The organism is Devosia sp. P1_H9, assembly GCF_056405135.1.
The window spans coordinates 56,856-103,932 of sequence record NZ_JBFUCQ010000014.1 but is presented as its reverse complement, the minus strand read 5'-3'; the positions used below and the strand labels follow the sequence as shown (position 1 = coordinate 103,932).

42 protein-coding genes and 2 tRNA genes (1 of these 44 running past the window's edge) are annotated in these 47,077 nt (G+C 64.7%); 7 read left to right on the top strand and 37 right to left on the bottom strand.

All coding sequences use genetic code 11. The features are described 5' to 3' along the window. Window positions 1–455: 455 nt before the first annotated feature. Window positions 456–3,929, bottom strand: coding sequence for a DNA polymerase III subunit alpha (gene dnaE / locus AC1DYL_RS20950; protein WP_477174632.1), 3,474 nt, complete (start codon window positions 3,927–3,929; stop codon window positions 456–458). Between the two features lie 293 nt (window positions 3,930–4,222). Between dnaE and AC1DYL_RS20945 the strand changes: the two genes are divergently transcribed. Together AC1DYL_RS20945 and AC1DYL_RS20940 are read left to right on the top strand one after the other, a co-directional pair. Then, entirely contained in the window at window positions 4,223–5,050 is an 828-nt protein-coding gene (locus AC1DYL_RS20945; protein ID WP_477174631.1) for an isocitrate lyase/PEP mutase family protein, read from the top strand. A gap of 41 nt (window positions 5,051–5,091) precedes the next feature. Further along, complete coding sequence (locus AC1DYL_RS20940; protein WP_477174630.1) at window positions 5,092–5,457, top strand: hypothetical protein; 366 nt, start codon at window positions 5,092–5,094, stop codon at window positions 5,455–5,457. Here the strand turns inward: AC1DYL_RS20940 and AC1DYL_RS20935 are convergent. Genes AC1DYL_RS20935 through proS form a run of 4 tightly spaced genes read right to left on the bottom strand, consistent with a single transcriptional unit; the run spans window position 5,454 to window position 10,192 of the window. After that, complete coding sequence (locus AC1DYL_RS20935) at window positions 5,454–6,140, bottom strand: ABC transporter ATP-binding protein (RefSeq protein WP_477149421.1); 687 nt, start codon at window positions 6,138–6,140, stop codon at window positions 5,454–5,456. The genes AC1DYL_RS20940 and AC1DYL_RS20935 overlap by 4 nt on opposite strands. Then, entirely contained in the window at window positions 6,133–7,488 is a 1,356-nt protein-coding gene (locus AC1DYL_RS20930) for an ABC transporter permease (RefSeq protein WP_477174629.1), read from the bottom strand. The genes AC1DYL_RS20935 and AC1DYL_RS20930 overlap by 8 nt, the downstream gene beginning before the upstream one ends. Further along, window positions 7,485–8,846, bottom strand: coding sequence for an ABC transporter permease (locus AC1DYL_RS20925; protein ID WP_477174628.1), 1,362 nt, complete (start codon window positions 8,844–8,846; stop codon window positions 7,485–7,487). Before AC1DYL_RS20925 ends, AC1DYL_RS20930 begins: the two co-directional genes overlap by 4 nt. Beyond that, window positions 8,843–10,192 carry a proline--tRNA ligase gene (gene proS, locus AC1DYL_RS20920; protein ID WP_477149424.1) on the bottom strand — a complete coding sequence of 450 codons (1,350 nt, stop codon included), beginning with the start codon at window positions 10,190–10,192 and terminating at the stop codon, window positions 8,843–8,845. The genes AC1DYL_RS20925 and proS overlap by 4 nt, the downstream gene beginning before the upstream one ends. A gap of 387 nt (window positions 10,193–10,579) precedes the next feature. Here proS and AC1DYL_RS20915 point away from each other — a divergent pair, with 387 nt between their 5' ends. Next, complete coding sequence (locus AC1DYL_RS20915; RefSeq protein ID WP_477149425.1) at window positions 10,580–10,915, top strand: MmcQ/YjbR family DNA-binding protein; 336 nt, start codon at window positions 10,580–10,582, stop codon at window positions 10,913–10,915. Between the two features lie 36 nt (window positions 10,916–10,951). Here the strand turns inward: AC1DYL_RS20915 and AC1DYL_RS20910 are convergent, their stop codons facing one another. The 21 genes from AC1DYL_RS20910 to AC1DYL_RS20810 all read right to left on the bottom strand — a co-directional run bounded on the left by AC1DYL_RS20910 (window position 10,952) and on the right by AC1DYL_RS20810 (window position 31,412). Continuing rightward, the gene (locus AC1DYL_RS20910) at window positions 10,952–11,200 is read right to left on the bottom strand and encodes a DUF1467 family protein (RefSeq protein WP_477149426.1); all 249 of its coding nucleotides are present in this window, start codon (window positions 11,198–11,200) and stop codon (window positions 10,952–10,954) included. A 7-nt stretch (window positions 11,201–11,207) separates the two neighbouring features. Further along, entirely contained in the window at window positions 11,208–12,887 is a 1,680-nt protein-coding gene (locus AC1DYL_RS20905) for a ribonuclease J (RefSeq protein ID WP_477149427.1), read from the bottom strand. 2 nt (window positions 12,888–12,889) lie between these two features. Then, window positions 12,890–13,714 carry a biotin--[acetyl-CoA-carboxylase] ligase gene (locus AC1DYL_RS20900; RefSeq protein ID WP_477174627.1) on the bottom strand — a complete coding sequence of 275 codons (825 nt, stop codon included), beginning with the start codon at window positions 13,712–13,714 and terminating at the stop codon, window positions 12,890–12,892. After that, a complete protein-coding gene (gene nuoN / locus AC1DYL_RS20895; RefSeq protein ID WP_477174626.1) occupies window positions 13,714–15,159 on the bottom strand; it encodes an NADH-quinone oxidoreductase subunit NuoN in 1,446 nt (481 codons plus the stop codon). Before nuoN ends, AC1DYL_RS20900 begins: the two co-directional genes overlap by 1 nt. A gap of 9 nt (window positions 15,160–15,168) precedes the next feature. After that, window positions 15,169–16,686 carry an NADH-quinone oxidoreductase subunit M gene (locus AC1DYL_RS20890; RefSeq protein ID WP_477174625.1) on the bottom strand — a complete coding sequence of 506 codons (1,518 nt, stop codon included), beginning with the start codon at window positions 16,684–16,686 and terminating at the stop codon, window positions 15,169–15,171. Beyond that, window positions 16,683–18,722, bottom strand: coding sequence for an NADH-quinone oxidoreductase subunit L (gene nuoL / locus AC1DYL_RS20885; RefSeq protein ID WP_477149431.1), 2,040 nt, complete (start codon window positions 18,720–18,722; stop codon window positions 16,683–16,685). Before nuoL ends, AC1DYL_RS20890 begins: the two co-directional genes overlap by 4 nt. Window positions 18,723–18,726: 4 nt before the next feature. Beyond that, window positions 18,727–19,047, bottom strand: a complete 321-nt coding sequence (gene nuoK, locus AC1DYL_RS20880; protein WP_477149432.1) for an NADH-quinone oxidoreductase subunit NuoK — start codon at window positions 19,045–19,047, stop codon at window positions 18,727–18,729. Further along, window positions 19,048–19,656: an NADH-quinone oxidoreductase subunit J gene (locus AC1DYL_RS20875; RefSeq protein ID WP_477149433.1), complete on the bottom strand. Its 609-nt coding sequence runs from the start codon at window positions 19,654–19,656 to the stop codon at window positions 19,048–19,050. A gap of 9 nt (window positions 19,657–19,665) precedes the next feature. After that, window positions 19,666–20,154 (bottom strand): NADH-quinone oxidoreductase subunit NuoI, encoded by a 489-nt coding sequence (gene nuoI, locus AC1DYL_RS20870; RefSeq protein WP_055881640.1) that lies wholly within the window; start codon window positions 20,152–20,154, stop codon window positions 19,666–19,668. Beyond that, window positions 20,154–21,251, bottom strand: a complete 1,098-nt coding sequence (gene nuoH / locus AC1DYL_RS20865; RefSeq protein WP_477149434.1) for an NADH-quinone oxidoreductase subunit NuoH — start codon at window positions 21,249–21,251, stop codon at window positions 20,154–20,156. The genes nuoI and nuoH overlap by 1 nt, the downstream gene beginning before the upstream one ends. A gap of 9 nt (window positions 21,252–21,260) precedes the next feature. Beyond that, window positions 21,261–23,372, bottom strand: a complete 2,112-nt coding sequence (nuoG, locus tag AC1DYL_RS20860) for an NADH-quinone oxidoreductase subunit NuoG (RefSeq protein ID WP_477174624.1) — start codon at window positions 23,370–23,372, stop codon at window positions 21,261–21,263. A gap of 5 nt (window positions 23,373–23,377) precedes the next feature. After that, window positions 23,378–24,691: an NADH-quinone oxidoreductase subunit NuoF gene (nuoF, locus tag AC1DYL_RS20855; protein ID WP_477149436.1), complete on the bottom strand. Its 1,314-nt coding sequence runs from the start codon at window positions 24,689–24,691 to the stop codon at window positions 23,378–23,380. Continuing rightward, on the bottom strand, window positions 24,691–25,683 hold the full coding sequence (gene nuoE, locus AC1DYL_RS20850; protein ID WP_477174623.1) for an NADH-quinone oxidoreductase subunit NuoE: 993 nt from the start codon (window positions 25,681–25,683) through the stop codon (window positions 24,691–24,693). The genes nuoF and nuoE overlap by 1 nt, the downstream gene beginning before the upstream one ends. A gap of 3 nt (window positions 25,684–25,686) precedes the next feature. Then, on the bottom strand, window positions 25,687–26,019 hold the full coding sequence (locus AC1DYL_RS20845; protein ID WP_477174622.1) for a nuclear transport factor 2 family protein: 333 nt from the start codon (window positions 26,017–26,019) through the stop codon (window positions 25,687–25,689). Then, complete coding sequence (locus AC1DYL_RS20840) at window positions 26,019–27,209, bottom strand: NADH-quinone oxidoreductase subunit D (RefSeq protein ID WP_477149439.1); 1,191 nt, start codon at window positions 27,207–27,209, stop codon at window positions 26,019–26,021. The genes AC1DYL_RS20845 and AC1DYL_RS20840 overlap by 1 nt, the downstream gene beginning before the upstream one ends. Further along, window positions 27,209–27,820 (bottom strand): NADH-quinone oxidoreductase subunit C, encoded by a 612-nt coding sequence (locus AC1DYL_RS20835; RefSeq protein ID WP_477149440.1) that lies wholly within the window; start codon window positions 27,818–27,820, stop codon window positions 27,209–27,211. Before AC1DYL_RS20835 ends, AC1DYL_RS20840 begins: the two co-directional genes overlap by 1 nt. Before the next feature lie 8 nt (window positions 27,821–27,828). Continuing rightward, window positions 27,829–28,404, bottom strand: coding sequence for a NuoB/complex I 20 kDa subunit family protein (locus AC1DYL_RS20830; protein ID WP_055881654.1), 576 nt, complete (start codon window positions 28,402–28,404; stop codon window positions 27,829–27,831). Continuing rightward, entirely contained in the window at window positions 28,395–28,760 is a 366-nt protein-coding gene (locus tag AC1DYL_RS20825) for an NADH-quinone oxidoreductase subunit A (RefSeq protein ID WP_477149441.1), read from the bottom strand. The genes AC1DYL_RS20830 and AC1DYL_RS20825 overlap by 10 nt, the downstream gene beginning before the upstream one ends. A 288-nt stretch (window positions 28,761–29,048) precedes the next feature. Next, window positions 29,049–29,591 carry an outer membrane protein gene (locus tag AC1DYL_RS20820; protein ID WP_477174621.1) on the bottom strand — a complete coding sequence of 181 codons (543 nt, stop codon included), beginning with the start codon at window positions 29,589–29,591 and terminating at the stop codon, window positions 29,049–29,051. Between the two features lie 185 nt (window positions 29,592–29,776). Beyond that, window positions 29,777–29,853 (bottom strand) — tRNA-Asp (locus AC1DYL_RS20815). Window positions 29,854–30,023: 170 nt separating this feature from the next. Then, complete coding sequence (locus tag AC1DYL_RS20810) at window positions 30,024–31,412, bottom strand: FAD-binding oxidoreductase (protein ID WP_477174620.1); 1,389 nt, start codon at window positions 31,410–31,412, stop codon at window positions 30,024–30,026. 161 nt (window positions 31,413–31,573) lie between these two features. Here AC1DYL_RS20810 and AC1DYL_RS20805 point away from each other — a divergent pair. Further along, window positions 31,574–31,649: transfer RNA gene (locus tag AC1DYL_RS20805), tRNA-Val, on the top strand. Window positions 31,650–31,777: 128 nt separating this feature from the next. Here the strand turns inward: AC1DYL_RS20805 and AC1DYL_RS20800 are convergent. The 4 genes from AC1DYL_RS20800 to AC1DYL_RS20785 all read right to left on the bottom strand — a co-directional run bounded on the left by AC1DYL_RS20800 (window position 31,778) and on the right by AC1DYL_RS20785 (window position 37,530). Further along, window positions 31,778–32,053, bottom strand: a complete 276-nt coding sequence (locus tag AC1DYL_RS20800; protein WP_477149444.1) for an HU family DNA-binding protein — start codon at window positions 32,051–32,053, stop codon at window positions 31,778–31,780. Between the two features lie 154 nt (window positions 32,054–32,207). Beyond that, entirely contained in the window at window positions 32,208–33,407 is a 1,200-nt protein-coding gene (gene tet, locus AC1DYL_RS20795; RefSeq protein ID WP_477174619.1) for a Tet(A)/Tet(B)/Tet(C) family tetracycline efflux MFS transporter, read from the bottom strand. A 316-nt stretch (window positions 33,408–33,723) separates the two neighbouring features. Continuing rightward, entirely contained in the window at window positions 33,724–36,168 is a 2,445-nt protein-coding gene (gene lon, locus AC1DYL_RS20790; protein WP_477149446.1) for an endopeptidase La, read from the bottom strand. 225 nt (window positions 36,169–36,393) lie between these two features. Then, window positions 36,394–37,530, bottom strand: coding sequence for a citrate synthase (locus AC1DYL_RS20785; protein ID WP_477174618.1), 1,137 nt, complete (start codon window positions 37,528–37,530; stop codon window positions 36,394–36,396). Window positions 37,531–37,618: 88 nt separating this feature from the next. On the opposite strand from AC1DYL_RS20785, the gene AC1DYL_RS20780 reads away from it, so the two are divergent. Then, complete coding sequence (locus AC1DYL_RS20780; RefSeq protein ID WP_477174617.1) at window positions 37,619–38,704, top strand: citrate synthase; 1,086 nt, start codon at window positions 37,619–37,621, stop codon at window positions 38,702–38,704. A gap of 148 nt (window positions 38,705–38,852) precedes the next feature. Here the strand turns inward: AC1DYL_RS20780 and cysK are convergent, their stop codons facing one another. The 6 genes from cysK to AC1DYL_RS20750 all read right to left on the bottom strand — a co-directional run bounded on the left by cysK (window position 38,853) and on the right by AC1DYL_RS20750 (window position 44,391). Further along, window positions 38,853–39,908 (bottom strand): cysteine synthase A, encoded by a 1,056-nt coding sequence (cysK, locus tag AC1DYL_RS20775; protein WP_477149449.1) that lies wholly within the window; start codon window positions 39,906–39,908, stop codon window positions 38,853–38,855. Between the two features lie 96 nt (window positions 39,909–40,004). Further along, window positions 40,005–40,958, bottom strand: a complete 954-nt coding sequence (locus AC1DYL_RS20770; RefSeq protein ID WP_477174616.1) for a small ribosomal subunit Rsm22 family protein — start codon at window positions 40,956–40,958, stop codon at window positions 40,005–40,007. After that, window positions 40,955–41,800: a patatin-like phospholipase family protein gene (locus AC1DYL_RS20765; RefSeq protein WP_477174615.1), complete on the bottom strand. Its 846-nt coding sequence runs from the start codon at window positions 41,798–41,800 to the stop codon at window positions 40,955–40,957. Before AC1DYL_RS20765 ends, AC1DYL_RS20770 begins: the two co-directional genes overlap by 4 nt. Before the next feature lie 99 nt (window positions 41,801–41,899). Further along, window positions 41,900–43,180, bottom strand: coding sequence for an ATP-dependent Clp protease ATP-binding subunit ClpX (gene clpX, locus AC1DYL_RS20760; RefSeq protein WP_477174614.1), 1,281 nt, complete (start codon window positions 43,178–43,180; stop codon window positions 41,900–41,902). A 175-nt stretch (window positions 43,181–43,355) separates the two neighbouring features. Continuing rightward, a complete protein-coding gene (locus AC1DYL_RS20755) occupies window positions 43,356–43,979 on the bottom strand; it encodes an ATP-dependent Clp protease proteolytic subunit (protein ID WP_477149453.1) in 624 nt (207 codons plus the stop codon). 181 nt (window positions 43,980–44,160) lie between these two features. Then, window positions 44,161–44,391, bottom strand: coding sequence for a hypothetical protein (locus AC1DYL_RS20750; RefSeq protein ID WP_477149454.1), 231 nt, complete (start codon window positions 44,389–44,391; stop codon window positions 44,161–44,163). A 146-nt stretch (window positions 44,392–44,537) separates the two neighbouring features. On the opposite strand from AC1DYL_RS20750, the gene AC1DYL_RS20745 reads away from it, so the two are divergent. Next, window positions 44,538–45,779: a cytochrome P450 gene (locus AC1DYL_RS20745; RefSeq protein ID WP_477174613.1), complete on the top strand. Its 1,242-nt coding sequence runs from the start codon at window positions 44,538–44,540 to the stop codon at window positions 45,777–45,779. Continuing rightward, window positions 45,776–46,144, top strand: coding sequence for a hypothetical protein (locus tag AC1DYL_RS20740; RefSeq protein ID WP_477174612.1), 369 nt, complete (start codon window positions 45,776–45,778; stop codon window positions 46,142–46,144). Before AC1DYL_RS20745 ends, AC1DYL_RS20740 begins: the two co-directional genes overlap by 4 nt. Here the strand turns inward: AC1DYL_RS20740 and AC1DYL_RS20735 are convergent. Further along, on the bottom strand, window positions 46,141–47,077 hold the 3' portion of the coding sequence (locus AC1DYL_RS20735) for an NAD(P)H-hydrate dehydratase (RefSeq protein ID WP_477174611.1). It continues 539 nt past the right edge of the window; 937 of the gene's 1,476 nt are visible here — the last part of the coding sequence; its start codon lies beyond the right edge, outside the window — the gene reads right to left on this strand; its stop codon occupies window positions 46,141–46,143. The two genes, AC1DYL_RS20740 and AC1DYL_RS20735, sit on opposite strands and share 4 nt — an antisense overlap.

The window sequence follows — 47,077 nt, the reverse complement described above, 5'->3', positions numbered from 1 at the left end:
CCGCATCGAGCAACCCTCGCGTGATAGCGGCTTGACCGGCGAACCGGTCCTTGCCGTGATGGTTTCCGCCTGAACTGCAGCGACCCGCAGCCCACCCGGTCTCCACCGCACCAACCACTCGTCATGATCTCGCTTCGGTGCAGCGGATGAGTGGGAGAATCGCACGGGTGGGGAGTGGGGGGATAGAATTGTGCAGGATTCTCTGAGGGCATTGAGATCACTGGCATTGTGGCTCCTAGGCTGCGCGTGGTGATGGGCTGGTGCGGGAAGAGCCCCCCACCCCTGTCCCCTCCCCTCAAGGGGGAGGGAGACCCTCGCGGCCTGTCTTCGTAGCCTCACGCTGGGTGCAAGCGGTTGGAGTCTCCCTCCCCCTTGAGGGGAGGGGACAGGGGTGGGGGTATCTTGGGAACTCGATCAGCAACTCACCACCGGCCTGTGGTGGAGTGGGACGTGTGCTAGTTCAGCCGCACGTCCACCACGCCATCCATTGCCTTGATGCTCCCGGCGATCTCGGGGCTCAGGCGGTAGCCGCCCTTGAGTTCGATCTCGTATTCCTTCGCCCCCGCATCGCGGATGACGATGAAGCTGACCTGCCCCTCACCGCCGGGCTTCAGCTGCGAACGGATCGGAGCGAGGCATTTCTCCGAGCCGGCGAACACCGTGAGGCGGCGGCCGATCTTTTCGGCCAGGCCCTCGATCGGCTCGGCGTTGATCAACCTGAGACTGATGCCGTCGGGGCGTTCGTCGGCCTCGACCGTCAACACCACGGATTTGCCGGGCTGCAGGATGTTGGAGAACTGGGCGATCTGCTCGGAGAATGAGATCACCTCGTAGCCGCCGCTGGCGTCGGAGAGGCTGAGAATGGCCATCGGCGTGCCCTTTTTGGTACGCCGGTCGTTACGGGTGGCGATCGTGCCGGCGAGGCGCCCTGCCCGCGCGTCGGCTTCCTTCACCGCCCGTTCGAAATCGGCATAGGGCTGGACGCGCAGCCGATCGAACAGCTCCGCGTATTGGTCGAGTGGATGGCCTGAAAGGTGGAAGCCGATGGCGCCGTGTTCGCGCGCCAGCCGCTCGGCCGGTAGCCAGTTCGTTACCGATTGACTGAGCGCGATGGGCTCCGGTCGATCAGCGGCGAACATGTCCATGATGCCGTCGGCGGCGTTGGCATTGGTGCGCTGCGCCGTGGCGACGATCGAGTCGATGGCGGCGAAGGCCTGCTCGCGGCGGGGCACCAGCTGGTCGAAGGCGCCGGCGTTGACCAGCGCTTCCAGCGTGCGCCGGTTGATGATGCGTGCATCGACCCGGGCGGCGAAGTCGCCGAGGTCGCTGAACGGCTGGTCGCCGCGTGCCGCCATGATGTGCTCGGCGACCGCCTGCCCCACGCCCTTCACCGCGCCGATGGCATAGAACACCTTGCCGTCGTGGGTGTTGAACACGTCGTCCGAGCGGTTGACGCAGGGCGGCACGATTTCGATGCCGTGCTTTTTGGCGTCCTGCCGGAATTCGTTGAGCTTGTCGGTGTTGCCCATGTCGAGCGTCATGGTCGCCGCGAAGAACTCGTGCGGGTAATGCGCCTTGAGGTAGGCGGTCTGGTAGCTGACCAGCGCGTAGGTCGCGGCGTGCGACTTGTTGAAGCCGTAGTTGGCGAACTTGGCGAGCAGGTCGAAGATGGTGTCGGCGAGGCCCTTCTTCAGGCCGTAGCGGATACAGCCTTCCTGGAAGCGGGCGCGCTGCGCGTCCATCTCGGCCTTGATCTTTTTGCCCATGGCGCGGCGCAGCATGTCGGCTTCGCCAAGCGAGTAGCCGCTGAGGATCTGCGCGATCTGCATCACCTGTTCCTGGTAGACGATGATGCCATAGGTTTCGTCGAGCACCGTGCTCAGCGCCTGGTGCGGATACTCCACATCCTCGCGACCGTGCTTGCGGTCGTTGAATAGCGGGATGTTCTCCATCGGACCCGGCCGGTAGAGCGCCACGAGCGCGATGATGTCCTCGAAATGGTCGGGCTTCATGTCGACCAGCGCCCGGCGCATGCCGGCGCCTTCCACCTGGAACACGCCTGCGGTGTCGCCTATGGCATAGAGCTTGTAGGTCTTCTCGTCGTCGATCGGGATGTCTTCGATGCGGAACTTGCCGTCGCCGTGCCGATTGATCATGTCGACGGCGCGCTTGATGGTGGTCAGCGTCTTCAGGCCGAGGAAGTCGAACTTCACCAGCCCGGCCGATTCCGACCACTTCATGTTGTACTGGCTGACCGGCATGTCCGAGCGCGGATCGCGGTAGAGCGGCGCCAGTTCCTGCAGCGGCCGGTCGCCGATGACGATGCCGGCAGCGTGGGTCGAGGCGTGGCGGTAGAGGCCCTCGAGCTTCTGGCCGATGGCCAGCAACTCGCCAACCTGCTCGTCCTCGTCGGCCATCATCTTGAGCTGCGGCACTTCCTTCAGCGAGCGCTCGAGCGTCCACGGGTCTGCCGGATTGGCCGGCACGAGCTTGGCGATCCGGTCCACCTGGCCGTACGGCATCTGCAGCACGCGGCCGACGTCGCGCAGCACGGCGCGGGCCTGGAGCGTACCGAAGGTGATGATCTGCGCGACCTGCGCCTCGCCGTATTTCTTCTGCACGTAGCGGATCACCTCTTCGCGGCGGTCCTGGCAGAAGTCGATGTCGAAGTCCGGCATCGACACGCGTTCGGGGTTGAGGAAGCGCTCGAACAGCAGGTTGTAGCGCAGCGGATCGAGGTCGGTGATGGTGGTCGCGTACGCAACCAGCGAGCCGGCGCCTGAACCACGGCCCGGGCCGACGGGGATGTCCTGCGCCTTGGCCCAGCGGATGAAGTCGGCGACGATGAGGAAGTAGCCCGGGTACTTCATCTTCTGGATGATATCGAGCTCGAACTCGAGCCGTTCGCGGTATTCGGTTTCGGTCTTGCCCGGGGCGACGCCGACTGTCTTCAGCCGCTCGTCGAGCCCAGTGCGCGCCATCTCGGCGAGGGCATTCGCCTCGGCGGCGATGGCCTCGGCGTCGGTAAGGTCGGAGGCGGCGGCGAACTTCGGCAGCACCGGATCGCGCTTCTTCGGCCGGTAACCGATGCGTTGCGCGATCTCGATGGTGTTGTCGAGCGCTTCGGGCAGGTCGGCGAAGAGTTTCTGCATCTCCTCGCGGGTCTTGAAATAGTGCTGGTCGGAGAGCTTCCGCCGCTCGGTCTGCGCCACCACCGTACCACCGGCGATGGCCAACAGCGCGTCATGCGCCTCGTGATCCACCGGGCCGGGGTAGAATGGTTCGTTGGTCGCCACCAGCGGCACGCCGCGGGCATAGGCGTAGTCGATCAGCTTGGCTTCGTTCAGCGTCTCCTGCGGCCGTCCGTGGCGCTGCAACTCGATATAGAAGCGATCGCCGAACAGCTCGCGGAGCCGGTCGAGCCGGGCCTGCGCAATCGTATCCAGATTGTTACCGAACCAGGGGTCGATCGCCCCTTCTGGACCGCCGCTAAGGCAGATGATGCCTTCGAGCGCGTGACGCTCCATCCAGGCGAGCTTGGCTGCGGCGCGGCCATTCTCGCCTTCGAGGTGCGCCCGGCTGACGAGCGAAGAGAGGTTGGCGAACCCGGTGTCGGTGGCGGCGAGCAGCACCAGCCCGCCCTTGCCGTAGCGACCACGGTCGTGGCCGCGCTCCTGCATACGGTCCTGGCTGTCCTCCATCTCGGAGAAGTCGATTGCCAGTTCCACGCCGATCAGCGGCTGGATGCCCTTGCCCGCCGCCTTTTCGGAGAACTCGAGCGCTCCGAACAGGTTGTTGGTGTCGGCGATGCCGAGCGCCGGCTGCTTGTCGGCCTTGGCGAGGTCGAGCAGTTTCGACAGCGGCAGCGCCCCCTCGAGGAGCGAGTAAGCCGAATGTACGTGCAGGTGAATGAAGCCGGGGCCAGCCATTCGTCGTTCCTAACCCCGTGGCGGCACCACGGCCACACACGAGGACGTCAATCCACAAGTCACTCACACGAGTCGGGCAGCGATATCCATCCAGGTGAGCGAGGCGACCGAGAAGCCGCAGATGGTGACGAAAGCCAGCAGATCCTTGACGAAAGAGAGCATCGGAACCTCCAAAGTTTCTGTTCCGTTCTTGTATGTTCTCAATTTGTTCTTGTCTAGCGACATCGGCTTAGCCATGAATACATGGTTAACGCGTGAGTCGGGGATCGACCGGGCACCGAGGAGAACGAGCGTTGAACCAGCAGCAGAAAGCCGAGCGTTTCCAGGCACTTCACCAGGGCCCGCTGTTCATCATGCCGAACCCCTGGGACGCCGGCAGCGCCCGGCTGTTGGCCGGTTTCGGGTTCCAGGCGCTGGCGACGACCAGTGCGGGTTTGGCATTTGCGCTCGGTCGCCGTGACGGCGAAGGTAGCGTCAGTCGCGATGAGGCGCTGCGGAACGCCGCCGATATCGTCGCCGCCGTGGATTTGCCGGTCAGCGCCGACCTCGAGAATGGCTACGGCGATGCACCCGAGCACGTCGCCGAGACCATCCGGCTGGCCGCTGAAGTCGGCCTGGTCGGGGGCTCGATCGAGGATGCCACCGGAAACGCCGATGCGCCGATCTACGATTTCAACCTGTCGCTCGAACGTGTGGCGGCGGCAGCAGAGGCTGCCCACTCCCTGCCCTTCCCATTCACCTTCGTCGGCCGGGCCGAGAACTTCCTCCATGGTCGCAATGACCTCGACGACACCATCCGCCGCCTGCAGGCCTATGAGAAGGCGGGCGCCGACGTGTTGTTCGCGCCCGGCCTGCCTGACCTCGAGGCCATTCGCACCGTCTGCGCTTCGGTGACCAAGCCCGTGAATGTCGTGCTGGGAGCCAGGAACACGCCCTACTCCATCGCGGACCTGGCCGCCGCCGGTGTCCGACGGGTCAGCACCGGCAGTTCATTCGCCCGCGCCGCGCTGACCGGGTTGCGGGATGCATCTCGCGAACTGCTGGGTCCTGGGACTGCGACTTACCTCGATGACGCCATCACCTTCGCCGAGGTGACCGCGCTGATGGCCGAGAAGCAGTAGACGGCTGGATTTCGCGTAGCGATGCGGTTACCCCTTCAGCCATGGCGATAGATGGTCGCACCCGCAAGAAACTCATCCGGATCCTGAAGCTGATGGGCTCCGATCAGCCGGGCGAACGCGCTTCGGCTGCGCTGGCGGCGGACAAGCTCGTCGCCTCTCTCGGCACCGACTGGGAGACGCTGCTCGATCCGCCGCCGGAGACCAAGGTGGTGATCCGGCGGGTGCGCGAATGGGACGTGAACCATCAGGAAGCGGCGGAGACCCGCATCCGCCAGCTCAGGGACACCACGGAGCGGCAGGCCCGGCAGATCCGCGGCCTGAGAACCCGGGTGAACACCCTGCTGGACCGCGAGCGGATGCGCCGCGCCAGCGAGTCCGACGCGGACGAGGTTCAGCCAGAAGCCTAGAGGGTGATCGGCTCGATCAGCCCGCCACGCAGCGTCACGATCCGGTTGGCGCGCCGCGCCAGTTCGTGGTTGTGGGTGGCGATCAGCGCGGCAGCGCCCTCCTCGCGGATCAGCGCCGCCAGGGCATCGAACACCACATCGCTGGTCGAGGGGTCGAGGTTGCCAGTCGGCTCGTCGGCGAGGATGATGCGGGGGTGGTTTGCCGCCGCGCGGGCGATGGCGACGCGCTGCTGTTCGCCGCCCGAGAGCTCGGCCGGGCGGTGCTGGGCGCGGGGGGCGATGCCGAGGATTTCGAGTAGTTCCATCGCGCGCTTCTCGGCCGCGGCGCGGTCGCGCCCGGCGATAAGTTGCGGCATTGCGACGTTCTCGATTGCGGAGAATTCGGGCAGCAGATGATGGAATTGGTACACGTAGCCGATGGTGTCGCGACGGAGCAGCGTGCGGCCGCGCTCGTTGAGCTTGCTGGTCGAGATGCCGGTGATCTCCACGTCGCCACCCTGCGGGCGTTCGAGCAGTCCTGAGATGTGCAACAGCGTCGACTTGCCGGCGCCCGACGGCGCGACGATGGCGACGAGCTCGCCGCCCTTCACCTCGAGATCGGCCGCTTCCAGCACGCGGACCAGCGTTTCGCCCTCACCATAGTGACGGTGCACCTTCGCGAGTTTGAGATGGACGTCACTCATAGCGCAGGGCCTCGACGGGATCGTATTGGGCGGCACGCCAGGCCGGATAGAGCGTGGCGAGGAAAGACAAGCCCATCGCCACCGCGACGATGGCCGCGACTTCCGAGGGGTTGGTGCGGCTGGGCAGCGAGGAGAGGAAGAACACCTCGGGCGGGAAGATGGTGAAGCCGAGCACGCTGGAGAGGAATGCCCGGATCGACTCTGCGTTCGCCGCGATGAGCAGCCCGAGCGCCATGCCGAGCAAGGTGCCGCCGACGCCGATCGCCACCCCGGCGATGCCGAAGATCCGCATGATCGAGCCGCGCGTCGCGCCCATGGTGCGCAGCACCGCGATATCGGTGCCCTTGTCCTTCACCAGCATGATGAGGCTGGAGATGATGTTGAAGGCGGCCACCACGATGATCATCGACAGGATGATGAACATGACGCTGCCCTGCGTCTGCAGCGCGTCGAAGAAATTCTGGTGCTGCTGCTCCCAATCCGACAGGATCAGCGGCCGCTCGATCTGCTGGCCGATCTTCAGGCGCATAGCATCGAGCGCGCTTGGGTTGTCGATGAACACTTCGATGGCGGTGGCACGGTAGATCCGATCGTAGGCCGCCTCCCGGTCCTCCTCGGTGGCGTCGAGCGCCGGAACCGAAGCGTTGGGCCTCAGCACCCGGTCGAACATGTCGAGGTAGTCCTGCGCGGGACGCAGCGGCATGTAGAGGTAGAAGCTGTCGAACTCGGTCATCCCGAGGTCGAAGATCACCTGCACCGGGAACGAGCGCGTCTTCGGCCGGTTACCGCCCTGCGCACCCTGCGCATCGGGACTGAGCAGCGTCACCGTATCCCCGATATTGACCTTCAGCTTCTCGGCGAGCCGGCGGCCGATGGCGACGCCGTTCCCCTCGTCCCAGCCATCCCAGTGACCGAGCAGGGCGCCGTCGTGCAGCAGCTTCAGCTTCTCGATCGAGGCCAGTGACACGCCGCGGACGATGACGCCCGTGGAATCGGCCTTGGCGCCGGAGGCAAGTGCCTGCCCCTCGACATAAGGGATCGCCGCGACCACGCCGTCGACGTTCTGAATCTGGATAGCGGACTCGTCGTAGTCGGTGAAGCGCGCTTCGATCGGATAGGCGGAGAAATGCCCGTTGAGCCCGAGCAGCTTGGAGACGATCTCGGCGTTGAAGCCATTCATCACCGAGGTGACAACGATCAGTGCCGCGACGCCGAGCGCGATGCCGGTGAGGGTTAGCCCGGCGATCACCGAGACGAAGCGGTCGCGCCGGCGGGCCCGCAGGTAGCGGCCGGCCACCAGGAACTCGAACCGCGAGAACGGGCCCGGATCGGCGACTTTGTCGGTCATTGGTTGAGACCCTCGATCGGGTCGAGACGCGCGGCGCGCCATGCCGGGTAGAGGGTGGCGAGGAAGGTAAGGCCGAGCGACAGCAGCACCACGAGTGCCACCTCATGCACATCCACCCGCGATGGCAGGCTCGACATCAGGAACAGTTCGGGCGGGAAGATCGAAATGTTGAAGAAGTTGGAGACCGCCGAGCGGATGGCCTCGACGTTGAAGGCGAATACCAGCCCGAGGATCAGCCCAAGCAGCGTTCCGGACAGGCCGATGGCGAAGCCGGTCATCGAGAAGATACGAAGGATCGAGCCGCGGGTTGCGCCCATGGTGCGGAGGACGGCGATGTCCGGTCCCTTGTCCTTCACCAGCATGACGAGGCTAGCGATGATGTTGAAGGCGGCGACGAGGATGATCAGCGACAGGATGACGAGCATCACCACCCGTTCGACCTGCAGCGCCGAAAAGAACGTGGCGTTGCGCTGTTGCCAGTCGGCGATGTCGAAGCCGGGCTCGAGCGCTGCCTGCAGCTTTGAACGCATGCCGGCGATGTTGTCGGGGTCGGTGACGAACACCTCGACGCCGCTGGCCTGGTAGACGCGCTCGTAAGCGGCATCAATCTCCTCGTCGGTTGCCATCACGCCGGGCATGGCGACGCCGGGCTTCAACTGGTCCTCGTACAGCCGGAAATAGGCCTGCGCCTCCTGCATCGGCAGGTAGACGTAGAAGCCGTCATATTCGGGCATGCCGATGTTGAAGATGACGTTGACCGGCAGCGTGCGTTCGGCCGGTGTCATGCCGAACGGGGTCGGAGTGCCGTTGGGATTGATGATGGTGATCTGGTCGCCGAGCGCCAGTCCCAGCCGCTCCGCCAACCGCTGGCCGATAGCGGCGCCTTGGCTGGCGTCCCACTGGTCCCAGCCACCGAGCGCTGCTCCATCACGCAGCAGATCGAGCTTGTTCAGCGATGCCTCGCTGATGCCGCGCACCACGACGCCCGTGGCGCTGGAGACGCCCGACGCGAGCGCCTGCCCCTCGACATAAGGAATGGCGTAGCGCACCCCGTCGACGCCTTCGAGACGCACCACGGCGTCGTCATAGTCGGCCATCGGCCCGGCGACCGACTGCACCACGAAGTGGCCGTTGAGGCCCAGGATCTTGCCCAGGAGCTCGGTGCGAAAGCCGTTCATCACCGACATCACGACGATCAGCGTGGCGACGCCAAGCACGACGCCAAGCAGTGTCAGCACCGCGATCACTGAAACGAAGCGTTCCTTGCGGCGGGCCCGCAGATAGCGGCCCGCCACCAGGAACTCGAAACGCGAGAACGGTCCCGGTCCCTTCGCCGCGATGGGCGGGGCGTCGGTCAAACGTTGTCCCGCCGCTGCGGCACGATCAGCTTCTTGAGCCGGCCGACCGCCTCTTCGATGGACAGCGTCTCGCGCTCACCGGACTTGCGGTGCTTGATCTCGACCTGGCCGTCCTTGAGGCCGCGCGGGCCGACGATCAGCTGGTACGGGATGCCGATCAGGTCGGCCGCGGCGAACTTGCCCCCGGCGCCCTGGTCGCGGTCATCGTAGAGCGCGTCGATACCCTCGAGCTTGAGGTCTTCGTAGAGGCGCTCGGCCGCGCGATCGCTGTCGGCGTCGCCGACCTTGAGGTTGATCACCACTGCCTCGAACGGCGCCACGCTCACCGGCCAGACGATGCCGGCATCGTCGTGCGACGCCTCGATGATGGCGGGCACCAGCCGGGTCGGGCCGATGCCGTAGCTGCCCATCTGGACCTCGACCGCCTGCCCTTCCTGGCTGGTGACGGTCGCCTTCATCGGCTTCGAGTATCTGGTGCCGAAGTAGAAGATGTGGCCGACTTCGATGCCGCGGGCGGCGAGCTGGTGCTCCGCGTCGACGGCAGCCTTGAACTGGGTCTCGTCGGTCATCTCGTCGGTGGCGGCAAATAGCGACGTCCAATCCTTGAAGATCGGCGTCAGGTCGCTGCGGAAATCGATGTCGATGGGCGGAATCGGCTTGTCCACCAGGCGCTTGTCGAGGAATACCGCGCTCTCGCCGGTCTCGGCGAGGACGTGGAACTCGTAGCTCAGGTCACCGCCGATCGGGCCGGTATCGGCGCGCATCGGCACACCCACCAGCCCCATGCGGTGGAAGGTGCGGAGATAGGCCACAAACATGCGGTAGAATGCCTGCGTCGCGCTGGCCTCATCGAGGTCGAACGAATAGGCGTCCTTCATCAGGAACTCGCGCGAGCGCATGGTGCCGAAGCGCGGCCGTACCTCGTCGCGGAACTTCCACTGGATGTGGTAGAGGTTCAGCGGCAGGTCCTTGTAGGACTTCACGTACGTCCGGAAGATGTCGGTGATCACCTCCTCGTTGGTCGGCCCGAACAGCATGTCGCGCTCGTGCCGATCCTCGATGCGCAGCATCTCCTTGCCATACGCGTCGTAGCGGCCGCTTTCCTTCCAGAGGTCCGCGGACTGGATAGTCGGCATTAGCAACTGGATGGCACCAGAGCGGTTCTGCTCTTCTTCGATGATCCTGACGATCTTGTTGAGCACCTTGAAGCCCAGCGGCAGCCACGAATAGCTGCCTGCCGCCTGCTGCTTGATCATGCCGGCGCGCAGCATCAGCTGATGCGAGACGATCTCGGCCTCTTTCGGCGTCTCCTTCAGGAGGGGCAGGAAGTAGCGGCTCAAACGCATGAACGGTCCTCGGGTACGCCGGATTCGGTTGGAGGAACCCTATAGCGCAAAGCGGGACAAAGTGGAGCCCGCAAAAGCGCGCGAAACTTAGGCAAACGCTTGGTCGTGCGGCACTTTTGCGCAGTCGCTGAGCGCCCCCAAATCATGACTTGAATACTATGTAAAATTGCCATGGCTGCCATGCAGAATCCACTTGGCAGCCCCAGATTCAGTTGTTAGGGTCCCGCGTCATAAGAACACAGGCAACCACAAGTTGCCGGACGTCGACAACGTCAAGGGAGGAGCGTTGGCTGCCATCTAACCGTGTGCCTAAGACCAACGTATTGTCGAAAAACTTCTCAAAGCAGGGCTTAGGCCCTGCTTTTTTCATTCCGGGATGAAGAATCGATGACAAGTTCTTCTGACTTCAGGGCAATTGCATTATCGCTGGCCGGCACCACCGAGGCACCGCACTTCGATCGCGCGGCGTTCAAGGTCGCCCGCATCTACGCCACCCTCGCCGCCGATGGCCTGACCGCCAACCTCAAGCTCACGCCCGACGAGCAGGAGTTCAAGGCCATGCTGGCGCCTGAAGCCCTGATCCCGATCGACAATGGCTGGGGCCGGCAGGGCTGGACGACGGCAGTGCTGGCGAAGCTCAGCGAGGGGGAGTTGCAGGCGGCGCTGGAGATGGCTCACGCGCACGCGTTGCCCAAGGCGAAGAAGCGGGCTGGCGGGAGCTAGGTTGCGCCTACCGAGGCTATGGCGACGTTCGGCTCGCTACCGCCAGTACTCGATCAGCCAAGGGGTGGTCAGCGCCCAGAGCAGCAGGCCCGTGACCACGATGGCGAGGATCGTCGTGATCAGCAGCTTTGGCCAGAGGCGCAGGATGCCCGCCGGGGCGCCGCGTTCGGTGCCCTGCACCCATTCGCCCGCATCGACCTGGTTGCGCACCTTGAACGGCAGCACCAGGAACAGGCAGATCCACCAGGTGACAAAGAAGATCGCGAGGAATGTGCCGACTTGCATGGCGAGCTCAGACGCGGTGTACGAAGATCGTTACGTTGGGTTTGCGGCCCCAGTAGGACGAAACTTCACTGCGCACCGCCCGCTGCAGCGCCGTGTTGACCAGCTCGGGGTCATTGCGGCGCTTGGGCGGTATCGACTTGAGCGTACCGGTGACGGCACGACGCACCAGTTGCGGCAATGACTCGTCGTCATCTTCCACATCCGGCAAACCTTCGATGACCAGTTCGGGGCCGGCAAGCACCTGGCCGCTGGCATTGACGCAGAGGCTGACCACGATATGGCCGCCGAAGCTGAGGCGGCGGCGGCCCTTCACGCCGCTCTCCTCGGGCGTGCAGAGCACGTTGCCATCGAGATAGAGCTGGCCGACGCGGACCTCGCCGGGGAACTGGGTGGTGTTGGGGAACAGCCGGACCATATCGCCATTGCGGGCGTGGACGACGGTATCGATGCCATGCTGGCGGCCGAGCAGTGCATGCGCCTCGAGGTGAGCGGCTTCGCCGTGCACTGGCACCAGCACGTCGGGCTTGATCAGGTCGTAGAGCCGCTTCAGCTCTTCGCGGCGCGGGTGGCCGGTGGTGTGCACCAGGCCGTGCGTCTGGGTGATCACGTCGATGCCGCGGTCGATCAGCATGTTCTGGATGTCGATGACTTCGCGCTCGTTGCCCGGGATAGCCCAGGACGAGAAGATCACTCGGTCGCCAGCGTTGAGCGAGATCTCGGGATGCTCCTCGCGGGCGATGCGGGCGATGGCGGCGCGGGCTTCGCCCTGGCTGCCGGTGCAGAGCAGCACGACCTTGGCGCGCGGCAGGGTCTTGTATTCGTTCTGGTCGAGGAACGGGTCGATCCCCTCCAGCATGCCGAGTTCGCGGGCAATGCCGCTGATGCGGTGCAGCGCCCTGCCCGACATCACCACCTTGCGGCCGGCCTTCTGCGCGGCGCGGGCGACCGAGATCACGCGGCCGACGTTGGAGGCGAAGGTGGTGACGGCGACGCGGTGCGTTGACTCGGCGATGAGCGCAGCGAGCGTTGCAGCGACTTCGTCCTCGGACGGGCTGGTGCCGTCCTTCATGGCGTTCGTCGAATCGCAGATCAGCGCGATCGGCGTCGAGCGGTCGGCGCCGATCTGCGCGAAACGGCCCACATCGGTCGGCGGCGCGCCGACCGGATGCGGATCGAGCTTCCAGTCGCCGGTATGGACGACGCGGCCGATCGGCGTGGTGATCAACAGCGCGCAGCTTTCCGGGATCGAGTGGGCGACGTTGATCGCCTCGATGGTGAAGGGGCCAACCGTGAACGGCTTACCGACCTGCATCGGCTTGACCTCGACGTCCTCGACGATGCCCTCCGATTCCTTCTTGGCGCTCAGCATCGCGGCCGTGAAGGCGGTGGCGTAGACCGGCCGGTCGAAGGCCGGCCACAGGTCGAGCACTGCACCGTAGTGGTCTTCGTGACTGTGGGTGAGGATCAGCGCCAGGATGTCGTCGGCGTTCTCCTCGAGGAAGGCGGGATCGGGCAGGATCAGCTCGACACCGGGCTCTTCCGGGCCGGCGAAGGTCACGCCGCAATCAACGACGATCCACTTGCGGCTGCGCTCCGGCCCGAAGCCGTAGGCGCCCATGTTCATGCCGATTTCGCCCACGCCGCCAAGCGGAACGAAGACGAGCTCATCGGGACTCGGCTTTGCCATTGTCAGTTCCTAACGCTTGCGGTCGTGCCGAAATGCACGTCACCGGCGGTGATGGCAATGCGACTGTTGTCATTGGCGCGGACGATCAGTCGCCCCGCCTCATCAATGGTTTCGAAAATACCCCGGACGATATCGCCATCGCGGTTCACCGCCACCTCGGCGCCCATCCCGGCGGCCGACTGGCGCCAGAGTTCGAGCACCTGGGTTATGCCCCTGCCCTGGTTCCAGATCTCGAACGCCTCGACCCAGGCGTCCGACAGCGCACCGAACACTGTCTCGGCGCTCGTATCGAGCCCGAGGGCGCGGAGCGACGTCGCGGGATACGGCAGCCCCTCGGGCGCCTCCACCACGTTGACGCCGATGCCGATGACGATGGCCATCGAGCCATCCGGGCGTTTGTGGGCTTCGAGCAGGATGCCGGCGAGCTTGGCGCCATCGGCCAGCACGTCGTTCGGCCACTTGAGCGCGATGCGGCCGTGAGCCAGGTCGGCTCCGTCGATGCCGGTCTTGAAGCGGGCTGCGGGGACGATGTCGGCGAGGGCCCGGTTCAGCGCCACCCCTGCGACGAAGCCGAGGGTGGCGGAGATGGCCGGATCGGCGTCAGGAACCACGAGCAGGCTGGCGGCGAGATTGCCGTGCGGCGACTGCCACGGGCGACCGCGCCGGCCACGACCGGCGGTCTGCTGCAATGCGCAGAACCAGACGTCGCCGACATCGCCGGCTTTCGCTGCATTGGCGGCCTCGTTCGAGGTCGAGCCGACGCTGTCGAAGCCGTTCAGCCTGTAGCCGCGGGAGACCGCCCTGGACCCAAGCCAGAATCCTGCCACTAGAACAGGCTTCCGGCCGCGCTGTGGGCAGCGGCTGTGAGCGGCGAACCCACGGTCACGAAATAGGTGACGATGAGAAAGCCGATCGCTGCCATGACGACGTTGAGTTCACCCGGCACGGCGGCGAACTTCGCCACCGGCTCGTCGAAGTACATCACCTTGACGATGCGCAGATAATAGAACGCGCTCACCGCCGAGGCGAGCACGCCGATCACGGCGAGGACGAACAGGTTCTGTTCGACCGCGGCGAGGAACACCTGCCATTTGGCGAAGAACCCGGCGAGCGGCGGCAGGCCGATCAGCGAGAACATCAGGATGGCGATCACCGCCGCAACGAACGGCCGGCGCTGCGCCAGGCCGGCGAGCTCGGAGATCGTCTCGACCGGACCGTTCTCGGTGCGGAGCGCCAGGACGCAGGCGAAGATGCCCACGGTCATCGCGATGTAGATCGCCATGTAGACGGCAACGCCCTCGACGCCGACGGCAGTGCCAGCCGACAGGCCGACGAGCGCGAAGCCGACATGGCCGATCGACGAATAGGCGAGCAGGCGCTTGAGGTTGTTCTGCCCGATGGCGGCAAACGCGGCGAGGACCATCGAGGCGATCGAGAGGAAGATGACGACCTGCTGCCAATCATGGGTGATCGGGGCGAAGCTGACGGTGGTGACGCGGATGAAGAGCGCCATCGCGGCGACCTTCGGAGCGGCCGCGAAGAACGCCGTCACCGGCGTGGGAGCACCCTCGTAGACGTCCGGCGTCCACATGTGGAACGGCACTGCCGAGATCTTGAAGGCGATACCGGCGAGCAGGAACACCACGCCGAAGATCAGCCCGATCGAGCGGCTGTCGAGCGAGATCGCAGAGACAATCAGGTCGAGCTGGGTAGTGCCGGTGAAGCCGTAGACCAGCGACGCGCCGTAGAGCAGCATGCCCGAGCTGAGGGCACCGAGCACGAAGTACTTGATGCCGGCTTCGGTGGCCTTCTGGTCTTCGCGCTTCATCGCGGCGACCACGTAGAGCGCGAGGCTCTGCAGCTCGAGGCCGATATAGAGGCTCATCAGATCATTGGCCGAAACCATGATCATCATGCCCAGCGTCGCCAGCAGCACGAGCACCGAGTACTCGAACTTGTCGATGCCGTGCTCCTTGGAGTTCGACAGCGAGATCAGCAGGGTCGCCGCAGCGCCACCCAGCACAAGCGCCTTCATGTAGCGAGCGAACCCATCGACGATGAACACGCCGTTGAACAGCACGCCGGTCGCCGGCTGCAGCAGCAGCACCGCGAGCACCGCTACCAGCAAGGCGATGGAGACGATGGCCACCACGGTCGGGCTGATGCCCTTCCAGAACAGCGCGATCAGCAGCACCACCACGGCGCCGATGGCGAGCAGCAGTTCAGGATAGGCAGGTGCGAGCGAAGCGAAGCTCGTGACGTCGGACAGCATGCCCGTCTCCTAGTGGCCGGTCACCGCGGCGACCGCTGCAGGAGCGGCGCCGATGGCGTTGGCGAAGTTTTCAGCGACGAGATTCACCGATGCGGCAGTCGCATCGAGGATCGGCGCGGGATAGAAGCCGAAGAGGATGGTGAGGATCACCAGCGGTACCAGCACGGCGACTTCACGCGCGTCGAGATCAAGGATGCCCTTCAGCGACTCCTTGGTGAAGGCGCCGAAGATCACCCGGCGATAGAGCCAGAGCGCATAGGCCGCCGACAGGATAACGCCGAACGCCGCGAAGAACGCCACCCAGGTGTTGGCCTGGAACGCCGCCAGCATGGTGAGGAACTCACCAACGAAGCCTGACGTACCGGGCAAGCCGACATTGGCCATGGTGAACACCATGAAGGCCACCGCATAACGCGGCATCGGCGACACCAGCCCGCCGTAAGCGGAGATCTCGCGGGTGTGCATCCTGTCATAGACCACACCGACGCAAAGGAAGAGCGCAGCCGAGACGACGCCGTGCGAGATCATCTGGAAGATCGCGCCATGGATGCCGTAGACATTGCCGGTGAAGATACCCATCGTCACGAAGCCCATGTGGGCCACCGACGAATAGGCGATCAGCTTCTTCATGTCGGTCTGCACCAGCGCGACGAGCGAGGTGATGATGATCGCCGCGATCGACAGCACGTAGACGAACGTCGAGAACTGGTGCGACGCATCGGGGAACATCGCGATCGAGAAGCGGATGAAGCCATAGCCGCCAAGCTTCAAGAGGATCGCGGCCAGGATCACCGAGCCGCCAGTCGGCGCCTCGACGTGGGCTTCCGGCAGCCAGCGGTGGAACGGCCACATCGGCATCTTCACCGCGAACGAGGCGAAGAACCCGATCCAGAGCCAGGTCTGGACTTCCGGTGGGAACTTGAAGGTCAGCAGCTTCTGGATGTCGAGCGTACCGGCCTGCCAGAACATCGCCATGATGGCGATGAGCATGAGCACCGTGCCGGTGAAGCTGTAAAAGAAGAACTTGTAGGTCGCCTGGATGCGCCGCGCCCCGCCCCAGATGCCGATGATCAGGAACATCGGGATCAGCGTGCCCTCGAAGAACACGTAGAACATCGCCAGATCGAGCGTCGCGAAGGCGCCGATCATGAATGTCTCGAGGACAAGGAAGACGATCAGGTACTCTTTCACCCGCGTGGTGATGGAGGTCCAGCTCGAGAGGATCACCGCTGGCATCAGCACGGCAGTCAGCGGGATGAACAGCACCGAGATGCCGTCGACACCCATGCGGTAGCCGATCGAGTCGCTGAACGGGATATTCTCGACGAACTGGAAGCCGGTGTTCGACGGGTCGAACAGGTACCAGAGGTAAAGGCTCAGCGCCGCCGTCACCAGCGTCACGACGAGCGCGATCCAGCGCGACAGGTTCGTCCCCGCCTCGTCGCGACCGCCGACGAACAGCAGCAGCAACGCGCCCAGCGTCGGCAGGAAGGTGATGACCGTCAGAAGGTGGTCACTGAAGATCATCCCAGGAGTCCCCCGGCGGCGATGGCCCAGGTGAGCAGCGCCGCGATACCGATAAGCATGGCGAAAGCGTAGTGATAGAGGTAGCCGGACTGCAGCTTGACGACGCGACCGGTGATGGCCTTCACCCGATTGCCGAGGCCTTCGGTGATGGTCTGGTCGATCAGCATGTCGTCAAAGCCCTTCCACAGGGCATTGCCAAGCCAGAGCGCCGGCTTGACGAAGATGCGGTCGTAGAGCTCGTCGAAGTACCACTTGTTGAGCAGGAACAGGTAAAGCCCGGGGTTGGCGTGAGCCAACCGCTTCGGCGCCGCCGGATCGCGGATGTACATCTGGTACGCAGCGGCGAAGCCGAGCAGCATGGCGACAGTCGCCGACCACTTCACCCACAGCGGCACGCCGTGCGCGGTTTCGAGCAGTTCCGTCGGAACGACCAGCGAGCCTTGGAAGAAGTGCGCGATGTGCTCGGCATGGCCGAAGAACAGGTCGTTGAATACCACGCCCGCCAGCACCGCACCGGCAGCCAGGATATAGAGCGGCACCAGCATGACGTTGGGGCTCTCGTGCGCATTATCGTAGGCGCTGCCGTGGTGCCCGTGGTCATCATGGGCAGCATGCGCATCATGGCCGTGGTGGGCTTCGCGCGGCTTGCCGTGGAAGGTCAGGTGGATCAGGCGCCACGAGTAGAAGCTCGTGAACATCGCCGCGATCACCAGGGCCCAGAAGGCGATGTAACCGGTCGATCCGCCAGCCGCATAAGCGACTTCGATGATGCCGTCCTTCGAGAAGAACCCGGCGAAACCGAGCGGCGTGCCCGGAATGCCGACGCCGGTGAGCGCCAGCGTGCCGATGATCATCAGCCAGTAGGTGACCGGGATCTTCTTGCGGAGCCCGCCCATGTTCCGCATGTCCTGCTCGTGGTGCATCGCATGGATGACCGAGCCGGCGCCGAGGAACAACAGAGCCTTGAAAAAGGCGTGGGTGAACAGGTGGAAGATGCCCGCCGAGAACATGCCGGCGCCGAGCGCCACGAACATGTAGCCGAGCTGCGAACAGGTCGAATATGCGATGACGCGCTTGATGTCGTTCTGGACTAGGCCGACGGTCGCCGCGAAGAACGCGGTCATCGCGCCGACCAGCATCACCACGGTCATGGCGAAGGGCGACAGCTCGAACAGCGGCGACAGCCGCGCCACCATGAACACGCCGGCGGTCACCATGGTGGCGGCGTGGATGAGCGCAGAAACCGGGGTCGGGCCTTCCATGGCGTCCGGCAACCAGGTGTGGAGCAGGAACTGCGCGGACTTGCCCATGGCGCCCATGAACAGCAGCAGGCAGACCACAGTCATGGCATCCAAGTCCCACGACAGGAAGTGGATGACCGGCAGGTTGCCCTTTAGGCCGTCCGCAGCGTGGAACGCGCCATCGAAATCGAGGTGACCGAGCACCACGAAGGCGGCGAAGATGCCCAGCGCGAAGCCGAAGTCGCCGACGCGGTTGACCACAAACGCCTTGATGGCGGCGGCATTGGCCGACGGCCGCGTGTACCAGAAGCCGATCAGCAGGTAGGACGCCAGACCCACGCCTTCCCAGCCAAAGAACATCTGGAGGAAGTTATCGGCGGTCACCAGCATCAGCATGGCGAAGGTGAAGAGCGACAGATAGGCGAAGAACCGCGCGCGGTGCGGATCATCGGCCATATAGCCGATCGAATAGAGGTGGACGAGGCTGGAGACGGTGGTGACGACGACCAGCATCACCGCGGTCAGCGTATCGACGCGCAGCACCCAGCGGAGGTCGAGCGCACCGGAGGCGATCCAGCGGAACACCTCGACCTTGGTGGCCTCGGCATGACCGGCTGCCTCAGCGGCTTCCGGAGCGAACCAGTAGCCGGCAAAGACGATCCAGCTCAGCACCGCGGCGGCGATCAGCAGCCCGGTGGTGATGTACTCGCTGGTGCGGTGACCGATGATACGGCCCAGCAAACCTGCGATCAGGGCCCCGACGAGCGGGAAGAATACGATGGCCTGGATAAGCACCGGGTCAGCCCTTCAGCGAGTTGACGTCTTCCACGGCGATGGAGCCGCGGTTGCGATAGAAGATGACGAGGATGGCGAGACCGATCGCCGCTTCAGCAGCAGCCACCGTGAGGATCAAGAGCGCGAACACCTGTCCGGCGAGATCGCTCAGCTGTGCCGAGAACGCCACGAAGTTGATGTTCACCGCGAGGAGGATCAGCTCGACCGACATCAGGATGACGATGATGTTCTTCCTATTGAGGAAGATACCGAACACGCCAAGCGTGAAGAGGATCGCCCCGACGGTCAGGTAGTGCCCGAGCCCGATGCCTGTTTCTGCCAGCATTTAGAGCCCCTGCCCCGATTTGACCTTGACCAGTTCCGTGCCTTCCGAGCGCTTGCGCCCAGTCTGGCGGAACACGTCCTGACGTTTGACATTCGACTTGTGCCTGAGCGTGAGGACGATCGCGCCGATCATCGCTACCAGCAGCACGCCGGCGGCGCCCTGGAACAGGAAGACGTAGCGCGTATAGAGCAGTTGCCCGATGGCCCGGGTGTTGCTGATCCCGGCCTCGATCGGCACCATTGCCGAGGCCCCGGAGTCGACAGGCAGCACGAAGCTACCCCCGACCAATAGCAGCTCGAGCAACAGGATAATGCCCACCACCATGCCGACAGGCGCGTATTGCAGCATGCCCTGGCGCAGCGACGCGAAATCGACGTCGAGCATCATGGTGACGAACAGGAACAGCACCGCGACGGCCCCGACATAGACGACGATCAGGATCAGCGCCAGGAACTCGGCGCCGGCAAGCATGAACAGCCCGGCCGAATTGACGAACGCCAGGATCAGGAACAGCACCGAGTGCACGGGATTGCGCGCCGCGATCACCATCAGCGCCGAGGCGACGGTGATGACCGAAAACACGTAGAAGAAGAACAGCGGCAGCGTCATCTCGATCCCTTACCGGTACGGCGCGTCGGCGGCGAGGTTGGCAGCGATTTCGCGCTCCCAGCGATCACCATTGGCAAGCAGCTTCTCCTTGGAGAAATACAGCTCCTCGCGTGTCTCGGTCGCAAACTCGAAGTTCGGCCCCTCGACGATGGCGTCGACCGGGCAGGCTTCCTGGCAGAAGCCGCAATAGATGCACTTCACCATGTCGATGTCGTAGCGCACCGTGCGGCGGGTGCCGTCGTTCTGGCGCGGGCCGGCCTCGATGGTGATGGCCTGCGCCGGGCAGATCGCTTCGCACAGCTTGCAGGCGATGCAGCGCTCTTCGCCATTTGGATAGCGGCGGAGCGCATGCTCACCGCGGAAACGCGGCGAATACGGAATCTTCTCGAACGGGTAGTTCACGGTCTTCTTGGGCGCGAAGAAGTACTTCATCGCGAGGAAGAAGGCGCCGACGAACTCGCGCAGCAGCAGGCCGTTGAGGAACTGGGCGAAACGCATCAGACGGCACCTCCGTGCCAGCCCCAGCCGGTGAGCTGGAGAACCGCGGCAACGACGACGACCATGAGCAGCGAGATCGGCAGGAACACCTTCCAGCCGATACGCATCAGCTGGTCGTAGCGGTAGCGCGGTACGATCGCCTTGGCCATCGCGAACATAAAAAACACCAGGCAGAGCTTGAGACCGAACCAGACAACGCCCGGGATCCAGGTGAACGGCGGCGCGTCGATGGGCGCTGCCCAGCCTCCGAGGAACAGGATCGTCGTCATCGCGCACATCAGGATGATGGCGATGTATTCGCCGAGCATGAACAGCAGATACGGGGTCGAGGAATACTCGACCATGTAGCCGGCCACGAGCTCGGACTCACCTTCCGGCAGGTCGAACGGCGGGCGGTTGGTTTCCGCCAGTGCCGAGACGTAGAAGATCACGAACATCGGGAATAGCGGCAGCCAGTACCAGTTTAGGACGCTGAGCCACGGCACGCCAAGCATGGTGGCGATGCCGCCCGACTGCTGCGCCACGACGATGTCGGTGAGGTTCAGCGAACCGACGCAGAGCAGCACCGTGATGATGACGAGGCCGATCGAGACTTCGTACGACACCATCTGCGCGGCCGAGCGCAGCGCGCCGAGGAAGGCGTATTTGCTGTTCGACGACCAACCGCCGATGATGATGCCGTAAACGCCGAGCGACGAGATGGCGAAGATGTAGAGGACGCCGATGTTGATGTTGGCAAGCGCCCAGCCCTTGTCGAACGGGATCACGGCATAGGCCGAGAGCGCCAGGATCGACGTCACCAGCGGCGCCAGGATGAACAGCACCTTGTCCGAACTTGCCGGGATTACAGGCTCTTTGAGCACGAACTTCAACAAGTCCGCGAAGCTCTGCAACAACCCGAGCGGGCCGACGACGTTGGGGCCACGACGCTGCTGCACGGCCGCCCAGATCTTGCGGTCGGCGAGCAGGATGTAGGCGGTGAAGATCAGCAGCGCTACGAGGAGCAGCAGCCCCTTGTAGATGAAACCGACCTGTTCGCCCCACCCGAAGATCGGGATGCCGAGCAGGTAGTCCAGCGCTGAAACGACGAAATCCATCTGGGCCTCTTACTCTGCTGCCTGCCGGAGACCGGCCTGCAGCGCGGCGCATTCGCCCATCGTCGCGGACGACCGCGCGATCGGGTTGGTGAGGTAGAAGTCTGCGACCGGAGACGTGAAGGTCGCGGACTTGGTCTTGATCGCAGCGCCCGCGAGCTTCTTCACATCAGCCACCGAACCGGCGGCGATCTGGTCGAGGCGCGCGAGGTGCGGGAACTCGGCATAGATCGCGGCGCGCAGCCCAGTGAGCGAGTTGAACGGCAGAGGCTGGCCAAGCACCGACGACAGGGCACGGAAGATCGCCCAGTCTTCCTTCGCCTCGCCCGGCGGGAACACGGCGCGCTCGGCGAGCTGCACGCGACCCTCGGTATTGACGTAGGTACCCGACTTCTCGGTGTAGGTGGCAGCCGGCAGAATGACGTCGGCGCGGTGTGCACCTGCATCGCCGTGCGTGCCGACATAGACGACGAACGCCTTGCCCATCGCCGCGGTGTCGTACTCATCGGCACCCAGCAGGAACAGCACGTCGAGCTTGCCCTCGCCGGCGAGACCAACCTGGTCCGCCGAGCAGACGCCGCCATTGTGCGGCACGAAGCCGATATCGAGGCCGCCGACCCGACCCGCTGCGTTGTGCAGCAGCGCAAAGCCGTTCCAGCCCTCGGCGACATTGGCGCCGGTGGCGAGCTTGGCGGCGAGCGCGATGGTATCGCGGCCGATCTGCTTGGAGTGCGCGGCACCGTGCGAAACAGCTCCCTCGCCCACGATGATCAGCGGCTTCTTCGCGGCGGCCAGCTTCTCGGCAAAGCCGCCCTTGCCGGCGACGAGGTCGAGAAGGCCCGAGAAGCCATTGCCGAGGTATTCATAGTCATAGGTCAGGTCGGCCTGGTCGCCGATCACGGCGATCGGCATGCCCTTGGCGCGCCAGGCCTTGCGGATCCGGGCGTTGAGGACCGAGGCCTCCTTGCGCGGGTTCGAGCCGATGATCAGGATGGCGTCGGCTTCTTCGATACCCGCGATCGTCGGGTTGAAGATGTAAGCCGAACGCGGCATCGACGGATCGATCCCCGACATCGCCGGACGGCTGTCGGTCATGCCGGAGCCCAGCGAGGTCATCAGCGCTTTCAGCGCGTACATGTCCTCGACCGAGGCAAGGTCGCCGGCGATCGCGCCGACCTTGTTGCCGCCACCCGAGGCCTTGATCGCCTTGGCAACCGCCGCGAATGCTTCATCCCAGGTGGCAGGCTTCAGCTTGCCGCCCGAGCGGACATACGCGCGATCGAGGCGCTGGCTCTTCAGGCCATCCCAGATGAACCGGGTCTTGTCCGAAATCCACTCTTCGTTGATCGCCTCATTGACGCGCGGCAGGATGCGCATCACTTCGCGACCACGGCTGTCGACCCGGATGTTGGAGCCGACCGCGTCCATCACGTCGATGGATTCGGTCTTCACCAGTTCCCACGGACGAGCCGCGAAGGCGTAGGGCTTCGAAGTCAAAGCGCCGACCGGGCAGAGGTCGATGACGTTGCCCGAGAGTTCGCTGGTGAGCGCCTTCTCGAGATACGAGGTGATCTCGGCATCTTCGCCACGGCCCAGGAGGCCCATCTCGGCGATGCCGGCGACTTCGGTGGTGAAGCGGACGCAGCGGGTGCAGTGGATGCAGCGGTTCATCGACGTCTTCACCAGCGGCCCGAGATACTTGTCTTCGACGGCGCGCTTGTTCTCGGCGTAGCGGTTCTTGTCCACGCCATAGGCCATGGCCTGGTCCTGCAGGTCGCATTCGCCACCCTGGTCGCAGATCGGGCAATCCAGCGGGTGGTTGATGAGCAGGAACTCCATCACCCCTTCGCGGGCCTTCTTGACCATCGGGGTGTTGGTAAACATCTCGGGCGGCTCGCCGTTCGGGCCCGGACGCAGGTCCTTGACCGACATGGCGCAGCTGGCCTGCGGCTTCGGCGGCCCGCCCTTAACCTCGACGAGGCACATGCGGCAGTTGCCGGCGACCGACAGGCGCTCGTGGTAGCAGAAGCGCGGGATCTCGGCGCCGGCGGCCTCGGCCGCCTGCATCAGCGTGTAGTAGTCCGGGACCTCGACGAGCGTGCCGTCGACCTTGATGCTGGCCATCAGTCTTACTCCGCCGCGATCGAGGGCACGGCGCCCTCGCTGGTCGAGGACCAGGTGTATTGGTCGATCCGCGCCTCGATGACGTCGCGGAAGTTGCGGATCAGCCCCTGGACAGGCCAGGCCGCCGCATCGCCGAGGGCGCAGATGGTGTGCCCTTCGATCTGCTTGGTCACTTCGAACAGCATGTCGATCTCGCGCTTCTGGGCGCGGCCTTCGACCATGCGCTCCATGACGCGCATCATCCAGCCGGTGCCTTCACGGCACGGCGTGCACTGGCCACAGCTCTCGTGCTTGAAGAAAGCCGCGATACGCCAGATCGCCTTGATGATGTCCGTGGACTTGTCCATGACGATCATGCCGCCGGTACCGAACGACGACTTCTTCTCGCGCATCCCGTCGAAATCGAGGATGGCGTCCATCATGTCTTCGCCGCGCACCACCGGACAGGACGCGCCGCCCGGAATGACCGCCAGCAGGTTGTCCCAGCCGCCGCGGATGCCGCCGCAATGCTTCTCGATGACTTCACGGAACGACACCCCGAGTGCATCCTCGAAGGTCGCAGGCTTGTTCACATGGCCCGAGACCATGAACAGCTTGGTGCCGGTGTTGTTCGGACGGCCAATGCCGGCGAACCAGGCACCGCCGCGGCGCAGGATTTCCGGGACCACGGCGATCGACTCGACGTTGTTGACGGTCGTCGGGTTGCCGTAGACGCCCATCGCCGCCGGGAACGGCGGCTTCAGGCGCGGCTGGCCCTTCTTGCCTTCCAGCGACTCCATTAGCGCGGTTTCTTCGCCGCAGATGTAGGCGCCGGCGCCGTGGTGGACGACGATCTCGAAGTCCCAGCCATGGATGTTGTTCTTGCCGATCAGCTTGGCGTCGTAGGCCTGCTGCACGGCTTCCTCGAAGCGCTGGCGCTCGCGGATGAACTCGCCGCGGATGTAGACGTAGGCGATATGCGCGCCCATGGCGCGGCCGGCAAGCAGGCAGCCCTCGATCAGGTGATGCGGGTCGTGCCGCAGGATTTCACGGTCCTTGCAGGTGCCGGGCTCGGACTCGTCGGCATTGACGAGAAGCTGGCTCGGGCGGCCGTCATTGACGCCCTCCTTGGGCATGAAGGTCCACTTGAGCGCGGTCGGGAAGCCGGCGCCGCCGCGGCCGCGGAGGCCCGAGCCCTTGACCTCGTTGACGATCCAGTCGCGACCGTTGTCGATGAACTTCTTGGTATCCTGCCAGCCACCGCGCGCCCGGGCGCCCTCGAGGCCCCAGTCGCCGTTGCCGTACAGATTGGTGAAGATGCGGTCTTTATCTTCCAGCATCACACACTGCCCTTCTTGGTGCGCGGCTTACCCGGCGCCTTGCCCGCATCGATCTTGCCGGCCGGCGATTCGGCGCCGGTGGCATCTTCTCGCATCGCCTTGTTCGGCTTGCCATCGGCCTTGGCGGCGGCATCTGCCTTCTTGCGCTCCGACTCAGCCTTGGCGACGGAGGCCTTGGGCGCACCCGCGGGCTCCTTGAGCGCCGGAGCGGCCTCTTCAGGAACGTCGCCACGCTTGCGACCAGGCTTGGTCGGCGCGGGTTCTGCCACCTTTGCGGCAGGAGCCGGGGCAGCCGCGGCGGGAGCCGCAGCAGCCGGAGCACCCGGAGCGGGCGCCGGAGCCGGCGGTGGCGGGAACGGCTTGTAGGTGCGCTTGGCGGTCGGCTTTTCCAGCAGCGTCGTCTGCCCGCCCTCGGCGGCGCCGAACTGGCGCTGGATCTGCGGACCAGTGGGCACTTCGTTGCCCTTGCCGGCGGCGAACTTGTCGATCAGCGACTCGAGGCTATCGACCGTCAGGTCCTCGTACGTGTCGTTGCCGATCATCACCAGCGGAGCATTCACGCAGGCGCCGAGGCACTCGACCTCTTCCCAGCTCAGCGTGCCATCCGCATTGGTCTCGAACGGCTCGTGGTTGATCTTGTGCTGGCAGACCTCGCGCAGGTCTTCGGCGCCACGCAGCATGCAGGGCGTCGTGCCGCAGACGAGAATATGCGCCTTGGTGCCGACCGGCCGCAGCAGGAACTGCGTGTAGAAGGTCGCGACCTCGAGCACCCGGATGTAGGCCATGTCGAGCATCTTGGCGATCGACTCGATCGCCGCGCGGGTGATCCAGCCTTCCTGCTCCTGGGCACGCCACAGGATTGGGATCACGGCCGACTGCTGCCGGCCGGGCGGGTATTCAGCCATCTTCTTTTCAGCCCAAGCCTGATTGGCCTTCGAGAAAGCAAAGCTCTCGGGCTGGACGGTCTCATCTGCGAGGCGGCGGACGGACATGCTCTATCCTGCGAAATCGACGCGGGCGATCTTGCCGCCCGCTATGGTGTAAATCGCGATCGCTTCGAAGCGCTCGCCATCCGGCGCGCGCCGGACGTCTTCGTGGTCGACGACAGTGTTTCCCGCCGCGATGCGGTTGATCAGGATCGCCTGGTTCTGCGGGAACTTGGCGAACATCGTCGCATAGCGCTCGCGAATGGCAGCCGCGCCGTCCTGGGTGATCTTGCCATCCGGGCCGGCAATGACGCAGTCATCGGCGTAGAACGTCATGAACGCGTCGAGATCCTGCGCGTTGTAGGCGTCGAGCTGGCCTTGGGCGAGTGCGGTGGGCGACATCAGCGGTCGACCTCGCCGAACACGATGTCGAGCGAGCCGAGGATGGCGGCGACGTCGGCCAGCATGTGCCCGCGGCAGAGGAAATCCATCGCCTGCAGGTGCGCAAAGCCCGGCGCGCGGATCTTGCAGCGGTACGGCTTGTTGGTGCCGTCGCTGACGAGATAGACGCCGAACTCGCCCTTCGGTGCTTCGACGGCGGCGTAAACCTCGCCGGCCGGCACCTTGTAGCCTTCGGTGTAGAGCTTGAAGTGATGGATCAGCGCTTCCATCGACTGCTTCATCTCGGCGCGCTTGGGCGGCACCACCTTGCCGTCGGTCGAGGCCACCGGCCCCTGCCCTTCGGGCGAATTCAAGAGATCGAGCACCTGCTTCATGATGCGGATCGACTGGCGCATCTCGTCCATGCGGACGAGATAACGATCGTAGCAATCGCCGTTCTTGCCGACGGGAACGTCGAACTCGAGCCGATCGTAGCACTCGTAGGGCTGTGCCTTGCGCAGATCCCAGGCATCGCCCGAACCGCGCACCATCACACCCGAGAAGCCCCACTTCCACGCATCGTCGCGCGACACCACGCCGATATCGGCGTTGCGCTGCATGTAGATGCGGTTGCCGGTGAGGAGCTTTTCGAGATCGTCGAGCACCTTGAGGAACGGGTCGCAGAACGCGCCGATATCGTCGATCAGCGCCTGCGGCAGGTCCTGATGCACGCCGCCCGGGCGGAAATAGGCCGCATGCATGCGGCTGCCCGAGGCGCGCTCGTAGAAGATCATGAGCTTTTCGCGCTCGTCGAAACCCCAGAGCGGCGGGGTCAGCGCGCCGACGTCCATGGCCTGCGTAGTGCAGTTGAGCATGTGCGATAGCAGCCGCCCGATCTCGGCATAGAGAACGCGGATCAGCTGGCCTCGGAACGGCACGGTGATGCCGAGCAGCTTTTCCACTGCGAGGCAGAACGCGTGCTCCTGGTTCATCGGTGCCACGTAGTCGAGCCGGTCGAAATACGGCACGGCCTGGAGGTAGGTCTTGGTCTCGATCAGCTTCTCCGTGCCGCGATGCAGCAGCCCGATATGCGGATCCACGCGCTCGACCACTTCGCCGTCGAGCTCGAGGATCAGGCGCAGAACGCCGTGTGCCGACGGGTGGATCGGCCCGAAGTTGATCGTGAAATTGCGGACGTCGACTTCGGACATCAGTTCTTCGCCTTCTCGTCGCCGGGCAGCACGTAATCCGTACCCTCCCAAGGTGACAGATAATCGAACTGCCGGAATTCCTGCGGCAGCTTCACCGGCTCATAGACCACGCGCTTGCGCTCTTCGTCGTAGCGCACTTCGACATAGCCGGTGGTCGGGAAGTCCTTGCGCAGCGGGTAGCCATCGAACCCGTAGTCGGTCAGCAGCCGGCGCAGGTCCGGATGCCCGGTGAACAGGATGCCGAACAGATCGTACGTCTCGCGCTCGAACCAGTCGGCGCCCGGGTACATGCCGGTGATCGACTGCACGGGCTGCGTGTCATCCGTCGTCAGCTTCAGCCGCACCCTGAGGTTCTGCTTGGGGCTGAGCAGGTGATAGACCACGTCGAAGCGCTCGTCGCGCTCCGGGAAGTCCACGCCGCACACGTCGATGATCGAAATGAACGCCTCGTGGTCGTGCAGGAACGTCGCCACGTCGATGATGGCATCGCGCTGGACCGACAGCGTCAGCTCGCCATAGGCCAGCTTGTGGTCGATGATCTTGTCGCCGAGCGCGTTACGGGCGCGTTCAGCGAGCGCCGCGAGCGGTGAAGGAATGGGGCCGTCAATCATGGCCGGTCCTAACGTTCGATCGTGCCGGTGCGGCGGATTTTCTTCTGCAGCAGCAGGATGCCGTAGAGCAGCGCCTCAGCTGTCGGCGGGCAACCCGGGACATAGATGTCCACGGGCATCACGCGGTCGCAGCCGCGCACCACCGAGTAGGAATAGTGATAGTAGCCGCCGCCATTGGCGCAGCTGCCCATCGAGATGACGTAGCGCGGCTCCGGCATCTGGTCGTAGACCTTGCGGAGGGCGGGAGCCATCTTGTTGGTGAGCGTGCCGGCGACGATCAAGACGTCCGCCTGGCGCGGCGAGGCGCGCGGCGCAGTGCCGAATCGCTCGATGTCGTAGCGCGGCATCGACATCTGGATCATTTCCACAGCGCAGCAGGCGAGGCCCGTCTGCATCCACATCAGCGATCCGGTGCGCGCCCAGGTGATCAGCTGCGAGGCCGTCGAAACGAGGAAGCCCTTGTCCGCCAGCTCGGCGTTCACATCCGCCATGAACGGATCGTCGGCGCCGATCGGCTTGTTGGTGCGCGGGTCGATCAGGCCCTTGGGCTGCGGCGCGACCAGCGTCTGCTCACTCAATCCCATTCCAGCGCGCCCTTCTTCCATTCGTAGATAAAGCCGATAGTCAGTACCCCGAGGAAGATCATGACCGCCCAGAAGCCGAACCAGCCGACATCGCGGAACGCCACGGCCCACGGGAACAGCAGCGCCACTTCGAGGTCGAACACGATGAACAGGATCGACACCAGGTAGAAGCGCACATCGAACTTCATGCGCGCGTCGTCGAACGCTTCAAAGCCAGCCTCGAACGCCGACACCTTTTCCGGGTCCGGTCGCTTGTAGGCAACGATGAAGGGGGCAACCATGAGGGCCAGGCCGATAACGGCAGCCAGACCGACGAATATGATGATCGGCAGGTAGTTGCTGAGCAACTCGTTCATTGTGCAGCCTAATGGTCGGGCCGGCTGGGAGTGGCCGGCTCGCGCGGCCAGACGGGCGATTTTGGGCCCGCGAGACGACGCGACTTCGTGTGGCACGGGCTTAGCCCACGCCTTGCAGCGATTCAAGGAAAACTAATGTTGATCATTACGCTCAACTTAGCACGGAAAACCGGCTGAGACGCCCTGCCCGCAACGGTCTTCCGACGATTGTCGCTATCGGAGTGCTTTGCTCATGGTTGAGGCTGTGCGAACACGTGACTGGCGATGCCGCTGGTCGCTGCGGAATCGCTAGAAATGGAACCGCGCGCCGAGGCTGAACTGGTCCTTCGGGTTGCCGCCCTCGAGATCGAAGCCGCGCAGGTATTCGGCATTGACCGAGATATCGTCGCTGACCGCGTATTCGAGACCGCCACCCGCCAGCAGGTCGCGCTCGCCGGTGCCGGTGAGCTCCATGCCGTAACCGGCTGAGGCGTAGGCCAGCAGATCATCAGTGACCAGCACGCCGCCGCGGCCGGTGACCTGCCCATAGGCTGTGTCGATGGTGTCACTGGTCAGCCCGTGCAGGGCCACCTCGCCGCCGACGAGGAAGAAGTCGAGCTGTGCATTCACGCCGGCCTCTATGCCCGCCCCGACCTCGCCGCCACGCGCCGGGCTGGATTGCACCACGCCGTAGACGCCGGCGTAAAAGCCGCTCCAGTTGAATCCGCTGGCGACAGGGACGCCGACCTCGCTGGAACCGACAGGCACGGTGATGAGGTCAGACGCAGCCGCGGCTCCCACCGTGCCGGCTAGTGCTGCTGCTGCAAGCATCAGTCGCAACGACATCCGCATGTCTGGTCTCCGAGATCGCCTCCAACAGACTTCAATGCACCACCCCGCCCCGCGGTTCCGACGCACCTAGGGGCTGGTACAATTGAAATGTGGTGAGGGGACGGCCCTTGCAAGGGCAGAGCATGGCGACCGCCATCAAGCGATCATCGCCACCCGGTATTCTTCAACAATGTGATGAGAAAGGGTGGCGCGAGAGACGGGGCTCGAACCCGCGACCTCCGGCGTGACAGGCCGGCGCTCTAACCAACTGAGCTACTCCCGCAGCGCTTGCGAACAAGTCGTCCGCGCAACGTGGCGTCCGTTTAGAGGGAGGGTCGGAGAGTGTCAAGCGCCGAAACCGCGCGCGGCGCATACTTTCTTCCAGCTTTTCCACGCCTGCCTGCAAATGCCTTTCCAGACTGGCGTTTTCCCCATCGAATGCGGCGTGGTTCGCTACGCCCTCGGACCCGCCGGACGGATGTTGTGGTTGTGGCGGAACACGTTCTCGGGGTCCCACTCGGCCTTGAGCGCACGCAGCCGGGCGAGCTTGGTGGCGCCGAACGCCGCGTCGACTCGATCCTGCCCCTCATTGCCGATGTAGTTGAGGTAGACCCGGCCGGTCGACCAGGGCTTCAGCACGGAGGCGATCTCCTTGACGCGGGCGATGTTGGCTTCGTTGTCGGCCGGATCCATCCAGCCGCAGATGTAGTGGACGTTCCACGGCGCGGTGCGCATGCCGAAGGCCGTCGCTTCTTCATCGACTCGCGACGGCGCGCCACCGCCGGGAACGAGGATGATGGCCGACTGCGGCGACACCGGCGTCAGCGCCAGCGCGGCATAGGCGTCGATCGCCTCCTCGGGCAGCTCGTTGAGGAAGTCGGCGGTCCAGTAGTTCTGCGAGCCGGGGAAGTTGCCGCCCATCTTCTGGAACTCGGTGTAAGGCATCGGGTGCACTAGGTCGACCGCCGGCGGACCAAAGGCCCGGAACGGCGCCAGCACCCGCTGCCCTTCTTCCACGTCGCCGGCATAGATCAGTTGCACCACCACGATCGGCTTGCCGCGTGCCGGCTCGGGGACGAATGGCGCGTCGGGCGCGGTGGTGAAGGCCATTCCGGTGCCCACCTCATCCGGCGCGGTGCGCATGAAATCGCGAATGTGCCGCAACACGGCACCAGCCATCGGCGCCGGGTACATAAGCACGCCGGCCAGCACGATCGGGCCGAGCTTGTGCAGACGGAAGTGGAACGCCGTGACGATGCCGAAATTGCCGCCCCCACCGCGCAGCCCCCAGAACAGCTCTGGATTCTCGCTGGCCGACGCGACTACCTTGCGTCCGTTTGCGGTGACCACTTCGGCACTGATGAGATTGTCGCAGACGAAGCCGAACTTCCGCTCCAACCAGCCGCTGCCGCTGCCCAGCGACAGCCCGGCGACGCCGGTGGTGGGGTTTCGGCCACCGGTGAGCACGAGGCCGTATGCGGCAGTGGCCGCGTCGAACTCGCCCCAGTTCAGCCCGGCCTCGACGCGGCAGGTCTGCGCCGCAGGATCGATGGTCATCCCCTTCATGCCGCGCATATCGATGCACACCCCGCCGTCACAAACCGACGCACCGGTGACCGCATGGCCGCCGCCGAACACCGAGAGCGGCAAACCCTCTCGACGGGCAAGGCCGATGGCCAGCACCACGTCGTCGGCGCTGCTGCAGCGCGCGATCACCGCCGGCCGACGGTCGATCATGCCGTTGTAGACGCGGCGCGCGTCATCGTAGTCGGCATGCTCTGGGTGGATCAGGGTGCCCGCAAAACCAGGCAGATCAAAGCGGCTTACTTCGGCAATCGACATCAGAGCCCTCCCCTGGCCTAAGTCCGACGAACCGTGAAGTTTAGCGATGTGAGCCTACAGGGGGATTGTTGCGACGCACAGCCCAGATCGGAGTGCCACGGGTTGACGCCTCGCGACCAAAACCCTAGTTAGTGCGCCTTCGTCGCGACCACGTCGCTGACGGGCGGTTAGCTCAGTTGGTAGAGCATCTCGTTTACACCGAGAGGGTCGGCGGTTCGAGACCGTCACCGCCCACCATTCCCCTCGAATGACCGACATGCGCTTGGCGCCAGCACCAAGCCAACTTCAGCGCCCTGCCCCAAAAAGCAAATGGCCCCGGCGGCAAGCGCACGGGGCCATGTGGTCTTGTCGACCGGAACGCGTTCTTAGTTGATCGCGTCCTTGAGGCCCTTGCCGGGCTTGAACTTGGCCTGGTTGGAGGCCGGGATCTTGATCTCGGCGCCCGTTGCCGGGTTGCGGCCGATCGAAGCCTTGCGCTTGGAAACGGCAAACGTGCCGAAACCGACGAGGCGAACTTCTTCGCCCTTCTTCAGCGAAGCGGTGACGGCGTCAAACACGGCATCGACAGCCTCCCCAGCCTGGGCCTTGGTCAGGCCCGCCTTGTCGGCGACGACGCCGATCAGATCGTTCTTGTTAGACATAGCGTTTCCTCACTGTGGGATGCCCGCCCTCTGAGGCGAACCAAAACGCCGTGACCCTTCTTCGATTCTGCTCGGAACGCAAGGAAATCCGGGCTTTTCCGCAAGCTGGGCACAGCAATTCTGTTAATGAACTGTCAATTTAGGCTCAACTTTGTCAGCCTCCGGGCGTTACTGTGGCGAGCGGCGTTCTCCGGATGCCCAAAAGCAGCGGCAAAGCCAGCAAATACACGCCTCCCCCGACGATCCAGATCAGCCCCGGCCAGGTCGGTTTGAGGGCGAAATACACCATCGAGAAGAATAGCGGGCCGAATACTGCCGAGAGGCTGACGAGACTGGCGAGCACGCCCTGAAGCTTGCCCTGGTTGTCGGCATCGACCTGCTGTGTGGTGAGCGATTGCAGCGCCGGCATGCCGATGCCGCCGAGCGCGAACAGCGGGGCCAGCGCGAACACGATCCAGCCCTGCGTGGCGAAGCCCAGAATCAGCAGCGCGGTGAGCTCGCAGGCCATGCCCAGAATCATCGCCCAACGCTCGCCCAACCGCGCCGCGACCGGACCGGTGAGCAAGGCCTGCGCGCCGGCGTGGAAGAGCCCGAACGCCCCTAGCGAGAGCCCGATCATCAGGCCGTTCCACTGGAACATGTCCTGGCCGAACAGCGCCCAGATGGTGCCGTACATGGTGCCGACGAAATTCATGATCACGAAGATGGCCATCAGCGGCAGTAGCGCCGTGAAGCTGAACGCCCAGCCCAACGGCCGGAACGGGTTCAGCGTCTTGAAGTCGAACTTGGCGGAGCTGTCGCCCTTGCGCGATTCCGGCAGCACGAACAGCGCCAGCGCGAAGTTGACCGCGTTGAGGCCTGCCGCCACGAGGAACGGCGCCCGGACCCATATGTCGCCCAGAATGCCGCCGATCACCGGCCCGATGATGAAGCCGATGCCGAACATGGCGTGGAAGTAGCCGAAGCGCTTGGCGCGCTCCTCCTCGGCCGAAATGTCGGTGATATAGGCCGTGGCCACCGCCATGTTCGCACTGGTGACGCCGGCAATGGCGCGGCCCAGGACCAGCATCCAGAGCTCGGGCGCAAATGCCATGATCAGGTAGTCGATGGCGGCACCAGCCAGCGAGAGCAGCAGCACCGGGCGCCGGCCATAGCGGTCGCTGAGCACCCCCAGCACCGGCGAGAACAGGAACTGCATCGCCGAATACAGCGCCAGCATGATGCCGATCAGTGTCGTCACCTCACCGGTATGGGTGACGTCCTCCAGCAGGCGCGGCAGAATCGGAAAGATCAGCCCGATGCCAACGGCGTCCAGCGTCACGGCGGCCAGGATCACGATAAGTGCTTTGTTCAACTCGGGGCCCTCCAGCCGGTCGATACGCGGGGCGCGTTCTTTATTCGTTCTTGTCTGCCTTGGCAAACGAAATGCCTAAGTGGTGATCCGTGCCAAGTTGTGCCAGCCCGGTTGATCGACGACGCGGTTCTCACGCGTCACCTCGTGATCGCGGCTCTGCTCACCCCCACCCATCCTCCCCCGGGAGGTGCCCGCTGGTGGTTCTGGCACTATCGAAGCCCTACCCACGATGAGATAGTTGGACGACCCCCGGTCCTGCCACAAACGAAAACGGCGCCCTGAGGCGCCGTTTCCATTTTCATCACTGCAAGCCCGCTTAGTGCGGCAGGCTCGAGCCGGCTTCGTCGCCGTCGACGGTCGGGTCGACCACCGGCACTACGGCCGCCGGCTTGTCGTCGTCGTACTTCCATTCGATCGGCTCGGGCTGGCGGATCAGTGCGCGGCTCAGCACCTCGTCCATCCGGCTCACCGGGATGATCTCCATCCCCTCGGTCACGTTCTTCGGGATCTCCTTGAGATCCCGCGTGTTCTCCTCGGGGATCAGCACGGTCTTGATGCCCGAGCGGAGCGCCGCAAGGAGCTTTTCCTTGAGCCCGCCGATCGGCAGCACGCGGCCGCGCAGCGTCACCTCACCGGTCATCGCGATGTCGTGCCGCACCGGAATACCGGTCATCAGCGAGACGATCGCCGTGGCCATGCCGATGCCGGCGGACGGTCCATCCTTCGGCGTCGCGCCTTCCGGCACGTGCAGGTGGATGTCGCGCGTGTCGAACAGAGGCGGCTTGATGCCGAGATCGACAGCCCGCGAGCGAACGTAACCCGAGGCGGCAGTGATGGATTCCTTCATCACTTCCTTGAGGTTGCCGGTCACCGTCATGCGGCCCTTGCCATGCGTCATCACGCCTTCGATCGTCAGGATCTCGCCGCCGACCGAAGTCCAGGCGAGGCCCGTCACCGCGCCGACCTGCGGCTCGGCATCGATCTTGTCGTTCCGGAAGAATGCCGGCCCGAGATATTCCTCGAGCAGTTCCGGAGTGATGACCACCTTGGTCGACTTCTTGACCAGGATGTCGCGCACGGCCTTCCGCATCAGCTTCGACAGCTCGCGCTTCAGGTTACGGACGCCGGCTTCACGGGTGTAGTTGCGGACCACGGCCATCAGCTGGTCATCGTCGATGACGAATTCCTTGGGCTGCAGGCCGTTTTCCTTCAGCGTCTCCGGGATCAGGTGGCGCCGGGCGATCTCGAACTTCTCCTCCTCGGTGTAACCCGAGAGGCGAATGATCTCCATGCGGTCCATCAGCGGGCCGGGGATGTTGAGCGTGTTCGAGGTGGTGACGAACATCACGTCCGAGAGGTCATAGTCGACCTCCAGATAGTGGTCGGCGAACGTGTGGTTCTGCTCCGGATCGAGCACTTCGAGCAGCGCCGACGACGGATCGCCGCGGAAGTCCTGGCCCATCTTGTCGATCTCGTCGAGCAGGAACAGCGGATTGGACTTGCCCGCCTTCTTGAGCGACTGGATCACCTTGCCGGGCATAGAGCCGATATAGGTCCGGCGATGGCCACGGATCTCGGCCTCGTCGCGGACGCCACCGAGTGCCATGCGCACGAACTCACGGCCGGTCGCCTTGGCGATCGACTTGCCAAGCGAGGTCTTACCAACGCCCGGAGGGCCGACGAGGCACAGGATCGGGCCCTTGAGCTTGCCGGTGCGCGACTGCACCGCCAGGTACTCGAGGATGCGCTCCTTGACCTTCTCGAGGCCGTAGTGATCCTCGTCCAGCACCTGCTCGGCGTAGACCAGGTCGCGCTTGACCTTGCTCTTCTTGCCCCACGGGAGCGTCAGCAGCCAATCGAGATAGTTGCGGACGACCGTCGCTTCCGCCGACATCGGGCTCATCGTCTTGAGCTTCTTGAGCTCAGCATCGGCCTTGGTGCGGGCTTCCTTGGAAAGCTTCGTCTTCTTGATCTTCTCTTCGAGCTCGGTCAGCTCGTTCGAGCCTTCCTCGCCGTCGCCCAGCTCGCGCTGGATCGCCTTCATCTGCTCGTTGAGATAGTACTCGCGCTGCGTCTTCTCCATCTGCCGCTTAACGCGGCTGCGGATGCGCTTTTCCACCTGCAGGACGCCGATCTCGCCTTCCATCAGGCCGAGGATCTTCTGCAGCCGCTCGCTCACCGAAACGGTGCCCAGCAGCTCTTCCTTCTGCTCGATCTTGATCACCAGGTGGCTGGCGATGGTGTCGGCAAGCTTGGAATGGTTGGTGATCTGGCTGACGGCGTTGACCACCTCGGCCGAGATCTTCTTGTTGAGCTTGACGTAGTTCTCGAACTCGGACTGGGCGGAACGCGCCATTGCTTCGAGTTCGGTCTCGTCTTCCTCGGGCTCCGGCAGCGTCGTGGCTTCGGCTTCGAAGTAATCGACGGTCTGCAGGTACTGGTCGATCTTGGCGCGGCGCAGGCCTTCGACCAGCACCTTGACGGTGCCGTCGGGCAGCTTCAGCAGCTGCAGCACCGAGGCGATGGTGCCGGTGGCATAAATCTCTTCAGGCGACGGATCGTCGTCCTGGGCATTCTTCTGGGTGACGACGAGGATGTGCTTGTCGTCGCGCATCACTTCTTCGAGCGCCTTCACCGACTTTTCGCGGCCGACGAAGAGCGGCACGATCATGCCCGGAAAGACAACGATATCGCGTAGCGGCAGCACCGGGTAAACCCGATCGCGATCGATTCCGGCGCCGCCTTGGGTAACGTCCGACATATTTGGTCCTTTCCTGGGCGCAGGGCTCAAAGGGAGGGAAGCGCGAGCCCGCGCCCGTCTAGCAATCGGGCCAGTCCCCACGATGGGCGGCGAGCCTGATTCTGCTGATTAAATAGGGCGCCCTCAGCAAAGGGCAAGTCAACCTACCCGTAATGACGGGTATGCCTGCAATGCGGCGCCACTGTGTGCTGCCGCTGCATCAGCGAAGGGCACGTTGTCGCGGGACTAGACGGTCTGCAGCGCTGGCCCGACATAGCGCGCCCGTGGCCGGATCAACTGCCCGGCAGCCGCCTGTTCCAGCATATGCGCCAGCCAGCCAACCGACCGCGCCAAGGCAAAGATGGTGGCCGGCGCATGGCGCGGCAAGTCGTAGGCGACACTCAGCGCGGCGAGGGCAAAGTCGACATTGGGCCGGTCGCCGATCAGGCGTTCTGCTGCGGTTTCAAGGGCGTGAAATATCGGCGGCGCCTCGATGGCGGCCAGCAACGCCGCGCACCTGATGTCCCCGCCCGGATAGAGCCGGTGCCCGAACCCGGGAACGACGCGCCCTTCGTCCAGCCACTCGCGCAGGGCGCGTGTCGCGCGGCGCGGGTCGGCGCCGATATCGGCGGCGAGCGCCAGCACCGCGGACGCGGCATCGCCGTGCAGCGGGCCGCTGAGCGCTGCGAGGCCAGCCAACGCGCCGGCGGCCAGCGACGAACCTGTGGAAACGGTGACCCGCGCCGCGAAGGTCGAGGTGTTGAGCTCGTGATCAGCCAGCAGCACCAGGGCCCGACGCAGGGCATCAGCCGTCGAGGGACGACCGAGATATTGCGCGAGTCGCTGATGCAGCAGCCCCGCCCCGCTGCCGAGCATGGCGTCGGCAAGGCTGGCGAGAACCGTTCCGGCCTCCCCACGTAACTCGGCTGGAAAACGGCCGTAGCTGGGTGGGTCAGACGCCGCGCGCAGTGCAAGCTGAGCAAAGGCCGCACTCATTGGAGCATCGGTCGGAGCGACGGATGACGCGCGGTGAAGCTCGCAGGGGCCCTGCCATAGGAGGGTCGCGACGTCCTCCAGCGTAGCTGTCGCCGACAGTTCGGCTGCATCAACGCCGCGATAATACAGGCGGCCGCCACTGACGGTGGAGACGGCGGAGGGCAGCACCGGATCACCCCAGCTGATCGCTTCGGAAGCGACTGTCGCCGTGCTGCGGCGGCCCCGGGCCCGCGATGCCAGGCGCTCCACGTCTTCCTCACGATAGAGGCTGCGGCGGGTATCCTGGGGGTCAGGCTTCGCGCGGATCCGGCCGCGGCTGACATTGGCGTAGAGCGACTGCGGCTTCGAACCGAGCCGGGCCAGTGCCTCTGTTGCATTGAGCCACATGCTGATCCCTGACATTGATCCATATGATCAAGATTGACGTCAATGTTAGCGCGCCTACCTTCCTTTGCAAACAGCCAAGGAGGCTCACATGAGCAATGGACTCGAAGACGTCGTCGCAGCCGAAACCGTCCTCTCGGACGTGGATGGGCTGGCGGGGCGACTGATCATTCGCGGCCAGCCGCTGGACGCGCTGGCCGGCCGGGTGAGCTACGAGGAGGTGCTGTCGCTGCTCTGGGACGGGTTTTTCCCCGACTTGCCCCGGGACCTGGCGCCGCCACTCGCCGAGGCGCGGCTCGAAGTCTTCCGCACGCTCGAACGCGAGTTGCCGTTTCTTGCCGGCCGGCCGGTCTATGACGGCGTCCGCGCGCTCATGGCGCGCCTGCCTGACGGCACCGATCTCGATACCGCGCTGCTACTCGCTGCCGCTCCGGCGGTTCTGTTGCCGGCCCTGATCCGGCTGCAGGCCGGCAAGCCACTGCACGCGCCAGATGCCTCGCTGGGCCATGCTGCCGACATGCTCGCCATGCTTGGCGGCGCCAAGCCGGCGCCTGCCATGGCCGCGGCACTCGACGCCTATCTCGTCACCGTCGCCGATCACGGCCTCAACGCGTCCACCTTCGCGGCGCGCGTGGTGGCTTCGACGCTTGCAGGGCTCAACTCGTCGTCCCTCGCGGCACTCGGGGCCCTCAAGGGGCCGCGGCACGGCGGGGCGCTGGGGCCGGTGCTCGACATGCTCGATGCGGTCGGCAAGCCCGAGAACGCCGCGGCCTGGATCGAGAACGAGCTCGCCAGCGGTCGCCGGTTGATGGGTTTTGGCCACCGCATCTATCGCGTCCGCGATCCGCGGGCCGATGCGCTGAAAGCCGCGCTCGACCGGTTGGCCCAGTCGGGCGCCGTCGATACCACACGCATCGCGCTGGCCGGACGTGTCGAGGCCGAAGCGCTGGCGGCGCTCAAGCGCCACAAGCCCGGCCGCGTGCTGGCAACGAATGTCGAGTTCTACCCGGCTTTGCTGCTCGAGGCCCTTGGCTTCCCGCGCGAGACTTTCACGGCGATTTTTGCGGCAAGCCGCATCGGCGGCTGGATCGCCCACGCCAAGGAAGAAGCCGCGAACGGCCGGCTTATCCGGCCGAAGTCGCTCTATGTCGGACCGGTGCCGAGGGTGGCTGCCTAGTTCTCTACTGCCCTCACCCGTCTCGGCTTCGGCGAGCCACCCTCTCCCTCAAGGGGAGAGGGGCGTTGTGGAGCACTGCCCCTCGCTTCCCCCTCTCCCCTTAAGGGAGAGGGTGCCCGAAGGGCGGGGTGAGAAGCAGTCCAGGCTCTTAAGCTGCCACCTTCGGCGGCAGTTGCTGGCCCGGGGTCGAGACTGAAATCGCCTCTTCTTCCGGCGTCATTTCCGCCGGAACGTCGGCGAACAGCGGCGTCGACAGATAGCGCTCGCCCGTGTCGGGGAGCATCGCGAGGATGGTCGAGCCATCCGGCGCGCTTTCTGCGACCTTCAGGGCCGCTGCGAAGGTGGCGCCGGCGGTGATGCCGACGAAGATGCCTTCCTTCTGCGCCAGGTCCATCGAGCACTTCATGCCGTCGGGACCGGCGATGGTCAGCACCTGGTCGAACAGCTTCTCGGTGACCGCCTCGTTGGTGATCCACGGGATGAAGTCCGGGCTCCAGCCCTGGAACGGATGCGGCTTCCAGGCGGAATGGCTGCCGGTGGCAGCGTGGTCGGCCCGGCGCTCCTGGCCTTCGCCGCTGGTCAGCATCGGCGCGCCTTCGGGCTCGGCGACGATGATCTTGGTGTTCGGCATCTTGTCGCGCAGCACCCGGCCGACGCCGGTCAGCGTGCCGCCGGTGCCGAAGCCGGTGACCCAGTAGTCGAGCTTCTCATCGGCGAAATCGCGCAGGATCTCCTGCGCCGTGGTCCGCGAATGCATGTCGGGGTTGGCTTCGTTCTCGAACTGGCGGGTCTGGAACCAGCCATTCGCCTCGGCCAGCGACTCGGCCTTACGGATCATGCCGTTGGCGCGCTCGGCGGCTGGCGTCAGCACCACCTTGGCCCCGAGGAAGCGCATGAGCTTGCGGCGCTCGACCGAAAAGCTCTCGGCCATGGTCACCACCAGCGGATAGCCCTTGGCGGCGCACACCATGGCGAGACCGATGCCGGTATTGCCGCTGGTGGCTTCGATGACGGTCTGGCCCGGCTTCAGCGCCCCGGATTTCTCGGCCGCCTCGATGACGCCAAGTGCGAGACGGTCTTTCACCGAGCCGAGCGGATTGAAGGCCTCGACCTTGACGTAGAGCTTGACGTTCTTGGGACCGAGTTTGTTGATCCGGACCACCGGCGTGTTGCCGATCGTGCCCAGAATGTCTTTGAATTTCATGGTTCGTCCTCTTGCTTCCCCGCTTCAATCGAAGCCTACGCGCGTCACAGGACCGCGACAAGTGAACCTATGGTACGGAATTCAGCCGACGACCTGTCAGCCGATGGCATCGCCCCAGTCGAGCTTCTTTGCTGCCTTGAAGGCCGGCTTGTCTCGGCTCGGCACGACGCGGCCCTCGAGTCCCTCTGGCGCACACACGGCCAGCGTCACCGAGAACTTGTTATCCTCCGGCCGGCGCAACACGCGGCCCTTCGCCGGGGCCCCGATGCCGTCGCGGGTGATGACCAGGTAGCTGAACTTCTCGTCCTCGTAGCCGAGCGTGCCGCCCTTCATCCGCATATGGTCGCGCGTTCGGCTGAGGCGGACCGAGAAGTGGCACCAGTCGGGCTCTACCAGCGGGCACGGCGCTTCGTGCGGACACGGTGCCAGCACCCTGCCGCCGAGCTCAATCAGCCGCTGGCGCACCGCCATCAGCCGCTGGTAGTCACGCGGCCGGCCGGGCTCGATGACCGCGAGGACGCCATCGCAATGCCGCCAGAGCCGCTCGGCTGCGGCCAGCATCTCGGCATCCGGCAGTTCGGTCAGGGCATAGGCACAAGTAACGAGATCGTATCGGGTCTGCTGCTCGAAACGCGACAGGTCGGCCTCCACCAGGGCCGCTCCGGCGAGAGCCGATCCCTCCGCGAGGGTCTCGGCCAAGGCGAGAAAGGCCCGGTTGTGATCCATCAGCGTGGGTGCGACGTCCTCGAACGCTTCCACAACCGCCCAGCCGGCCGTTCCGGGCCCTGCCCCCGCGTCGAGCAGCGTTCGCGGGGCGAAGTCGGGAGCACGCGCCTTGAGCTCGGCGAGCACGGCCGAAACAGCGGCGTAGGTCGCCGGCATCCGGCTCAGCGCATAGGCGATGGCGTCATCGGCGCCGCCGATCACCTGCCGCGAGGCGCCCCGTTGACGGTAGTGCTTGGAAATACGGGTCGAGCTGTCGCCAAGGCCCTTCCGCCCCTCGGCAAGGCGGCGAACGGCGGCAGACAGTTCAGCTGGCAGGTCGGTCACCGGCGCCCGCCTTTGCGCACGCTGTAGGCCAGCAGCGCATCGGTGACCGCCCGCTTGAAGCGATCCTTGTCCCGCTCGGCGTTGTCGACGATCTCGCGCACCCGCCAGAACTCACGGCCGCTGAACGGCCCGACCTCGGCGCGCACATAGACATCCGGCGGATGCTGCAGCACCGTTGCGTCCACGAGCTTCTGCGACATGATATCGGTCGCGACCACCGCAGCATCGGTGATGCTCGGCTCGCGCGTCGGATCGAGCAGTTCCGGGGTTCGGTGCACGTCGATGCCGATAAGCACGTCGCATCTGCCGGCGATGTGCCCGAGCGGCAACGGGTTGCTCACCCCACCATCGATGAAGTAGCGGCCGTTTAGGCTGACCGGCCGGAACAGGCTCGGTATCGCCATCGAGGCCGCGATCGCCGGCCGCAGCGGGCCGCTGTCGAACACGACCTCCTTCCAGGCGTAGAAGTCGGTCGCGACGACATAGAACGGCACCTTCAGCTCGGCGAAATCGTCGGGGAAGCCGTCGGGCAGGAAGGCATTCGCGATCCCCTCGGAGTTGACCTGCACCGAGAGCCCCGAGGCCATCAGCCGCTTGAGGTTCGGCCGGTTGCGGTTCCACAAGGTCGTGGCGATCTGCTGCACGCTGCCCAGCACGCTGTAGGCATGCTCGCGCAGCTCCGCTCCGCTCATGCCGTTGGCCCAACCCGATCCGATCAGTGCGCCGATCGACGATCCGGCGATCACCGAAGGCTTCAGCCCCAGCTCGTCCATCGCCTCGATATACGGGATATGGGCTAGGCCGCGCGCCGCGCCGCTGCCGAGTGCCACACCGATCCGCATCGTTCACCCTCCACGGCGCCCCTTATGCGACCGCCTAGTCCAAAAAGAAAAAGCCCCGCCGGATGAGCGGCGAGGCCTTCGATTCTGTGTCGAGAAGGGTCAGGCGCTGGTGGACAGCGCCTCTTCCTTCTTGCGCTCGGCGTAGATGTACAGCGGACGGACGTCCTTGCCGTTCACCACTTCCTCGCTGATCACCACCTCCTCGACACCGTCGAGCGACGGCAGCTCGTACATGGTGTCGAGCAAGATGCCCTCGAGGATCGACCGCAGGCCGCGGGCCCCGGTCTTGCGCTCGATGGCGTGCTTGGCGATCGCCTTGAGCGCATCCTCGTGGAAGGTCAGCTCGACCTCTTCCATCGAGAACAGCCGCTGATACTGCCGGACCAGCGCGTTCTTCGGCGCGGTCAGGATTTCGATCAGCGCCGGCTCGTCGAGATCTTCCAGCGTTGCGAGGATCGGCAGACGGCCGATGAACTCGGGGATCAGCCCGAACTTCACCAGATCTTCCGGCGCCACGTCCTTCAGCACGTCGCCGACGCGACGATCCTTGGGATCCTTGACCACGGCGGAGAAGCCGATGCCCGAACCTTCCGAGCGCGACTGGATGATGCGCTCGAGGCCGGCAAACGCACCGCCGCAGATGAACAGGATGTTCGTCGTGTCCACCTGCAGGAATTCCTGCTGCGGATGCTTGCGGCCGCCCTGCGGCGGAACGGAAGCGACGGTGCCTTCCATGATCTTCAGCAAGGCCTGCTGCACGCCTTCGCCCGACACGTCGCGGGTGATCGACGGGTTGTCGGACTTGCGGCTGATCTTGTCGACTTCGTCGATATAGACGATGCCGCGCTGGGCCTTCTCGACATTGTAGTCGGCGGCCTGCAGCAGCTTGAGGATGATGTTCTCGACGTCCTCGCCGACATAACCGGCTTCGGTCAGCGTCGTCGCATCGGCCATGGTGAACGGCACGTCGAGGATACGGGCCAGCGTCTGCGCAAGCAGCGTCTTGCCGGTACCGGTCGGGCCGATCAGCAGGATGTTCGACTTCGAAAGCTCGATGTCCTGGTTCTTGGTGGCGTGGTGCAGCCGCTTGTAGTGGTTGTGCACCGCCACGCTCAGCACCCGCTTGGCACGGAACTGGCCGATCACGTAGTCGTCCAGCACCTTGCAGATTTCGGCCGGCGTCGGGACGCCGTCCGAGGACTTCACCATCGAGGTTTTGTTTTCCTCGCGGATGATGTCCATGCACAGCTCGACGCATTCATCGCAAATGAAGACGGTCGGCCCGGCGATCAGCTTCCTGACCTCGTGCTGCGATTTCCCGCAGAACGAGCAGTACAGCGTGTTTTTGGAAGATTCGCCGCTGGTCGTGTCCTTGGACATCCTGTCACTCCTGGGAGTTCGGGCTCCCATCCCGGCTAGAGAAGAACGCTAGCCCCGGATACCTAAACAAAATGTAAGCCCGACCGACCTTAACGGCCAGCCGGGACCCACACAATCACACAAGTGTCACACTCGCGTAGGACGTTGAGATTCACCTTAATAGGTAAAACCTCCATCACGCGTCGGGCGCCGCCCGCTTCTCGAATATCGAGTCGATGATGCCGAATTCCTTGGCCTCTTCGGGGCTGAGGAAGCGGTCACGCTCGAGCGCGTTGTGAATGGCGTCGTAGTCCTGGCCGGTATGCTTGACGTAGATTTCGTTGAGCCGGCGCTTCAGTTTCTCGGTGAACTGGGCGTGGATCAGGATGTCGGTCGCTTGGCCCTGATAGCCGCCGGACGGCTGGTGCACCATGATCGAAGCATTCGGCAGGGCCGCGCGAAGACCCTTCTCGCCGCCGGCGAGGAGGAGCGAGCCCATCGAAGCCGCCTGCCCGATGCACAGCGTCGCCACCGGCGGGCGAATGAACTGCATGGTGTCGTAGATGCCGAGGCCGGAGGTCACGACGCCGCCGGGCGAGTTGATGTAGAGGCTGATTTCCTTCTTCGGATTTTCCGACTCGAGGAACAGCAGCTGCGCCGCAATCAGGGAAGCCATCTGGTCTTCGACCTGGCCGGTCACGAAGATGATGCGCTCCTTGAGCAGGCGCGAATAGATGTCGAAAGCGCGCTCGCCGCGCGTCGTCTGCTCGACCACGGTGGGCACGAGGTAGTTGTAGAAGGTATCGACCGGATCTCTCATTTGGAGATTTGCCCCTTTGAAGGAAGAATCAGCGCTCGCGGCCGACTTCAGGCGATGCCCGCTTAACGGGCGGTAAAGCGACAGATAGGCGCCAATGTGGCAGGCCGCAATAGTCCCATATTCGCGCAACCCGAGGGATCGAGGGAAGCTGCCCGGATGGGGAGGCAGTCCGGTGGGGCGGCTATGCCGCGAAGCTCACCACGACGCCGCGCTTCTTGAAGTAGGACTGCATGGTCTTGCGGCCCTGGCGGTTGTTTTGCGCGAGCTTGGCCGGATCGAACACGGCTTCCTTGGCGCCCTCCTTGGCCATCGCCGCCTTCAGCGCCGCGATGTGGACGTCGATATCGGCGTTGTTCTCGCGCAGCGAGGTATAGATGTTGTCGATCGCTTCGGTCAGGGTGAGGTCGCTCACGGGCTCGAACTCCAATGGGTGTCTGGCGAGGCGTTTAGCCGGTTTTTCCGCTGCGGCAAGTTGTTTCCGCTACCCCTGACGGCTTCCCGTCGGGCCGGATCGCCCTATAGCATGGCTGTCAGTTTCCGTTTCAGCAGGTTCAATCCTTGTCCGTAGCCGCTCCCTTCACCCTCGCCGACCGCCACGCCAACGCCCAGCCCCGCGAGTTCGCCTTCTACCGCGACCCCTATGCCTTCTACGACGCGGTGCACGCGGCCTCGCCGGCCTTCTTCTGGGATAACTACGGGCACTGGTGCTTTGCCGGCTTCAAGGATGTGAGCCTGCTGCTCCGCGACAAGCGCTTCGGCCGGCAGATCCTCCACCTGATGAGCCGCGAGCAGCTCGGCATGGCGCCGCCCAAGGCCCACACCGCCGCCTTTGACCAGACCGAGAAATACACCCTGCTCAACCTCGAGCCGCCGGCCCACACCCGGCTGCGCGCGCTGGTCAACCGAGCCTTCGTTTCGCGCAACGTCGAGCAGTTGCGCCCTCGCATCGAACGGCTGGCCAACAAGCTGATCGACGGCTTCGAGGCCGACGGCCAGGTCGAGCTGCTCCGCGCCTTCGCCGCGCCGGTGCCGGCCATCGTCATCGCCGAGATGATCGGCCTGCCGGCCGACATGGCGATGCAGCTGGTCGACTGGTCCAACCGCATGGTCGCCATGTACATGTTCGGCGTCACCCACGAGACCGAGCTCGACGCCAACCAGGCCTCGATCGAGTTCATGGACTATGTGCGGAAAATGATCGGCGAGCGCCGCCGGCAGCCGCGCGAAGACCTCCTCACCCACATGCTGACCACCGAGATCGACGGCGAGAAGCTGACCGAGGACGAGGTGATCTCGACCACCATTCTCTTGCTCAACGCCGGCCACGAGGCGACGGTCCACACCACCGGCAACGGCGTGAAGGCGATCCTCGAGAGCGGGCTCGATCCTAAGGCGCTGTTCGCCGACGACGAGCAAACCGAAGCCACGGTGGAGGAATGCGTCCGCTACGATGCCCCGCTCCATATGTTCACCCGCTACGCGCTGCAGGACGTGACGCTCGACAACGGCTTGAGCTTCAAGCAGGGCGAAACCATCGGCCTGATGCTCGGCGCCGCCAACCGCGACCCGGCCCGCTTCGTCGTAGCCAACCGGTTCGATCCGTTCCGCAAGGACGGGGCCAATGTCAGCTTCGGCGCCGGCATCCACTTCTGCATCGGTGCGCCACTGGCGCGGATCGAGCTTCAGGTGGCCATGAAGACGCTGTTCGACCGACTGCCTGGGCTGAGGCTGGCTGCCGAACCGCAGTACAAGAACATCTACCACTTCCATGGCTTGGAGCGGCTTGAGGTGGCGTGGTGAGCGACAAGACGCTGGACGATGTGGTCAACGAATTTCCGGACCGTGCCCTCTACCTTGGCGGCGAGGATGGTAGCAAGCCGCCGCGCTATCGCCGGATCGAGGTTGGCGACCCGGCGCTCGGCGAGCCGTTCATTCTGGCAGAGATTGATTTCGACACTGAGGGCTCAGGCGAAGCCAGAGGGCTGACCTGGTGGCCCGCCGGCATGGTGTCGGAAGAGATCCAGCGCGGCGTGCAACTTGAGCTTCCATTGATTTTCAAGGAAGTCCGGATGCTCATGGCCATCAATAGGATCGGCCGAGTGCTTATCACCATCGATCCGTTGATCCCTTGGGACCCGAACTGGGCTCGACTGGTCGAAACCTAGCCGACCATTCCGGCCAGCACATCCGGGATCAATCCCGGCAAGTCCTCCGCGATCAACCCCGGCCCGCCCCAGAGGTTGCCCGCCTCACCGTGGATCCACACACCCGCGCACGCGGCTTCGAACCCCTTCATCCCCTGTGCAAGCAGCCCCGCGATGATGCCCGCCAGCACATCGCCCGAGCCCGCCGTGCCAAGTATCGCCGGCGCGTTGTCGTTGATCACCGCATGCCCCTCCGGCGACGCGACCACCGTGTCGCTGCCCTTCAGCACCACGATGGCGCCGGAGCGCAGCGCCGCCGAGCGCGCCCGGTCGACCTTCGAACCATCCACCTTACCGAACAGCCGCTCGAACTCGCCCTCGTGCGGGGTCATCACCACCGGCCGCTCGGGCTTGGCCTTGATCGCCGAAAACAGCGCCTCCGGACTATCCTTGAAGCTGGTCAGTGCGTCGGCATCGAGCACCACGGCAGCATCGCTCTGCAGCACGACCGACACGTTCGCCTTGGTCGCCTCACCCAACCCCGCCGCGGGCCCGATCACCACTGTGTTGATCCGCTGATCCTGTAGCAGCAGCTGCAGGCTCGCCGCCCCATCTACTGGCTTCAGCATGATCGCCGTGACGTGGTTGGCCTGGATCAGCAGCGACGAATGTGCGCCCGCCAGCGTCACCAGCCCTGCCCCGGCCCGCAGCGCCGCCATCGCCGTCATCCGGCTGGCGCCCGTCTGCAGCGGTCCGCCGGACATCACCACGCAGTGGCCGCGAGTAAACTTGTGGCCCTCGGGATCGAGCCTGGGCAGGCTCCACAGCTCCGGGCCATTGCGGCTGAGGTTCGGCCTGATCTCGCCGAGCACGCTCTCGGGAATGCCGATCTGGCTCAGCACAACCTCGCCGCACCGCGCCCGGCCTGGCAGCAGCAGGTGCCCCGGCTTCAGC

Excerpts from the sequence above, each read along its gene's own strand:
- dnaE (WP_477174632.1), bottom strand. The coding sequence starts at position 3,929 with ATGGCTGGCCCCGGCTTCATTCACCTGCACGTACATTCGGCTTACTCG.
- AC1DYL_RS20940 (WP_477174630.1), top strand. The coding sequence starts at position 5,092 with ATGGCGATAGATGGTCGCACCCGCAAGAAACTCATCCGGATCCTGAAG.
- AC1DYL_RS20935 (WP_477149421.1), bottom strand. The coding sequence starts at position 6,140 with ATGAGTGACGTCCATCTCAAACTCGCGAAGGTGCACCGTCACTATGGT.
- AC1DYL_RS20930 (WP_477174629.1), bottom strand. The coding sequence starts at position 7,488 with ATGACCGACAAAGTCGCCGATCCGGGCCCGTTCTCGCGGTTCGAGTTC.
- proS (WP_477149424.1), bottom strand. The coding sequence starts at position 10,192 with ATGCGTTTGAGCCGCTACTTCCTGCCCCTCCTGAAGGAGACGCCGAAA.
- AC1DYL_RS20915 (WP_477149425.1), top strand. The coding sequence starts at position 10,580 with ATGACAAGTTCTTCTGACTTCAGGGCAATTGCATTATCGCTGGCCGGC.
- AC1DYL_RS20910 (WP_477149426.1), bottom strand. The coding sequence starts at position 11,200 with ATGCAAGTCGGCACATTCCTCGCGATCTTCTTTGTCACCTGGTGGATC.
- AC1DYL_RS20905 (WP_477149427.1), bottom strand. The coding sequence starts at position 12,887 with ATGGCAAAGCCGAGTCCCGATGAGCTCGTCTTCGTTCCGCTTGGCGGC.
- nuoN (WP_477174626.1), bottom strand. The coding sequence starts at position 15,159 with ATGCTGTCCGACGTCACGAGCTTCGCTTCGCTCGCACCTGCCTATCCT.
- AC1DYL_RS20890 (WP_477174625.1), bottom strand. The coding sequence starts at position 16,686 with ATGATCTTCAGTGACCACCTTCTGACGGTCATCACCTTCCTGCCGACG.
- nuoK (WP_477149432.1), bottom strand. The coding sequence starts at position 19,047 with ATGCTGGCAGAAACAGGCATCGGGCTCGGGCACTACCTGACCGTCGGG.
- AC1DYL_RS20875 (WP_477149433.1), bottom strand. The coding sequence starts at position 19,656 with ATGACGCTGCCGCTGTTCTTCTTCTACGTGTTTTCGGTCATCACCGTC.
- nuoI (WP_055881640.1), bottom strand. The coding sequence starts at position 20,154 with ATGCGTTTCGCCCAGTTCCTCAACGGCCTGCTGCTGCGCGAGTTCGTC.
- nuoH (WP_477149434.1), bottom strand. The coding sequence starts at position 21,251 with ATGGATTTCGTCGTTTCAGCGCTGGACTACCTGCTCGGCATCCCGATC.
- nuoG (WP_477174624.1), bottom strand. The coding sequence starts at position 23,372 with ATGGCCAGCATCAAGGTCGACGGCACGCTCGTCGAGGTCCCGGACTAC.
- nuoF (WP_477149436.1), bottom strand. The coding sequence starts at position 24,691 with ATGCTGGAAGATAAAGACCGCATCTTCACCAATCTGTACGGCAACGGC.
- nuoE (WP_477174623.1), bottom strand. The coding sequence starts at position 25,683 with ATGTCCGTCCGCCGCCTCGCAGATGAGACCGTCCAGCCCGAGAGCTTT.
- AC1DYL_RS20845 (WP_477174622.1), bottom strand. The coding sequence starts at position 26,019 with ATGTCGCCCACCGCACTCGCCCAAGGCCAGCTCGACGCCTACAACGCG.
- AC1DYL_RS20840 (WP_477149439.1), bottom strand. The coding sequence starts at position 27,209 with ATGTCCGAAGTCGACGTCCGCAATTTCACGATCAACTTCGGGCCGATC.
- AC1DYL_RS20835 (WP_477149440.1), bottom strand. The coding sequence starts at position 27,820 with ATGATTGACGGCCCCATTCCTTCACCGCTCGCGGCGCTCGCTGAACGC.
- AC1DYL_RS20830 (WP_055881654.1), bottom strand. The coding sequence starts at position 28,404 with ATGGGATTGAGTGAGCAGACGCTGGTCGCGCCGCAGCCCAAGGGCCTG.
- AC1DYL_RS20825 (WP_477149441.1), bottom strand. The coding sequence starts at position 28,760 with ATGAACGAGTTGCTCAGCAACTACCTGCCGATCATCATATTCGTCGGT.
- AC1DYL_RS20820 (WP_477174621.1), bottom strand. The coding sequence starts at position 29,591 with ATGCGGATGTCGTTGCGACTGATGCTTGCAGCAGCAGCACTAGCCGGC.
- AC1DYL_RS20810 (WP_477174620.1), bottom strand. The coding sequence starts at position 31,412 with ATGTCGATTGCCGAAGTAAGCCGCTTTGATCTGCCTGGTTTTGCGGGC.
- AC1DYL_RS20800 (WP_477149444.1), bottom strand. The coding sequence starts at position 32,053 with ATGTCTAACAAGAACGATCTGATCGGCGTCGTCGCCGACAAGGCGGGC.
- lon (WP_477149446.1), bottom strand. The coding sequence starts at position 36,168 with ATGTCGGACGTTACCCAAGGCGGCGCCGGAATCGATCGCGATCGGGTT.
- AC1DYL_RS20785 (WP_477174618.1), bottom strand. The coding sequence starts at position 37,530 with ATGTGGCTCAATGCAACAGAGGCACTGGCCCGGCTCGGTTCGAAGCCG.
- AC1DYL_RS20780 (WP_477174617.1), top strand. The coding sequence starts at position 37,619 with ATGAGCAATGGACTCGAAGACGTCGTCGCAGCCGAAACCGTCCTCTCG.
- cysK (WP_477149449.1), bottom strand. The coding sequence starts at position 39,908 with ATGAAATTCAAAGACATTCTGGGCACGATCGGCAACACGCCGGTGGTC.
- AC1DYL_RS20765 (WP_477174615.1), bottom strand. The coding sequence starts at position 41,800 with ATGCGGATCGGTGTGGCACTCGGCAGCGGCGCGGCGCGCGGCCTAGCC.
- clpX (WP_477174614.1), bottom strand. The coding sequence starts at position 43,180 with ATGTCCAAGGACACGACCAGCGGCGAATCTTCCAAAAACACGCTGTAC.
- AC1DYL_RS20755 (WP_477149453.1), bottom strand. The coding sequence starts at position 43,979 with ATGAGAGATCCGGTCGATACCTTCTACAACTACCTCGTGCCCACCGTG.